This is a genomic window from Bradyrhizobium sp. WBOS08 (assembly GCF_024585125.1).
Lineage (GTDB): Bacteria > Pseudomonadota > Alphaproteobacteria > Rhizobiales > Xanthobacteraceae > Bradyrhizobium > Bradyrhizobium japonicum_B.
Window position 1 is genome coordinate 3171802 of sequence record NZ_CP028988.1, and the last position, 54267, is coordinate 3226068.

The 54267-nt window shown below is 66.0% G+C and carries 57 protein-coding genes, 1 tRNA gene and 1 pseudogene (1 of these 59 only partly in view); 32 read left to right on the plus strand and 27 right to left on the minus strand.

The window, feature by feature from the left end; all coding sequences use genetic code 11:
* Positions 1-686: the 3' portion of a methanethiol S-methyltransferase gene (gene mddA, locus DCM80_RS15105; RefSeq protein ID WP_257197714.1), read on the plus strand. Its footprint begins 103 nt before the window's first position; only the last 686 of its 789 coding nucleotides appear in the window; its start codon lies off the left edge, out of view; its stop codon occupies positions 684-686.
* A gap of 207 nt (positions 687-893) precedes the next feature.
* On the plus strand, positions 894-1316 hold the full coding sequence (locus DCM80_RS15110) for a GFA family protein (protein WP_257197716.1): 423 nt from the start codon (positions 894-896) through the stop codon (positions 1314-1316).
* Between the two features lie 443 nt (positions 1317-1759).
* Here DCM80_RS15110 and DCM80_RS15115 read toward each other — a convergent pair whose 3' ends face one another.
* A complete protein-coding gene (locus DCM80_RS15115) occupies positions 1760-1984 on the minus strand; it encodes a hypothetical protein (protein ID WP_257197718.1) in 225 nt (74 codons plus the stop codon).
* 238 nt (positions 1985-2222) lie between these two features.
* Here DCM80_RS15115 and DCM80_RS15120 point away from each other — a divergent pair, with 238 nt between their 5' ends.
* On the plus strand, positions 2223-2513 hold the full coding sequence (locus DCM80_RS15120) for a hypothetical protein (RefSeq protein WP_028134086.1): 291 nt from the start codon (positions 2223-2225) through the stop codon (positions 2511-2513).
* Between the two features lie 130 nt (positions 2514-2643).
* Here the strand turns inward: DCM80_RS15120 and DCM80_RS15125 are convergent, their stop codons facing one another.
* The 4 genes from DCM80_RS15125 to DCM80_RS15140 all read right to left on the minus strand — a co-directional run bounded on the left by DCM80_RS15125 (position 2644) and on the right by DCM80_RS15140 (position 6745).
* Positions 2644-4521, minus strand: a complete 1878-nt coding sequence (locus DCM80_RS15125; RefSeq protein ID WP_257197950.1) for an ATP-binding protein — start codon at positions 4519-4521, stop codon at positions 2644-2646.
* 104 nt (positions 4522-4625) lie between these two features.
* Positions 4626-5309, minus strand: coding sequence for a response regulator transcription factor (locus DCM80_RS15130; protein WP_257179498.1), 684 nt, complete (start codon positions 5307-5309; stop codon positions 4626-4628).
* Positions 5310-5482: 173 nt separating this feature from the next.
* Positions 5483-5716 (minus strand): hypothetical protein, encoded by a 234-nt coding sequence (locus DCM80_RS15135; protein WP_257197720.1) that lies wholly within the window; start codon positions 5714-5716, stop codon positions 5483-5485.
* A 162-nt stretch (positions 5717-5878) separates the two neighbouring features.
* Positions 5879-6745, minus strand: a complete 867-nt coding sequence (locus DCM80_RS15140) for an alpha/beta fold hydrolase (protein WP_257197721.1) — start codon at positions 6743-6745, stop codon at positions 5879-5881.
* A gap of 112 nt (positions 6746-6857) precedes the next feature.
* On the opposite strand from DCM80_RS15140, the gene DCM80_RS15145 reads away from it, so the two are divergent.
* Positions 6858-7235 (plus strand): VOC family protein, encoded by a 378-nt coding sequence (locus tag DCM80_RS15145; RefSeq protein WP_257197722.1) that lies wholly within the window; start codon positions 6858-6860, stop codon positions 7233-7235.
* Positions 7236-7954: 719 nt separating this feature from the next.
* On the opposite strand, the gene DCM80_RS15150 is transcribed toward DCM80_RS15145, so the two are convergent.
* Positions 7955-8039: transfer RNA gene (locus tag DCM80_RS15150), tRNA-Leu, on the minus strand.
* A gap of 156 nt (positions 8040-8195) precedes the next feature.
* Between DCM80_RS15150 and DCM80_RS15155 the strand changes: the two genes are divergently transcribed.
* Positions 8196-8738, plus strand: coding sequence for a disulfide bond formation protein B (locus tag DCM80_RS15155; RefSeq protein WP_257197723.1), 543 nt, complete (start codon positions 8196-8198; stop codon positions 8736-8738).
* Positions 8739-8862: 124 nt separating this feature from the next.
* On the opposite strand, the gene DCM80_RS15160 is transcribed toward DCM80_RS15155, so the two are convergent.
* Together DCM80_RS15160 and DCM80_RS15165 are read right to left on the minus strand one after the other, a co-directional pair.
* The gene (locus DCM80_RS15160; protein ID WP_257197724.1) at positions 8863-9948 is read right to left on the minus strand and encodes an AbrB family transcriptional regulator; all 1086 of its coding nucleotides are present in this window, start codon (positions 9946-9948) and stop codon (positions 8863-8865) included.
* A gap of 95 nt (positions 9949-10043) precedes the next feature.
* Complete coding sequence (locus tag DCM80_RS15165) at positions 10044-10358, minus strand: phosphate starvation-inducible protein PsiF (RefSeq protein WP_257197726.1); 315 nt, start codon at positions 10356-10358, stop codon at positions 10044-10046.
* Positions 10359-10563: 205 nt separating this feature from the next.
* Between DCM80_RS15165 and DCM80_RS15170 the strand changes: the two genes are divergently transcribed.
* Entirely contained in the window at positions 10564-11046 is a 483-nt protein-coding gene (locus tag DCM80_RS15170) for a hypothetical protein (RefSeq protein WP_257197727.1), read from the plus strand.
* 66 nt (positions 11047-11112) lie between these two features.
* Here DCM80_RS15170 and DCM80_RS15175 read toward each other — a convergent pair whose 3' ends face one another.
* Positions 11113-11661: a TetR/AcrR family transcriptional regulator gene (locus tag DCM80_RS15175; protein ID WP_257197728.1), complete on the minus strand. Its 549-nt coding sequence runs from the start codon at positions 11659-11661 to the stop codon at positions 11113-11115.
* Positions 11662-11852: 191 nt separating this feature from the next.
* On the opposite strand from DCM80_RS15175, the gene DCM80_RS15180 reads away from it, so the two are divergent.
* Positions 11853-12326 (plus strand): PaaI family thioesterase, encoded by a 474-nt coding sequence (locus DCM80_RS15180; RefSeq protein ID WP_257197729.1) that lies wholly within the window; start codon positions 11853-11855, stop codon positions 12324-12326.
* Between the two features lie 73 nt (positions 12327-12399).
* Complete coding sequence (locus tag DCM80_RS15185) at positions 12400-13059, plus strand: DsbA family protein (protein ID WP_257197730.1); 660 nt, start codon at positions 12400-12402, stop codon at positions 13057-13059.
* Positions 13060-13137: 78 nt separating this feature from the next.
* Here DCM80_RS15185 and DCM80_RS15190 read toward each other — a convergent pair whose 3' ends face one another.
* The 3 genes from DCM80_RS15190 to DCM80_RS15200 form a co-directional block, all read right to left on the minus strand.
* On the minus strand, positions 13138-13344 hold the full coding sequence (locus DCM80_RS15190) for a hypothetical protein (protein ID WP_257179518.1): 207 nt from the start codon (positions 13342-13344) through the stop codon (positions 13138-13140).
* A gap of 81 nt (positions 13345-13425) precedes the next feature.
* Positions 13426-14496 carry a phospholipase gene (locus tag DCM80_RS15195; RefSeq protein WP_257197732.1) on the minus strand — a complete coding sequence of 357 codons (1071 nt, stop codon included), beginning with the start codon at positions 14494-14496 and terminating at the stop codon, positions 13426-13428.
* 22 nt (positions 14497-14518) lie between these two features.
* Complete coding sequence (locus DCM80_RS15200; RefSeq protein WP_257197733.1) at positions 14519-15490, minus strand: S1C family serine protease; 972 nt, start codon at positions 15488-15490, stop codon at positions 14519-14521.
* Positions 15491-15773: 283 nt separating this feature from the next.
* Here DCM80_RS15200 and DCM80_RS15205 point away from each other — a divergent pair, with 283 nt between their 5' ends.
* From DCM80_RS15205 to DCM80_RS15230, 6 genes are all read left to right on the plus strand, one after another.
* Positions 15774-17192, plus strand: coding sequence for a M20 family metallopeptidase (locus DCM80_RS15205; protein WP_257197735.1), 1419 nt, complete (start codon positions 15774-15776; stop codon positions 17190-17192).
* 261 nt (positions 17193-17453) lie between these two features.
* Entirely contained in the window at positions 17454-19244 is a 1791-nt protein-coding gene (locus DCM80_RS15210; protein ID WP_257197736.1) for a peptide ABC transporter substrate-binding protein, read from the plus strand.
* A 29-nt stretch (positions 19245-19273) separates the two neighbouring features.
* Positions 19274-20233, plus strand: coding sequence for an ABC transporter permease (locus DCM80_RS15215; RefSeq protein WP_028134105.1), 960 nt, complete (start codon positions 19274-19276; stop codon positions 20231-20233).
* The gene (locus tag DCM80_RS15220) at positions 20199-21116 is read left to right on the plus strand and encodes an ABC transporter permease (RefSeq protein ID WP_257197737.1); all 918 of its coding nucleotides are present in this window, start codon (positions 20199-20201) and stop codon (positions 21114-21116) included. Before DCM80_RS15215 ends, DCM80_RS15220 begins: the two co-directional genes overlap by 35 nt.
* Entirely contained in the window at positions 21116-22111 is a 996-nt protein-coding gene (locus DCM80_RS15225) for an ABC transporter ATP-binding protein (RefSeq protein WP_257197740.1), read from the plus strand. Before DCM80_RS15220 ends, DCM80_RS15225 begins: the two co-directional genes overlap by 1 nt.
* Positions 22108-23076, plus strand: coding sequence for an ABC transporter ATP-binding protein (locus DCM80_RS15230; protein WP_257179525.1), 969 nt, complete (start codon positions 22108-22110; stop codon positions 23074-23076). Before DCM80_RS15225 ends, DCM80_RS15230 begins: the two co-directional genes overlap by 4 nt.
* 44 nt (positions 23077-23120) lie before the next feature.
* On the opposite strand, the gene DCM80_RS15235 is transcribed toward DCM80_RS15230, so the two are convergent.
* Together DCM80_RS15235 and DCM80_RS15240 are read right to left on the minus strand one after the other, a co-directional pair.
* A complete protein-coding gene (locus DCM80_RS15235; protein WP_155253262.1) occupies positions 23121-23294 on the minus strand; it encodes a hypothetical protein in 174 nt (57 codons plus the stop codon).
* Positions 23291-23899: pseudogene (locus DCM80_RS15240) on the minus strand (amidase family protein); the annotation flags it as partial. The pseudogene DCM80_RS15240 and the gene DCM80_RS15235, both read right to left, overlap by 4 nt.
* 91 nt (positions 23900-23990) lie before the next feature.
* On the opposite strand from DCM80_RS15240, the gene DCM80_RS15245 reads away from it, so the two are divergent.
* Positions 23991-24872 (plus strand): DMT family transporter, encoded by an 882-nt coding sequence (locus tag DCM80_RS15245; RefSeq protein WP_257197742.1) that lies wholly within the window; start codon positions 23991-23993, stop codon positions 24870-24872.
* A gap of 18 nt (positions 24873-24890) precedes the next feature.
* On the opposite strand, the gene DCM80_RS15250 is transcribed toward DCM80_RS15245, so the two are convergent.
* The 6 genes from DCM80_RS15250 to DCM80_RS15275 form a co-directional block, all read right to left on the minus strand.
* A complete protein-coding gene (locus DCM80_RS15250; protein ID WP_028134115.1) occupies positions 24891-25448 on the minus strand; it encodes an HNH endonuclease in 558 nt (185 codons plus the stop codon).
* 214 nt (positions 25449-25662) lie between these two features.
* Complete coding sequence (locus DCM80_RS15255) at positions 25663-26640, minus strand: peptidyl-alpha-hydroxyglycine alpha-amidating lyase family protein (RefSeq protein ID WP_257197744.1); 978 nt, start codon at positions 26638-26640, stop codon at positions 25663-25665.
* A gap of 126 nt (positions 26641-26766) precedes the next feature.
* Positions 26767-28527, minus strand: a complete 1761-nt coding sequence (locus tag DCM80_RS15260; RefSeq protein WP_257197745.1) for an NAD(P)/FAD-dependent oxidoreductase — start codon at positions 28525-28527, stop codon at positions 26767-26769.
* A gap of 156 nt (positions 28528-28683) precedes the next feature.
* Complete coding sequence (locus tag DCM80_RS15265; RefSeq protein ID WP_257197746.1) at positions 28684-30210, minus strand: acyl-CoA synthetase; 1527 nt, start codon at positions 30208-30210, stop codon at positions 28684-28686.
* 22 nt (positions 30211-30232) lie between these two features.
* The gene (locus tag DCM80_RS15270; protein ID WP_257197747.1) at positions 30233-31417 is read right to left on the minus strand and encodes an ABC transporter substrate-binding protein; all 1185 of its coding nucleotides are present in this window, start codon (positions 31415-31417) and stop codon (positions 30233-30235) included.
* A gap of 35 nt (positions 31418-31452) precedes the next feature.
* Positions 31453-32427, minus strand: coding sequence for a nitronate monooxygenase family protein (locus DCM80_RS15275; RefSeq protein ID WP_257197748.1), 975 nt, complete (start codon positions 32425-32427; stop codon positions 31453-31455).
* A gap of 179 nt (positions 32428-32606) precedes the next feature.
* On the opposite strand from DCM80_RS15275, the gene DCM80_RS15280 reads away from it, so the two are divergent.
* Positions 32607-33494: a LysR family transcriptional regulator gene (locus DCM80_RS15280; protein ID WP_257197750.1), complete on the plus strand. Its 888-nt coding sequence runs from the start codon at positions 32607-32609 to the stop codon at positions 33492-33494.
* Here DCM80_RS15280 and DCM80_RS15285 read toward each other — a convergent pair.
* Entirely contained in the window at positions 33491-34144 is a 654-nt protein-coding gene (locus DCM80_RS15285; protein ID WP_257197752.1) for a DNA-3-methyladenine glycosylase, read from the minus strand. The genes DCM80_RS15280 and DCM80_RS15285 overlap by 4 nt on opposite strands.
* A 184-nt stretch (positions 34145-34328) precedes the next feature.
* On the opposite strand from DCM80_RS15285, the gene gluQRS reads away from it, so the two are divergent.
* A complete protein-coding gene (gluQRS, locus tag DCM80_RS15290) occupies positions 34329-35201 on the plus strand; it encodes a tRNA glutamyl-Q(34) synthetase GluQRS (protein WP_257197753.1) in 873 nt (290 codons plus the stop codon).
* Positions 35202-35305: 104 nt separating this feature from the next.
* Positions 35306-36577 (plus strand): ATP-binding protein, encoded by a 1272-nt coding sequence (locus tag DCM80_RS15295; protein ID WP_257197754.1) that lies wholly within the window; start codon positions 35306-35308, stop codon positions 36575-36577.
* On the opposite strand, the gene DCM80_RS15300 is transcribed toward DCM80_RS15295, so the two are convergent.
* The gene (locus DCM80_RS15300) at positions 36504-37397 is read right to left on the minus strand and encodes a YihY/virulence factor BrkB family protein (protein ID WP_257197755.1); all 894 of its coding nucleotides are present in this window, start codon (positions 37395-37397) and stop codon (positions 36504-36506) included. The genes DCM80_RS15295 and DCM80_RS15300 overlap by 74 nt on opposite strands.
* Before the next feature lie 225 nt (positions 37398-37622).
* On the opposite strand from DCM80_RS15300, the gene DCM80_RS15305 reads away from it, so the two are divergent.
* The 6 genes from DCM80_RS15305 (at position 37623) to DCM80_RS15330 (ending at position 41668) form a co-directional block, all read left to right on the plus strand.
* Positions 37623-37817, plus strand: coding sequence for a twin transmembrane helix small protein (locus DCM80_RS15305; protein WP_028134126.1), 195 nt, complete (start codon positions 37623-37625; stop codon positions 37815-37817).
* Between the two features lies 1 nt (position 37818).
* Entirely contained in the window at positions 37819-38391 is a 573-nt protein-coding gene (locus DCM80_RS15310) for a cob(I)yrinic acid a,c-diamide adenosyltransferase (protein WP_257197756.1), read from the plus strand.
* A gap of 126 nt (positions 38392-38517) precedes the next feature.
* Positions 38518-39267: an electron transfer flavoprotein subunit beta/FixA family protein gene (locus DCM80_RS15315; protein ID WP_257197758.1), complete on the plus strand. Its 750-nt coding sequence runs from the start codon at positions 38518-38520 to the stop codon at positions 39265-39267.
* The gene (locus DCM80_RS15320) at positions 39267-40211 is read left to right on the plus strand and encodes an electron transfer flavoprotein subunit alpha/FixB family protein (RefSeq protein ID WP_028134129.1); all 945 of its coding nucleotides are present in this window, start codon (positions 39267-39269) and stop codon (positions 40209-40211) included. The genes DCM80_RS15315 and DCM80_RS15320 overlap by 1 nt, the downstream gene beginning before the upstream one ends.
* Positions 40212-40401: 190 nt before the next feature.
* Positions 40402-41283: a 3-hydroxybutyryl-CoA dehydrogenase gene (locus tag DCM80_RS15325; protein ID WP_257197759.1), complete on the plus strand. Its 882-nt coding sequence runs from the start codon at positions 40402-40404 to the stop codon at positions 41281-41283.
* A 190-nt stretch (positions 41284-41473) separates the two neighbouring features.
* Complete coding sequence (locus DCM80_RS15330; RefSeq protein ID WP_008543352.1) at positions 41474-41668, plus strand: hypothetical protein; 195 nt, start codon at positions 41474-41476, stop codon at positions 41666-41668.
* Between the two features lie 6 nt (positions 41669-41674).
* Here DCM80_RS15330 and DCM80_RS15335 read toward each other — a convergent pair whose 3' ends face one another.
* A complete protein-coding gene (locus DCM80_RS15335) occupies positions 41675-42340 on the minus strand; it encodes a TlpA disulfide reductase family protein (RefSeq protein WP_257197951.1) in 666 nt (221 codons plus the stop codon).
* A 101-nt stretch (positions 42341-42441) separates the two neighbouring features.
* On the opposite strand from DCM80_RS15335, the gene argH reads away from it, so the two are divergent.
* The 3 genes from argH to lysA all read left to right on the plus strand — a co-directional run bounded on the left by argH (position 42442) and on the right by lysA (position 45511).
* Positions 42442-43845 carry an argininosuccinate lyase gene (gene argH / locus DCM80_RS15340; RefSeq protein WP_257197760.1) on the plus strand — a complete coding sequence of 468 codons (1404 nt, stop codon included), beginning with the start codon at positions 42442-42444 and terminating at the stop codon, positions 43843-43845.
* Between the two features lie 86 nt (positions 43846-43931).
* The gene (locus tag DCM80_RS15345; RefSeq protein ID WP_257197952.1) at positions 43932-44222 is read left to right on the plus strand and encodes a lipoprotein; all 291 of its coding nucleotides are present in this window, start codon (positions 43932-43934) and stop codon (positions 44220-44222) included.
* Between the two features lie 23 nt (positions 44223-44245).
* Complete coding sequence (gene lysA, locus DCM80_RS15350; RefSeq protein WP_257197762.1) at positions 44246-45511, plus strand: diaminopimelate decarboxylase; 1266 nt, start codon at positions 44246-44248, stop codon at positions 45509-45511.
* A 17-nt stretch (positions 45512-45528) separates the two neighbouring features.
* On the opposite strand, the gene DCM80_RS15355 is transcribed toward lysA, so the two are convergent.
* Positions 45529-46419 carry an NAD(P)-dependent oxidoreductase gene (locus DCM80_RS15355; protein ID WP_257197764.1) on the minus strand — a complete coding sequence of 297 codons (891 nt, stop codon included), beginning with the start codon at positions 46417-46419 and terminating at the stop codon, positions 45529-45531.
* Positions 46420-46543: 124 nt separating this feature from the next.
* Positions 46544-46927: a carboxymuconolactone decarboxylase family protein gene (locus tag DCM80_RS15360; protein WP_018316258.1), complete on the minus strand. Its 384-nt coding sequence runs from the start codon at positions 46925-46927 to the stop codon at positions 46544-46546.
* A 177-nt stretch (positions 46928-47104) separates the two neighbouring features.
* On the opposite strand from DCM80_RS15360, the gene DCM80_RS15365 reads away from it, so the two are divergent.
* Positions 47105-49054 (plus strand): TIGR02302 family protein, encoded by a 1950-nt coding sequence (locus tag DCM80_RS15365; protein WP_257197767.1) that lies wholly within the window; start codon positions 47105-47107, stop codon positions 49052-49054.
* A complete protein-coding gene (locus DCM80_RS15370) occupies positions 49042-50184 on the plus strand; it encodes a DUF4175 family protein (protein ID WP_257197768.1) in 1143 nt (380 codons plus the stop codon). The genes DCM80_RS15365 and DCM80_RS15370 overlap by 13 nt, the downstream gene beginning before the upstream one ends.
* A gap of 168 nt (positions 50185-50352) precedes the next feature.
* Here DCM80_RS15370 and DCM80_RS15375 read toward each other — a convergent pair whose 3' ends face one another.
* Both DCM80_RS15375 and DCM80_RS15380 read right to left on the minus strand, forming a co-directional pair.
* On the minus strand, positions 50353-50727 hold the full coding sequence (locus DCM80_RS15375; RefSeq protein WP_194405855.1) for a response regulator: 375 nt from the start codon (positions 50725-50727) through the stop codon (positions 50353-50355).
* A 42-nt stretch (positions 50728-50769) separates the two neighbouring features.
* Positions 50770-51648: an MJ0042-type zinc finger domain-containing protein gene (locus DCM80_RS15380; RefSeq protein ID WP_257197769.1), complete on the minus strand. Its 879-nt coding sequence runs from the start codon at positions 51646-51648 to the stop codon at positions 50770-50772.
* A gap of 200 nt (positions 51649-51848) precedes the next feature.
* Here DCM80_RS15380 and ftsE point away from each other — a divergent pair, with 200 nt between their 5' ends.
* The 3 genes from ftsE to DCM80_RS15395 all read left to right on the plus strand — a co-directional run bounded on the left by ftsE (position 51849) and on the right by DCM80_RS15395 (position 54246).
* On the plus strand, positions 51849-52508 hold the full coding sequence (gene ftsE, locus DCM80_RS15385; protein WP_018646542.1) for a cell division ATP-binding protein FtsE: 660 nt from the start codon (positions 51849-51851) through the stop codon (positions 52506-52508).
* A complete protein-coding gene (locus DCM80_RS15390) occupies positions 52501-53469 on the plus strand; it encodes an ABC transporter permease (protein ID WP_257197770.1) in 969 nt (322 codons plus the stop codon). Before ftsE ends, DCM80_RS15390 begins: the two co-directional genes overlap by 8 nt.
* 72 nt (positions 53470-53541) lie before the next feature.
* The gene (locus DCM80_RS15395; protein ID WP_257197772.1) at positions 53542-54246 is read left to right on the plus strand and encodes a YdcF family protein; all 705 of its coding nucleotides are present in this window, start codon (positions 53542-53544) and stop codon (positions 54244-54246) included.
* Positions 54247-54267 lie beyond the last annotated feature (21 nt).

The window sequence follows — 54267 nt, forward strand, 5'->3', positions numbered from 1 at the left end:
TCTTCTTCGTCACCATTCTCTATGCCATCGGCTTCGTCATGGGGGTGATGGTCCCCAAGACCATCGACACCGGAACCGACACGCCGCCCGTCGAGGCGGTTCTCATCAATCTGCTCTTGATGTCGCTGTTCGCGGTTCAGCACAGCGTGATGGCGCGCAAGCAGTTCAAGGCGTGGTGGACGCAGTTCGTCCTGAAGCCGGTCGAGCGCTCGACCTATGTGCTGTTCGCGAGCCTGTCATTGCTCCTCCTGTTCTGGCAATGGCGTCCGTTGCCTGCAATCATATGGAACGTCGAGAACCAGGATCTCGCCGTGACACTGGTCACGCTGTCGTTCGCGGGCTGGATCCTGGTGTTCACCAGCACATACCTGATCAATCATTTCGAATTGTTCGGGCTGCATCAGGTGACCAACCATCTGATCGGGAAGGAGATGGCGCCGCCGCGCTTCAAGACGCCGCTGCTCTACAATTTCGTCCGCCATCCGATCTATCTCGGTTTCATCGTCGCGTTCTGGGCGGCGCCGACCATGACCGCGGGCCATCTGCTGTTCGCGGCCGTCACCACGCTCTACATCTTCGTCGGCATCGCGCTGGAGGAGCACGACCTCGTCGCTCTCTTCGGTGACGAGTACCGGGACTACAAGCGGCGGGTCTCGATGCTTATTCCCTGGCGCCGGTCGCTCTAGCGTACGGCACCGCCAGCGTCCTCCGAACGGAGGACGCGGGGCTGCGCCGACTGAGCTCTGCGAGCATCTCTCGCGTCCATCCCTTCAACGTCGCCCGGGGGTGATGTCCCTTCACCCCGACAGCTCTCCCCGCATCCCGTCTGTCCCGACATATCGTGGACGAGGAGCGGGGAGGGGATCCTTCCCTTCATCAACGGAGACGATGCAATGAAACATGTCGGAAACTGCTTCTGTGGCGCGGTGACGATCGAGGTCACGGGCGCACCGGAGGCGATGGGCTATTGCCATTGCCGCTCCTGCCGGTCGTGGTCGGGCGGTCCGGTCAACGCCTTCAGCCTGTGGAAGCCCGAGGCCGTGCGCGTCACTGAAGGCGCCGGCAATGTCGAGACCTTCGTCAAGACGCCGCTCAGCCAGCGCAAATATTGCAGGAAGTGCGGCGGTCATCTCATGACCAATCACCCGCCGCTCGGCCTGGTCGACGTCTTCAGCGCCACCATCCCGACGCTCGCCTTCGCGCCCGCCGTTCACGTCAATTATGCCGAGACCGTGCTGCCGATGCGCGACGGCCTGCCCAAGCTGAAGGATTTTCCGGCCGAGTTCGGCGGCAGCGGCGAGATGATGCAGGAGTAACGGCGGGGCTGCGCTTGCGGCCATCCTTCGAGACGACCGCGTCGCGGTCTCCTCAGGATGAGGACGGAGTGCGCGGCAGCAGCTTCAACGAGCGCGAGCACAGATCAGCCTCATCCTGAGCCGCCAGCGCCAAAACCGGCACTGCACACGGACCATGAACACGGTATCGTTGGCTGCGGAGCGCCGCCGGGAGACAGTGTGGCTGCTTGATCCTCTGGTGCGCCTGGTTGCCCGGCGTGGCTCAATACGAGGAGAAAGTATTGGAAACCAAACACCGCATTCTGCGCCGGCTGGCTCGTCAGCTCGGTCAGCAAATCATTCCCTATCCAGCCACCGGCGCCTAATCGGTGTTCATGGAGAGGAGGCGCGTCAGCGCCGTCTCGAAGGCCTCAGAGGGCGGCGGTGCGCCGCCCTCTTATTCGTCAAGGCAGAAAGAGAACGGACTAGCCGCCGCGCGATTCAACGACCTTGCGACAAGAATCCGAGAGCTTGGACTTGTTGTCGCGCAGGCAGGCGTTCATCTGCGGCGGCTTGCCGATATGTTCGGCGCAGAATTTGCTCGCGTCGCCGCGGCAGGCCATCTGCTCCTGGACCGACGGACCGGATTGCGCGGCAGCGGGCAGGGCGGCGGCAGCGAGCAGCAGCGCGGCAAGAACCGAAATCTTCATAGGGCACCTCTTTTGGAATCCTCGTTGGTCCCGACCGGGATCAATCGGGCCGGACAATCCCGCAAAGGCCCGCCGCCGGTCCATGCCATGTTCATGGCACCGGCAAACCCGCCCGGCTACCGGTACCCCCATCTTCATGGCATGTATTCGGGCGCCGTCTTTTGCCATTCAGGCTATACCTAGGCTGCGAAACCCGATGATTGCATCGGGACGCCAATGGGAAGCAGGAGAGCTAAGAATGTCGAAGAGAGCTGGAGCGCTGAGCGCAGGGCTGACGGTCATGGCGCTCGCGGGCGCGGCGATGGTGTCGCTGGGCACGAGCCCGGCGCAGGCGGTGGTCTATTGCAAGACGGTCGGCGTGCCCAAGGGCTGCGTGGTGCGACCGACGGCGGCGGTGGTGGTGGCGCCGGGAGCGCCGGTCGCCGCGGCGGCGGTCGCAACGCCCGGCGTCGGCGCGCCCGGTGTCGGCGTGCGCGCGGGAACGCCGATGAATCGCGGCGGCCCGGTTAACCGCGTCGGCCGGCGCTGATATTTCCATTGAATTGATTGCATTGCTTCGGGCCAACGGAGCCTGCGGACGAACACCCCCGTCCTCCGCAGGCAGCTTCCCGGCCCGTCCCCTCTCTCCGTGCGCCCCACACGTTCGGGGAGGGGGCCTTTCAGCCCGTAGCCATGTCGCTGTCGGGAAAGCGCTGCGGCAATTGCAGCCGCACACGCGTGCCGGACGAATCCGAGCTCAGATCGAGCACGGCACCGCAGCGCGTGGCGCGGCTTTTCATGTTGCGCAAGCCGCGCGCGGTCTGGCCGTTGCGAGCGGCCTCGCTATTGCTGTCCGGCGCGAAGCCGCGACCGTCGTCGGTCACGCTGATCACGCCATACGGCCCCTGGCCGGCGTCGAACGTGTCGATGGTGACTGCGATGCGGCGGGCCTGGGCGTGCTTGACCGCATTGGTCACGGCCTCGTCGAGGATGCGCACGATCTGGATGACGTGCCATGGCCGCAGTTCCGGATGCAGCGGCACGCCTTGCGGCGTCGCCACGCGCCAGTCGAGCGTGATGTCGTGCGGCCGCAATTGCGCCGTCGTGCGCTCGCGCCAGGAGCCGAGGGCGAGCATCAAATCGCCGCCGATGTCGTCCATGGAATCGATGACGAGACGCAGATCCTTCAAGGCGGCACGGGCGGCGTCGGTGATCATCGCGCCCTCATGGCCGCGCTCGGAGAGCGCGACGATGCTGACGAGCTGGCCGCCGAGGCCGTCATGCAGGTCGCGCATCAGGCGCGTGCGCTCGTTGGCGAGCGCGGCGGCGCGGGCGCGCTCCTCCTCGCGGGCAAAGCTCGCCTTCAGCCGTTCCTCGGCCTCCCGCACGCGCGTCACGAGCTGGCCGGCAAAGCTGTCGACCTGGTTCAAGGCGCGGGCGAAGCGCCAGGTCAGCCCGGCGCCGATCGCGACCAGCATCGCCGAATAGGACAGGCGCGAGACGAAGATGCGATCGTTGGTCGCGATCTCGAGCACCGTGAGCATGTCCTGGATCCAGCAGGTCAGCACGATGGTCACGGCGCATCCGATCGTGAAGCTCGCCGCGTCCTGCCGCCGCACCACCGCCGTTGCCGTGATGCAAGCCATCAGGACCAGGCAAAGCCCGACGGTCGGAATGCCGAGCACCAGGAAGAGGATGCGCGGCAGCGGCGGGCCCCCGATCAGCCCGACCACGAACACGAGGATGCCGGGCACGAACAGCAGCGTGCCGTAGCGCGGCCAGCGCCAGCCGAAGAACAGCACCGCGAACACGACGATCAGCGCGCTCTCGATCGGCGCGGAGGCCAGCAGCACGGCGGCAAGCCGCGAGGTGGCGGCCGGCGGCACCGGCGGCGGCGCGAACGCCTGCACCACGCCGAGCACCATCGCCGCGGCCAGCACGCCGTAGACCGGCTCATGACGCCGCATCAGCCACATGATCGCGAGGATGACGGCCAGGATCGCCTGCCAGGCCGAGAACACCACCGGCAGCGTGACGAACAGCAGCGTGCGCGTCTCATAGGCCGGGCGCAGGGCGACGTCCGGGCCGACATAGACGGTGTCGAGAAAGCCCTTGAGCGGTCCCCATACGTACAGCCGTACCGTGATCTCGTTGCCGCCCTCGCGCAGCAGCGAAGCGGGAATGGCCGCGATCTGCGGCGTGTTGCGGTCGGGCCGGTTGGCATTGGCGTCGCGCCGGGAGTCGAGCACGACGACGCCGTTGACGGCGACCTCCACCGCGTTGCTGAAGCGCGGCAGGTAGACCGACCAGCCCGCGGCCGCTGCGCCGTTGGGGAACGTGAAGGCGCCGGTGTAGAACGGCGGGTCGGTCAGGGAATAGCGCGACGACGTGAAATGCGGCAGCGTCACGGGGCGGATCTGGCCGTCCTCCCGCGCCGAAAAATCGCTCAACGCGAAGCCTTCGGGGTCGCTCGGCTGCAATTGCCGAAGCCCGAGGATGGTGACGATCACGATCAGGGCCTGCACCAGCAGATAGGGCACGAGGCGCGAGGCCAGCAGCCGGCGCTGCGTGGCTTTGCCGGCTGCCTTCGCAGGTGCCTTCGCAGGTGCCTTCGCAGGTGCCTTCGCAGGTGCCTTCGCAGGTGCCTTGGCCGCGATCTCGCTCACAGCTTGATCAGGCCCTGCTGCACCGCCTCGAACACCGCCTCGCTGCGCGTGTGCACCTCGAGCTTGCGATAGATGTTCTTGATATGGCCGGGCACGGTCTGCTTGGACAGGCCGAGATGGCTCGCGATCTCGGCATAGCTGAAGCCCTTGGCGATGCCCCAGAGGATGTCGATCTCGCGCGGTGTCAGCCGGGCGGTGTTGAGCACGGGGCCGGGCGGCGGCTCCGCCGAGCTTTGCGCCGCGCCTTGCGTCCTGCGCACGATGAAGCGGGCGATCGAGGCCGAGATCGGCGAATGGCCGGCGACGAGGTCGCGCACCGTGGTGGCGATGTCGGTGGGGAAGGCGTCCTTGAGCAGGTAGCCGGTGGCGCCGACCGTGATCGCGGAGATCACGCTTTCCTCGTCGCCGAGGGCCGAGATCACCATGATCTCGGTGTCGGGGAAGCGCTGCCTCATCTCGCGGATCAGCTCGATGCCGTGGCCGTCGGGCAGCCGCAGATCGGTCAGCAGCACGCGCGGCGCGCCGCCGGCAAGCGCAGACCGGGCTTCGCCGAGCGTGCCGGCGCTGCGCACCTCGTAGCCGGCCTTGACCAGCGCATCCTGAAGCCGCCAGCAGGTCGGCGCGTCGTCCTCGACGAGGAGAATGGTGATGACGTCACCCGTCTCGCCCTGTTCGGTCATGATCTAAGGTCCCGCACCCGCGTGTCCCCCGCGGCGCAAGGGCAAGTTTAGCCGTAGCGGGGATGCCGTGACACCCATAATCATGGGGGCGGGGAAATCATAGGACTGCCAAGTTATGGGACTGCCGAGTCACGGGGGGCCAATGATGGACGGCCGCCGAGTTGCCGATGCTTCTAGGGAAGGTCGACGCGCGGCGGCGGATAGCGCCGCGCCAGGACCGACAGAGAGAGGGACCGTTCCTCGTCCGGCAATTCCAGATACGCCAGCACCAGCGGTCGCTTCCAGTCGCCGACACCGAAATCCATCGCCATCCATTTCTGCGGCTCAGGGCCATCGAGACCCCGGACCCAGACCAGATAGCGCGGCAGATCGTCGGCGTCCGTATCCGTCGTGCGTCTCCTGGCCATCGAAGCTATCCGCTGCATCACCAATCATGTCGCACGATATAGGGAATAACCTGGCATAGGGAATAACTTGGCGAAGCCTGGGTGACTTGGGGGGAGCCAGCCGGCGCCGGGGACGCCATCGCCGTCATTGCCGGAGCGGCTCTCCGCCACTGACTATGCACGTCAGGACTTCAACCGTTCGAGAAATGGACGCATGAGCGAGACAACCTCATCGAGGTTGGTTTCGAGCAGCCAGTGGCCGCCGTCCAGGAGATGCAGTTCGGCATCTGGCAGGTCGCGGAGATAGGCTCGTGCCGACTCCTCTGGCATGTAATGGTCTTGCGGCCCCCACAGGATCAAAGTCGGCGGCTTGTGCTGCTGAAGATATCGGCGGTGCTCGGGAAACCATTGGCGGTTCGCCTTGAGGCCAAACAGAACGTCTGCGGCGGCGTCCTTCCGTCGCTCGGTCATCAGCGACCAGTGCAATTGCCAAAGGTCCGGCGCGATGAGATGAGCCAGATCCGCGCGCACATCATTCAGGAACTCGTCGCGGAAATTCTCTTCGGTGACAGCCTGCCTCATCGCCGCACGCATCTCCCGGTCGGGCAGTGTCCAGGTCTTCTCGATGTCGGCGTATTTCGGGCCAAGCGCATCTTCGTAAGGTATGTCACCGTTCTGAATGACCTGAGCCACCACCCGCTCAGGCCGCATCATCGCCAGCCTGGCCCCGATCGGCGAGCCAAAATCATGAAGGTAGATCACGAAGCGATCGATCCTCAGATGCATCACGAACCGGTCGAGCCACGCGGCATAGCCGTCGAAGCTGTAATCGAAGTCCTCGGGTGTCCCGCTATAACCGAACCCGGGATAGTCCGGCGCAATCAGCCGCCATTTGTCGGCCAGCCGCGGCATCAGATTGCGGAATTCGTAGGATGAACAGGGATAGCCGTGCGGCAGGAGGACGACGGGCGCGCCTTCCGGTCCTGCTTCGCGGTAGAATGTGTCCACGGGTCCGATCTGAACCCTGCAATGCCTGACGCGTGTGTCCATGTCCTGCTTCCTTCGTAGATAAAGCGACGTCTTCGGCGGGGTTCCCGGGGTGTGGAGGGAACAACGGCTGGACGCTCACCGTTACGGGGCAACATCGGAACGGGAGGTCGTTGTGATCCATCATGTTTCGGTCGGGACGAATGATGTTCAGCGGGCGAAGCGCTTCTACGATGCCGTGTTGCCCATCGTCGGCATCATGCCGATGGCCGAGGATGAGGGTGGACTTGGCTACGGAAGCGGCACGTTTCACTTCAGCGTTCAGGTTCCGATCGACGGACGACCGGCGACCGCGGGCAACGGCAGTCACATCGCCTTTGCCGCCGAGGACCGCGCGATGGTCGATCGTTTCTACGCAGCGGCATTGAAACACGGTGGCAGCGACGATGGACCTCCGGGGCTGCGGCCGAACTACGACCTCAACTACTACGGCGCGTTCGTCCGTGATCCAGACGGTCACAAGATCGAGGCCGTAACCTATTCGGCAAGATAGGCGTGACGGGGCAACCCGCGGCTATCGCTTCAGGCTGAAGCCATTCCGCCCCAGCTCGAATTTCCGATTGACAGAAATTCGGAAATGTCGTAGTCGTTTGCCATCCCGGCCCAAGGCAAAGGGGCGTTTCGCGATCGTCACGATACGCGGGCCGGGTCGCGGTGGACGTTGGGCGCATCGCGCGCCGGCAGTCGCAGGGCGGGTTTGACCCGTGAGCGGTTGAGCGGCGCGCACACGACCGGTGCGGTCCAGCGTACGGCAAAAGCGTGTGGTCCTGACGCCCGGGGTCTGTGCGTCAAGGCTTGCGGGGGTGAGGCGGCCCGACCGGGCACGCGCACCGCTCGTCCGCAAGGCGACGGGGGCAATAGTGCAACGCTCCCCGGGGAGAGCGCGCCATAAGCCGTCAAACCATTGCGCAGGGAAAGGCCGGGATGTCCAGGCTGCCCTGTATGCCGCTGTGCATCTATCTTCGCGCAATCTGCGCACAGCGGACCGTGGGTGCCAGCCGGCGCCCGGCCTTCCCTGCGCCCTTTCCAACCAAGGGGCGTCGCGAGAAGCCCAAAGCTCGGGCGTCAGGCGCCGCGAGAGCGTGGAGGCATGTCTTGCTGTTTGAGTCTGGTGGACACAGTCCGTCTTCGCCCTCGGCTACGCCGGACACCACGCTTCGCGCTGCGGGCTCCGACGTGGGCTGCGCCACGCGTAGCCCGCAGGGCGAAGCGTGGTGCCCCTGGCCGGAATCGAACCAGCACTCCTTGCGGAACTCGATTTTGAGTCGAGCGCGTCTACCAGTTCCGCCACAGGGGCCTTCGGTCGGCCCTTGGAGGGAGCGTCTCGAAGCCGGCGGACTATAGCCATGGACAAAGCGGGGTCAACCCGCGCCAAAGTGATGTCCGCCGTTCTCGACAGCTGCCTGGACCGGGGCTAGAGGCTAAGGCCACGCCCCCTTTGAAAGAGGCCGCCGTGACGACCCAGAGTGCCGCAATACCTGCATTCAGGCCGGGGGCCGCGAGCCCCGCGCTGACGGCCTCGCTGCTCGTCACGCTGATCGCGGCCGCGGCCATCGCGGGCGCCTGGTTCTTCCAGCTCGTGCTGGAGATCCTGCCCTGCCCGCTCTGCCTCGAGCAGCGCTACGCCTATTACCTCGCGATTCCGCTTGGCGCGCTCACGGCTTTTGCGGCGAGGAATCGCGCGCCGCGGCCGCTGCTGCTGGCGGGGCTCGCGATCCTCGTGCTGGCGACGCTCGCCAATGCCGGCCTCGGCGCCTACCATTCCGGCGTCGAGTGGGGTTTCTGGAAGGGACCGACCGATTGCAGCGGTCCGGTCGTCAATCTCGGCAATGCCGGCGATCTGTTTTCACGGCTCGACACCGTGAAGGTGGTGCGCTGCGACGAGGTACAGTGGCGCTTCCTCGGCCTCTCGCTCGCCGGCTACAACGTGCTGATCTCGCTGCTGATGGCCGCGATCGCCGCGTGGGGATTTGCGGCAACGGCGAAACGTTCGTAGTTGCCGTCGCTGCGTAGGGGTGGGCAAAGCGAAGCTTGCCCACCATCTCCCTCGTGACAAGGCCGAAGAAGACGTGGGCACGGCGCAAGTGCGCCTTTGCCCACCCTACGAGAGCTGTGCCCTGCTAATCGTCCACGTCGTCTTGCGTGCGCCCGAACAGATGCACGATGCCCGGCGTTGCGATCGTCACGAACACGAAACGCGACAAATGATGGGCGCCGACGAAGATCGGGTCGATGTGCAACGTCAGCGCCAGCGCCAGCATGGCGTCCATCGCGCCCGGCGCGAAGGCGACCACGATGTCGGAGAATTTGACCTGCGTGGTGAGCGCGACGATGCCGACGAAGATGGCGGAGACGGCGACGGCCACGGCAAACGAACCCAGCGCCGCGTTGATGTGGCCGGCGAGCGTCTTGATCCGCATCCGCGCGAAGCGGCTGCCGATCAGCGCGCCGATGCCGACCAGCGCGACGCCGCGCACCCAGTCCGGCAGGCCGCCCTCGACCCAGCCGGCGCCATGCAGCACGCTGGAGGCGATCATGGCGCCGAACATCCAGCTCGCGGGAAATCTGATCAGCCGCAGCACCAGCGCCATGGCCAGCGAGGCCACGACCAACTCCACGAGGTCGAGCGGCGAGGCAATCGTCGTCGTCAGCGACGGCGCGGCGGAGGGGACCACGCCCGCGATCGCGAGCACCATCGGCAGCGCCGCGGTGAGAATGATGACGCGCATGGTCTGCACCACCGCAATGCCCGGCAGGTCGGCGCCGCGCTCGACCGCGAGAATCGTGATCTGCGACAGCGCGCCGGGGCTGCCGGCCAGGAAGGCCGAGGTGCGGTCCCAGCCATGGATGCGCTGGAGGTAATAGCTGGAGCCGAAGGTCGAGCAGAAGGTCGCGAGCGCGAGCAGCCCGATGGTGAGGGGATAGGCGCCGACCTGTTGCAGCAGATGGCGCGAGACCACCGAGCCCAGCGAGATGCCGAGCAGCACCAGCACGGCCTGGGTCAGCAGCGGCGGCAGCGCCAATTGGCGGCCGGCGATGGCGGCGATGCCGACCGCGATCATCGAGCCCGAGATCAGCCCGCCGGGAAGGCCGGCGAGGAGAAACACCAGGCCTCCGGCGGTGCCGATGACGAGCGTCTCCGCCGTGCTCAAGAGCTTGGCACGGCTCGGCCATTCGAACGGCAGGGAGGTGGTGATGTGCTTCACGCCGCCTTATCGCAAATCGGCGGCAGGCGCACAATTGCAGGCTCCTCATGCCGCAATGCGTGCGCCTCGCCGTCGTGCGCGGAGGGGCGCGAGGGTTATTTCTTGTCGGCGGCGGGCGCGGCAGGGGTGGCAGGGGCAATGGTTGCGGCAGGCGCGGCGGTGCCGGCCCTCGCTTCCTTCTTGCACTCGCGACGGAATTTCTTGCGCTCCTTGCCCTTCAGCCCCTTGTCCGCCTGCTTGGAGCATTCGATCGACTCGGCCGTGCGCTCTTTCGCTGCCTTCGCGGCCTCGGTCTTCACATCGGTCTTCACATCGGTCTTGGCCGCCGGCGCAGCGGTCTGCGCGAAGGAGGTCGCGGTTGCGAGCAGGGAAGCGAGGGCGATTGCGGCGAGGCGAGAGGCGAGGGTCATGGGGTTGCACTCATCTTGCGAGTATTGCGAGGGCTGCGAACCTCAGCTCGCATTGCTGAACGCGACATGAATAATCCGGAGCAAGACGCTCACTATATTTTGGCAGCAAGCGTCCTCGCGTTCTTGTCGCAGATGGCCGGCACGCTAGGATAGCAATTGTTATTTCACTGCCCCATCGGGGGAAGATCAACGAGGAGACCCAGGGATGACCATCCGATCGAGATTGCTGTGTGCGATTGCCTTGTCGGGATTCGCTGCGCTCGCGCTGTCGGCGCCGGCCCAGGCACTGACCGCGCAGGAGTGCAGCGCGAAATACCAGGCGGCCAAGAAGGACGGCTCGCTCGGCACCATGAAGTGGAATGACTTCCGCAAGGCCCAGTGCGGCGCGGATGCGACGCCGGCCGCGGCGCCGACCGCGGCCGCACCCGCGGCTCCGGCCGAGCCGAAGCAGGCGAAGAAGGAGGCGGCCCCTGCCGCCGCGCCGACCCTGCCGGCCGGTCCCGCCGTCTATCCGAACGCGGTCGATCCGAAATACGCCAAGGAGACCCCCGGCAAGGCGCGCCTGCACACTTGCGTCGACCAGTACAATGCCAACAAGACCACCAACGGCAATGGCGGCTTGAAGTGGATCCAGAAGGGCGGCGGCTATTACAGCGAATGCACCAAGAAGCTGAAGGGCGCCGCCTAAGTCTGGACGCGATGCCGAGGCCGGAGCAACGCTCCGGCCTTTTCATGCAGTCCAGCAGCTCGTCGTCTAGTCCAGCAGCTTCTCGGCCGATTTCGCCACCAGCTGCGAACGCTTGCGCGGGCCGCGCTCGACGAACAAGAGGCTCTGACCGAAGATGAAGCAGTAGAACAGGAAGGCCTGCGCCTCGGCCTCCTCGGCCGCGAGCCCGGTGGCGCGATAGAGCTCGGCGACGTGCTTGAGCCGCGCGGCGTCGACGCCCGCCACCGCCGCCGCGGCGTTCTCGTCCGAGCGGGCCCATTGCCGGATCGTGAGCTCGATCGCCATGGCTTCCGGATTGAGCCGCTCCGAATAGAGCTGGATCACCGCCTTCAGTCGTTCGCGGGGCGTCCGACCGTCGAGGCGCGTCTGCTGCGCGACCGATGCAGCGCGCCCCTCGCGCCAGCGTTGCAGCATGGCATCGAGCAGTGCGCCGCGGTCGGCGAAGCGGCGGTAGAAACCGCCCTTGGTGACGCCGAGATTCTTGGCGAGCACCTCGACCCTGACACCCTCGACCCCCGAGCGGGCGAGCTCGGCAAAACCCGCCTCGACCCAGACATCGCCCTTGCCGTCGCTCATGAAGGAAGCCTCTCGGATTTTGATACGGTGCCGTATTGCTAACCCGTCCCGCGCTTGATACGCTACCGTATCGTGAAAACACAGGGAGAGGCGTGCACATGGACCGAGGCCAGCGCGAATCCGCATCCTTCGCTCGTGCCGTCCGCGAGATCGCTCGCCGGCATCCCGCCGAGCCGGCCGGTATCTGAGCCATGGCTGCGTTCGAGCCGAAGAACCCGGGCTATCGCGCGGCGGCCATCGCCATGTTCGATCGCCAGCCGGCGATGCACACGCTCGGCATCGTGATCGTCCGCCTCGCACCGGGCGAGGCCGAGCTGGCGATGCTGCATTCGGCGGCCTTCACCCAGCAGAACGGCTTTGTCCATGCCGGCATCGTCACCGCCGGGCTCGACAACGCCTGCGGCGTTGCCGCCTTCACCCTGGTGCCGCGCGAGGCGGACATCCTCACCGTCGAGTTCAAGACCACGCTGCTCGCGCCGGCCAGGGGCGAGCGCTTCGTCTTCAAGGCCGAGGTGGTCAAGCCCGGCCGCACGCTGACCTTTTGCGAGGCCAAAGCGTTTGCCGAGCATGAGGGCAAGACCACGCTGATCGCCACGATGACCGGGACGTTGATGGCGATGCTTCCGCGCATTCACGCCGCGGGTGCCATGACATCGCCGCCGTGACGCTCTATATGACCAGTAACAATTCCCGATCCCGAACCGTATTCGGGAAGATGGGACCGAAACGGGACGAGATATGGCTGGATCTGGGAACAAGGGCCTGGTGGCGACGCGGCGCGCGGCGCTGACACTGATCGGAGCGGGCGCCCTCGCAGCAGGCCGCATCACCCCGGCACTGGCAGCCGCCGGTGACGACGAGGTGCTGACCGAAGCCAAGGTGCTGCGCGATCCCGACACGCCCGTCGCCGGCAATCCCAATGGCAATGTCACCATCGTCGAATGGTCCGATTACAATTGTCCCTATTGCCGCAAGCTCGAGCCGGAGCTGCGCCAGGTCGTCCAGGACGACGGCAAGGTGCGGCTGGTGATGAAGGACTGGCCGATCCTCGGGCCGGTCTCGGTCACGGCGGCGCGGTCCGCGCTCGCGGCGAAATTCCAGGACAAGTATCACCAGGCGCATGACGCCCTGATGGCCGTCAGCTCGCGCCTGACCGAGCCGCGCATCAACGAGCTGCTGGCGGCGGCCGGCGTGGACATGGACCGGTTGAAACGCGATCTTGCCCGCCGTGGCAGCGACATCGATGCCCTGCTCAAGCGCAACAATGAGCAGGCCGAAGCCTTCGGCTTCCGCGGCACCCCGTCCTTCATCGTCGGCAAGTACCGCGTGCCGGGCGTGCTCAGCATGGCCGAGTTCGAGCAGGTCATCGCCGATGCCCGCAAGGCCAAGATGAACTGACGCGTACAGCCCTGATCGCAGCCAACACAAAGGCGCCGCCGCGGATCCGCGACGGCGCCTTCTCATGATGGAGCGTCGTTACTTCGACGAGATCCGGACCCAGTCCTTGTGCGCGCGATCGCGCAACGCATCCCAATCCGCCTTGGCGACGTCCCAGTTCACGATGGTGCGATTGGTGACCGCGACCTGGCCATTGGCGACGGAGGATGTCTGCATGGAGTCATAGACATAAACGCCGCCCGCGAGCAGCAGCGCGCCCAGGATCATTCCGAAAAGAGTCTGCATGGCGAATCTCCAATGACGGGCGATAACGTCGTCCCGATATGAATGTTCCCCGGCAGTGCGGCGCGGATAAGGAGAGGCCGTTCATTCCGCATTCAGCCACTGCACCAGCTCCGCGTTGATCTCGCGCGGATAGGTGTGGCTGAGGTCGTCGATCTCGCGATAGGTGACGTCAGCGCCGGCGGCCGCGAGCGCCGCCTGCGTCTGGCGCGCGGTCTGCACGGGAAACATCCAGTCGAGCTTGCCGTGCGTGATGAAGATCGGCAGACCCTGCAGGCGCGTGGCGTCGGCCATCTCCGCCATCAGCGGGTGGAAGGTCGCGGACACCGGCGCCAGATGGGTGAAGGGCGAGGCGCCGTCGAGCCCGCTCACGTAACAAAAAGTGCCGCCGTCGCTCATGCCGGTCAGCAGCATGCGCGAGGCATCGACGGCCCAGCGGCCGCGCACGGTCTCAAGGATACGCACGAGATTGGGCGTATCGGCATCGTCGCCCATCAGCGCCCAGGTCGGGCCGGTCGCGGTCGGCGCCACCAGGATGGCGCCGAGGCTGCGCGCATCGCGCAGCCAGCTCCACAGGAAGCCGCGTCCGTTGCCGCTGCCGCCATGCAGCGCCATCACCAGCGGCATGGCGCGGTCGGGGCTGTAATATTCGGGCACGTAGATCGAGAAGCCGCCGCGGCTGCCGGGTACGTTGTGGTCGTGGAAGATGCCGGTATCTTCGCCTGCTCCGGCTGCGAGCCGAGACAGCACGTCCGCATTGTCGCGATTGGCGGCGTTGAGGAAGAAGCTGCTCACCGGCGGAAACTGCATCGCCAGCGGATAAAGCGCCTCCTGCGCGCGCGGCAGGTGGCGCAGCGCGCGGAACACCGCGACGAGATCGCCGTTGCCGCGCTCGACCTCACGGATGCCGGCAAAGGCGGCGAGCGTCTCGTCGCAGGCCGTCTCGAGCCGCTCACGCAGGCCGGCGAACTGGTCCGGCCAATCTCCGGTCGAAGCCCGTGCCTTCCGCAGCACCTCGTCCGGGACGCCGACCGTGTTCATCACGGACGCAAAGGCCGGCGGGTGCAGATGCCGGGCGAAGAACCCGAGCGCCTCCATCGCATTGAGCAGCGGTGGCAGCACGGCCACGATGTCGTCGATCACGGCCTCGCTCATCGCGGCTTCCTTCAGCGGAAAATCAATGCAGCTTCGGCGCCTTCAGCAGCTTGAAGCGGTCGGTCGAGGCCACCGTGACGTCGAAGGTGACGCCTTCGTGGTGGACGGTGAGCGGCACGTCGACGCCGGCGGCGCCGAGCGCCCACATCTTCTTGTAGAACGCGGTCTGGCTGGTGACCTTGTCGCCGTCAACGGCAAGGATGACGTCGCCGGCCTTGAGCTCGGCGCGCGCGGCCGGACCGTTGGCGGAGATTCCGATCACCACCACGCGATTGTCGATCTCGGTCGAGTAGAGCCCGAGCCAGGGCCGCGCCGGCTTGTTGACGCGGCCGAACTTGCGCAAGTCCTCCAGGATCGGCTTCAACAGGTCGATCGGGACGATCATGTTGACGGGCTCGGCCTTGCCGCCGCGTTCGCGCTCCAGCTGAAGCGAGCCGATGCCGATCAGCTCGCCGCGCTCGTTGAGCAGCGCGGTGCCGCCCCAGTTCGGATGCGCGGGATAAGTGAAGATGGCTTCGTCCAGCAGGTATTCCCAATAGCCGGCGAACTCCTGCTTGGCCACGATCTGGCTCGCGACCGAGCGCGTGCGGCCGCCAGCACCGCCGACCACGACGCGGTCGCCGAGCCGGGCGTCGGCCGAGTTGCCGAGCGGCAGGGGCTCGATATCAAGATCACCGAGCGCCTGCACCAGGCCGAAGCCGGTCTCGGAATCGAAGCCGAGCGCATGACCCTCCACCACGCGCCCGTCGGCGCGGTGCAGCCACACCGATTCCGCCTCGGTGATGAGATAGCCGATCGTGAGCACCAGCCCGTCGTCGATCACGACGCCGTTGCCGGCGCGTTCGGTGCCCAGCGTCTCGGCGCTGAAGGCGTCAGGCGGGATGATGGCGTGCAGGCCGACGATGGATCCGAGTGCGCGGTCGAGGTCGAAACCATAATCGCTCGCACGCGGCTGGTTGGCCGGCGGCACTCTCCATTCGGTCAGGGCGGACATGGAGTTTCTCCTGGCTGAGAACATCGCTGCCGTGCTGGCGGAACGACGCACGATGCATGGATAATTTAGGCCGGCAGAGCCCGTCTTGAAAGGCTCGTTCCCAACTATTCGCAAGAGCGCCGCGTGAAATCTTCGAAAGGCACGGGAACGCCCAGCATGCGAGGCGGCCCCCTCGATCCGGCATGCGCCGCATGGCTGATGCCCCCGCCGCTGCTAGGCGAGGTGCGGTGAAGCTGCTAACCATTGCCGCTTGGTTTGACCTTGGGATCACGGACGACAGACAATGGACAACCGCAGCGACATCTGGCGTGGCGTCGACACGATCAAGGCGCGTTTCATCGACCTCAGCGACAGGGTCTGGGGCATGCCCGAGGTGTGCTACACCGAGGCGCGGTCCGCCGCCGAGCATCTCGCCGAGCTGCGTCATCAGGGTTTCCGCGTCACCGAGAAGGTCGCCGGCATTCCGACCGCGGTGATGGGCGAGTGGGGCGAGGGCGGTCCGGTCATCGCCTTCATGGGAGAATATGACGCGCTGCCCGGCCTCAGCCAGGAAGCGGGTGTCGCCGAACATCGTCCGGTCGAGGCCGGCGGCCACGGCCATGGCTGTGGTCACAATCTGCTCGGCTCCGCCGCGCTGCTCGCCGCGACCGCGGTGAAGGACTGGCTTGCCGAGAACAAGGTGCCCGGCCGCGTGCGCTATTATGGCTGCCCGGCCGAAGAAGGTGGCGCGGCCAAGGCGTTCATGGTGCGCTCCGGCGCCTTCGAGGACGCCGACATCGCCATCACCTGGCATCCGCACAGCTTCTGGGAGGTCGCGGTGACGCCCTCGCTCGCCAACACGCGCGCGGACTTCATCTTCACCGGCCGAACCTCGCATGCCGCGGCCTCGCCGCATCTCGGCCGTTCCGCGCTCGACGCGGTCGAATTGATGAACGTCGGCGTGAACTACATGCGCGAGCACATGCCGAGCGACGCGCGCGTGCATTACGCGCTGCTCGACACCGGCGGCATCGCGCCGAACGTGGTCCAGGCCCATGCGCGGGTGCGCTATTCGATCCGCGCGCGTGATCTGCCCGGCATGAACGAGCTGGTCGAGCGCGTGTCCAAGATCGCGCAAGGCGCGGCGCTGATGACGGAGACCAAGGTGGAGATGAAGATCATCTCCGCAGTCTCCAACATCCTGCCGAACGGGCCGCTGGAGCAGGCGCTGCACCGGGTCATGGAAGAGCTCGGACCGCCGCATTTCGACGATGCCGACAAGAGCTTTGCCGGCCAGATCCGCGCGACGCTGAGCGACAAGGACATTGCGTCGGTCTATTACGCGATCGGCATGGAGCCGACCGATCGGCCGCTGGCCGACTTCCTGGTGCCGCTCGATGCCAAGCGTAACCCGCTGGTCGGATCGACCGACGTCGGCGACGTCAGCTGGGTGGTGCCGACCGTGCAGGTCCACGCCCCGACGGTCGCGATCGGCACGCCTTTCCACACTTGGCAGGTGGTGGCGCAGGGCAAGAGCCCGCATGCCCACAAGGCCATGGTGCAGGCGGCCAAGGCGATGGCCGGTCTCGGCATCAAGGCGCTGACGGATCCGGAGCTGATCAAGGCGGCCAAGGCCGACCTGAAGACGCGCACCGCGAGAACACCTTATGTCTGTCCGCTGCCGGATCACGTCGAGCCGCCGCTCGACATGTCCGTCGCGTAGAATTTTGCCTCGATACTTCGTCTGATCGGGCGAACAAATTTTCCGCAGTGCAGCGTGCAATCCAGCGTGTTTTGATGCCGGATTGCCGAACGGATGGGCTGCGGAACGCGGTTTTGCCCAACAGACAGCCAGAAGACCGTTTGCATACACACGGTCCCAGTTGACGCGCCCCCCATTCGGTGTGCCATCTACTGCCAGCTATTTGGGCGGCCGCCTTTGCCGGCCGTCTTCATCACGATGGGAACCAGACGGGGGACAACCATGCTGGATAAAGAACTGCGTTCGATGATCGGCCAGGTGAAGGACGGGCGGATGGATCGCCGCGCCTTCATCAAGCACGTGGCCGCGGTCGGTCTCACCGCTCCCCTGGCCAACCAGATCCTCGCGCTCGGCGGCGTCGCGATGGCCCAGGGCGCCTCGACCTACAAGCCGACCAAGCGCGGCGGCGGCGGTGCGCTGAAGCTGTTGTGGTGGCAGGGACCGACCTTGCTCAATCCGCATTTCGCCACCGGCACCAAGGACCAGGACGGCTCGCGCCTGTTCTACGAGCCGCTCGCCTGCTGGGATCCGGACGGCAACATGAAGCTGGTGCTGGCGGCGGAAATCCCCTCGACGCAGAACGGCCTGCTCGCGGCCGACGGCAAGTCTGTGACGTGGAAGCTGAAGCCCGGCGTGAAATGGCACGACGGCAAGCCGTTCACCGCCGATGACCTCGTATTCACGTGGCAGTACATCAAGGATCCGGCCACTGCGGCTGTGACCATCGCAACCTATCGCGATCTCACGGTCGAGAAGATCGACGACCTCACCGTCAAGATCACTTTCCCGAAGCCGACGCCGTTCTGGGCCGACGCCTTCGTCGGTGCGACCGGCCAGATCCTGCCGAAGCACCTGTTCGCCGATTTCATAGGCTCCAAATCGCGCGAAGCCCCGAACAACCTCGCGCCGGTCGGCACCGGTCCCTACAAATTCGTCGAGTTCAAGCCGGGCGATCTCATCCGTGGCGTGATCAATCCCGACTATCACATGGCCAACCGGCCCTATTTCGACACGCTCGAGATGAAGGGTGGCGGCGACGCTGTCTCGGCCGCGCGTGCGGTGATCCAGACCGGCGAGTACGATTTCGGCTGGAACATTCAGGTCGAGGACGACGTGCTGCTGCGCCTGGAGAAGGGCGGCAAGGGCAAGACCGTCTACGCCGTGGGCGGTGACACGGAGTTCATCGCGCTCAACTTCACCGATCCGAACGTCGAGATCGACGGCGAGCGGTCTTCGATGAAGACCAAGCATCCCTTGTTCTCGGATCCCGTCGTACGCAAGGCGCTGTCTCTGTTGGTGGACCGCGAGTCCGTCAAGAAGGCGATCTACGGCCGCGCCGGGCGCACGACCGCGAACTTCCTCAACGGCCCGGAGAAGTTCGTCTCCAAGAACACGAGCTGGGAGTTCAACATCGAGAAGGCGGCCAAGATGCTCGATGACGCCGGCTGGAAGCCCGGCGCCGACGGCATCCGCGAGAAGGACGGCAAGAAGCTGAAGATCGTCTATCAGACCTCGATCAACGGTCCGCGCCAGAAGACCCAGGCCATCGTCAAGCAGGCCTGTCAGAAGGCCGGCATTGACGTCGAGTTGAAGTCGGTGGTGGCTTCGGTGTTCTTCTCGTCGGACGTCGCCAATCCCGACACCTATCCGAAATTCTATGCCGACATCGAGATGTTCCAGATCCCGCTGAGCCAGCCGGATCCGTCGCAGCACATGCGTCGCTACCTTTCCAGCAACGTCGCGACCAAGGAAAACAAGTGGCAGGGCACCAACTTTCCGCGCTGGGTCAATAAAGAGTACGACGCGGTGATCCAGGCCGCCGACAGCGAGATGGATCCGGTCAAGCGGGCCGCGCACTACATCAAGGCCAACGACCTGATGTGGCAGGACACGGTGTTCATCCCCGTGATGCATCGCCTCAAGGTCGAGGTGGCTGCGAACAATCTGCGCCCGGTGATCTCCGGCTGGGCCAACGAGACCGACAACTTGTTCGACTGGTATCGCGAGGAATGATCCCCCAAAGCTAGACGGGGCTTCCCCTCATGAGCCAATACGTCCTGCGTCGCCTGTTGATCGCGATTCCGAGCCTGCTCGGAATCTCGGTCGTCCTGTTCGTCGTGCTCGCGCTCGCGCCCGGCGATCCGTTTTCCGAGTTGGCGACCAACCCGAACGTGCCGCCCGAAGTGCAGGCGGCGCTTCGGGCCAAGTTCGGCCTCGATGACCCGATCTACCTGCGCTATCTGCACTGGCTCAACGCCATGCTGCACGGCGACTGGGGTTTCTCCTTCGTCAGCCGGATGGACGTCGACCAGTTGATCCTCCAGCGCCTGCCGGCCACGCTCTATGTGATCGGCTCGGCGCAGATCCTGGCGCTGCTGATCGCGATTCCCGTCGGCGTCTACGCCGCGACGAAGCCCTATTCGCTGTTCGACCAGGTCGCGAACACGCTCGCCTTCGTCGGTTTCTCGCTTCCGACCTTCTTCACCGGCATTCTGTTCATCCTGATCTTCTCGATCACGCTGGACTGGCTGCCGTTCGTCTATACCACCGACATCAAGGCGACCGGTATCCGCTGGGTGCTGGAAATGATCCGCCAGGCGATCATGCCGGTGGCGGTGCTCGGCCTGTTCCAGGCGGCATCGATGACGCGCTTCGTGCGCTCGGCGATGCTCGACGTGATCCGTCTCGATTATGTCACCACGGCGCGCGCCAAGGGCCTCGGCCAGGCCAAGGTCATCGTCAAGCACGTCATGCGCAATGCCATGATCCCGGTCGTGACCCTGATCGCCTTGCAGATGCCGGCGGTGTTCGGCGGCGCGATCGTCACCGAGCAGATCTTCCGAATCCCCGGCATCGGCTCGCTGCTGATCTCTTCCATTCTTTCCAACGACACACCGGTTGTGATGGCCGTCACCTTCGTCTTCGCGTGCCTTGTCGTTCTGTTCAACCTCATCGCGGACGTGCTTTATGGCTGGCTTGACCCTCGCATCTCCTTCCGCTGAGCGGCGCGTCTACTCGCCCTGGCGCGAGACGTGGCGGCGCTATAGCCGGCACAAGCTTGCGGTGGTGAGCGCGGTCCTGCTCCTCATCCTGATCCTGGCAGTGGTGCTCGGCCCATTCGTCTGGCGCGTCAAGATGGACGACATCGATATCGTTGCGGGCATGCAGGGGCCCTCGCTGGCCCATCCCTTCGGCACCGACGATCTGGGGCAGGACATCCTCGCCCGCATGATCTATGGCGGGCGCATCTCGCTGGCAGTCGGTCTTGCCGCCATGCTGGTCTCGGTCCTGGTCGGCGTGCTGATCGGCGCGCTCGCCGGCATGTCGCGTGGTGCGCTCGGTCATGGCCTGATGTGGCTGACCGACCTGTTCCTGTCGCTGCCGCAGCTGCCGTTGCTGCTGCTGCTGATCTATCTGTTCCGCGACGGGCTGAAGCAGGCGTTCGGACCCGAGGGCGGCATCTTCATCCTGATCGTGCTCGTGATCGGCGGCCTGCGCTGGATGCCGGTGGCCCGGCTCGTGCGCGCGCAGTTCCTGTCGATCCGCGAGAAGGAGTTCGTCGAGGCTGCACGCGCGCTCGGCGCCAGCCCGGTGCGGCAGGTGGTGCGCCACATCCTGCCCAATGCGCTCGGCCCCGTGATCATCGCCGGCACCATCGACGTCGCCGCCGCCATCATCGCGGAATCGACCCTCTCCTTCCTCGGCCTCGGCTTCCCGCCTGATACCCCGACCTGGGGCCGGCTGCTGTTCGACGCCAAGGACTTCCTCGACATCGGCCCGCACTGGGCGCTGTTTCCGGGCGGCGCCATCTTCATCGCGGTGGTCGCCATCAACTTCATCGGCGACGGCCTGCGTGACGCGCTCGATGCGCGACGGGTGATCTGATGGCGCCGCTGCTCGAGATCAAGGGCCTGAAGACCCACTTCTCCACCGACGACGGCATCCTGCAGGCCGTCGACGGCGTCGATATCTCCATCAACCGCGGCGAGACGCTCTGCGTCGTCGGCGAATCCGGCTGCGGCAAGACCGTCACCGCGATGTCGATCCTGAAGCTGATCGCGATGCCGCCGGGGCGGATCGCGGCTGGCGAGATCATCTTCGAGGGACGCGATCTGGTGCCGCTGACCAGCAATCAGCTGGACGAGATCAGGGCCAAGGAGATCGGCTTCATCTTCCAGGAGCCGATGACCTCGCTCAACCCGGTGCTCACCATCGGCGAGCAGATCGCCGAAAGCCTGCGCCGGCATGAAGGGCTGACCAAGAAGCAGGCGCTCGAGCGCACCATCGAGATGCTGAAACTGGTGCAGATCCCGAACGCGGAAGGCCGTGTGCACAATTATCCGCATCAATTCTCGGGTGGCATGCGCCAGCGCGTGATGATCGCAATGGCGCTCGCCTGCAAGCCGAAGCTGATCATCGCCGACGAGCCCACCACGGCGCTCGACGTCACCATCCAGGCCCAGATCCTCGATCTGCTCCAGGACATGAAGGACCGTTTCGGCATGGCGGTGATGCTGATCACCCATGCCATGGGCGTCGTCGCCGAAACCGCCCAGCGCGTCGTCGTGATGTATGCCGGCAAGGTGGTCGAAGAAGCCCCCGTCGACGATCTCTTCGGCGATCCCCGCCACCCCTACACCCAGGGCCTGATCCGCTCGATCCCGCGCATCGACCTCGACAGCGAGCACAAGACGCGGCTGGAGGCGATCGGCGGCTCGGTGCCGATCCTGATCAATCCGCCGGTCGGCTGCCGCTTCGCGCCGCGCTGCAAGTTCGCCATGAACGTCTGCACCGAGAAGGAGCCGCTGCTGCGCGAGATCGCGCCGGGCCACCGCATGGCCTGTCACTTGGGAGATCTGAGCGTGGGAGCTGCGTCATGAGCGAACCCTTGCTCCGCGTCAGCGGCCTGAAGAAACATTTCCCCGTGCTCGGCGGCCTGTTGTCACGCCAGGTCGGCACCGTCTATGCGGTCGATGGCGTGTCGTTCTCGGTCAACCGCGGCGAGACGCTCGGTCTCGTCGGCGAATCCGGTTGCGGCAAGTCGACCACGGGACGCTGCGTGCTGCGCCTGATCGAGCCGACCGACGGTGAGGTCAGCTTCGACGGCCAGGACGTGCGCAAGCTCGGCGGCGATGATCTGCGCGCGATGCGGCGGAACATGCAGCTGGTGTTCCAGGATCCGTTCGCCTCGCTCAACCCGCGCATGACGGTCGGTGCGATTCTCGGCGAGGCGCTGGTCATCCACAAGCTCGGATCCTCGGCAAAGGAGCGCGACGAGCGCGTCGCCAGCCTGCTGGTCAAGGTAGGGCTCAAGGCAGAGCACATGCGGCGCTATCCGCACGAGTTCTCCGGCGGCCAGCGCCAGCGCATCGTGATCGCGCGGGCGCTCGCGGTCGAGCCGAAGCTGATCGTCTGCGACGAGCCGGTGTCGGCGCTCGACGTGTCGATCCAGGCCCAGGTCATCAATCTGCTGGAAGACCTCCAGGCCGAGCTGAACCTCACCTATCTCTTCGTCGCGCACGACCTCTCGGTGGTCGAGCACATCTCCGACCGCGTCGCGGTGATGTATCTCGGACGCATCGTGGAGCTGGCGAAGGCGAGCGATCTCTACCGCAATCCGCAGCATCCCTACACCCGGGCGTTGTTGTCGGCGGTGCCGGTGCCCGATCCCAAGCTGAAGCGCGAGCGCATCCGCCTCAAGGGCGACGTGCCGAGCCCGATGAAGCCGCCCTCGGGCTGCCACTTCCACACCCGCTGCCCGATCGCCCAGCCGCGCTGCGCGGAGAGCGCACCGGCGCTGAAGGAGGGGGCGAACGGTCACCTCGTGGCCTGCCACCTGGCGTGATGGTGCGGCGCGACTGTCTTGCGAGGACGAACTTGCGACGGAGATCAGCGAGGCGTGCCGTTCGTCGTCCGCAGTGACTGGACGAAATCGAGCACCGCCAGGATCACCACGCCGACCACAATGATGATGAGCGGAACGGCCTTGATCCAAACCAGCAGGATCCCAAGAAAGGTGATCATGAGCGCGAGGCCGATGAGTCCGGTGATCAGATTGGTCATCGCACGTTCCTTTTCTCCGCGCGGGGAGCCGAGTTCGTCCCGGCGCCCGGGACGTTGCGCCGAGCGCTGCCACGCGTGCGCCCGATCGTCTTGACGAGCCAGCGCGCCGTGCGCAGGAGCCGGGCATCGTTGCCGCGGCGGCCGACGAGCTGCACGCCCAGCGGAAGGCCGGCTTCGGAACGCATCAAGGGCAGGCTGATGGCGGGCACGCCGAGATAGGTCCAGAGCGTGCAGAAAACCGGGTTGCCGGTCGTTTCGATGCCGGGCGCCGCACCCGGCGCCGCGGGCGTCAGGACGGCGTCGTACTCGTCGAAGATTTGGTCCAGAGCCTGGTTGAGCGGCGCAATCCCGGCCAGGGCGCCGCAATAATCAATCGCAAGATGCGCGCGGCCGCGCTCGATCGCCTGGCGTAGGCGTGGGCTCAGTCTGTCGCCGCCTCGCTGATAGTCGCGCCGCAGATTGTGCGCCATATCGACTTCCATGATGATGCGGTGCATATCGACGGCCCTGTCGAAGCTCGGCCCGAGCTCGACTTCGCTGCACGCCTCGCCCAAAGCCTCGACAAGCTCGGCAAAGGCCTCACGTGTCACCGGCTCGGCCTGATCCCAGACCGGAGAGTCCGGTTCCGTTCTGCGCGATGGCCCGCATGCGCCGGACGCGGTGGAGCGGGCCGCGCCGGGCTGCTAAGCGCTATGCATGGATATGACGCGGCGTGACAGGACGATCGGCTCTCTCTGCCTTTGCGTAACAGCGTTCGGCTGGGCGTTGAACTGGCCGCTGATGAAGCTGTTGCTCCAGCAATGGCCGCCACTGTTCGCCCGCGGCCTTGCCGGGGTCTGCGCCTCGCTCATTCTCGGTACCCTGGTGCTGAGCCGGAAGGAATCGTTCGCCGTTCCGCGCGAGGCGATTCCGCGGCTGGCGTTCGCGACCTCCACCAATGTCTTTGCATGGATGGGCCTCGGCACGGTCGCGATGAAATATGTGACGGTGAGCGAGGGCGCTCTGCTTGCTTACACCATGCCGATCTGGGCGATGCTGTTCGCCTGGCCGGTGCTGCACACGCGGCCGACGCCCCGGGATATCTTCGGGCTGGTCCTCGGCGTCGCCGGCGTCACGCTGCTCCTCAGCGGCAACGGTTTTGCGTTCGGCGCCGACAAGCTGCTGGGCATCGTGCTGGCGCTGCTCTGCGCCATCCTGTTCGCGCTCGGCAACGTGCTCAACCGCAAGCCGCTGCCGATGCCGCCCTTGGTTGTCGTCGCCTGGCAGGTCGGCCTCGGTTGCGCAACGATGCTGGTCCTCGGCATGCTGTTCGAGCGTCCCGACGTCACCGCCATCACCCCGCTTGGGCTCGGCTGCTTCGTCTACATGACATTGGTGCCGATGGGCGTCTGCTACGTCACCTGGTTCGAGACGCTGCGCCGCCTGCCTCCGACCACGGCCTCGACCGGCATGCTGATCGTGCCCGTGGTCGGCGTGGTCTCCGCCGCCATCATTCTGGGCGAGCCGCTCGGCTATCGCGAATGGGCGGCGATGGCGCTCACGCTCGGTGGCGTGACGCTGGCCTTGCAGCGGGGATGAGGCGAGACCTCGCGTCCTTTACGGATCCAGCTCCGTATCCCAGTAGAGATAGTCCAGCCAGCTGTCGTGCAGGTAGTTCGGTGGAAACAGGCGGCCGTTGCGGTGGAGCTGGTGCACGGTCGGCGCGAACGCGTTCTGGCGTGGAAACATCTTGGCTTGCGCCGGCGTCAGGTTGCCCTTGCGCAGGTTACAGGGCGAGCACGCCGCGACCACGTTCTCCCAGGTGGTCTGGCCGCCTTTGCTGCGTGGAATGATGTGATCGAAGGTGAGGTCCTCGGGCGAGCCGCAATATTGGCAGGCGAAACGATCGCGCAGGAAGACGTTGAACCGGGTGAAGGCGGGATGGGTGGTCGGCTTGACGAAGGATTTGAGCGAGACGACGCTCGGCAGCTGCATCTGCAGCGTGGGACTGTGGACCGCCTGGTCGTAATGAGCGACGATGTTGACGCGGTCGAGGAACACCGCCTTGATCGCGTCCTGCCACGACCAAAGAGACAGCGGGTAGTAACTCAGCGGCCGGAAGTCCGCATTCAGCACCAACACCGGCCAACTGCCTTGCGAGACATGTGCGTTCAAGTAACGCTCCCGGCCTCCAATATACGCTGCGAAGCAGCATGTGCTCACATACTACATGCAGCGTGACGGGATTGTGAAGCCCGTTGAGCGACTTATTCAGGCGCAAGCAATGCGGCGCCGGGGTGGCAAAAGCGCTCACAACGCCGCGATCTGCGGAGAGCACGCGGCGGCGCGGAACTGATTTTTGTCCGGGGGGCGTGGCGTGCCGCGGCGGCTACTCCCGTACCCGCTCCAGCTTCTGCAAGCACCGCGTTGCGCGCACGACGGCCGGCATCTCCGCGTCGGGAAAGCTCGTCTTCCAGTCGGTGACGCCGACCTCGCCGACATAGATATCACCCCGCGAATCCAGCGCGATGCCATGGGGCGCCAGGAATTTGCCGCTGGCGACGCCCGGACCCGCCTCACCGCCGAGTCGCGCGATGCGCTCGCCCCTGGCGTTCACGATCGACAGCCGCGGCCCGAGATTGGGCACCTTGCGGTTGACCGCCAAGCCGGGGCCGAGCTCGCCGATCACGAAAGTCGGGTTCTTCGCCCCGCCGCAGCAGCACAACGCACAGGGCCGGTGAAGGTTATTCCACTGCGTCTCGTACCTGCCCTCGCCATCGAACACCTGGACACGATGGTTCTCGCGGTCGGCGACATAGACCCAGCCGTCGGCGTCGGTGGCGATATTGTGCACGATGTTGAACTGGCCGGGATCGGTGCCGGGCTCGCCCCAACTCCTGATGAGCTTGCCGTCCGGCGTGAATTTGTGCACGCGCGCATTGCCATAGCCGTCGGAGACGTAGATCTCGCCCTTGGGCGACAGCGCGGTGTGCGTGCAGCGGTGGAACGGTTCGCCGCTCATGAACGGCGACGGCTTCTCGGGAATGCCGATCGTCAGCAGCACCTTGCCGTCGGTTGTGCATTTGCGCACGGTGTGATCGCCGTCATCGGTGCAATAGAGGTTGTCGTCCGCATCGATGTGGAGTCCGTGCGCGCGGGAAAATAGTCCTTCGCCCCAACTGCGCAGGAAATTGCCGTCGCGGTCCAGCACCACCATCGGATGGGCGCCGCGGTTGAAGACGTAGATGCGATCCTTGCTGTCGACCGCGACCGAGGCGACGTCGGTGAGCTGCCAGCCCTCCGGGAGCTTTGCGAAGTTTTCGACCACGCTATAGCGGTGTTCGCCGCTGCCGAGAATGGCTGGCATCGATCTCTCCTCCTGTCATTCCGGGGCACGACGAAGTCGCGAGCCCGGAATCCATCGGGCCGTGGGTTCCGGAGTTGCATGGATTCCGGGTTCGCGCTGACGCGCGCCCCGGAATGACGATTGCGGTTACGACCCGCCCAGCATCCCTTCCTCGATCGCCTTGATCTGCAGTGCCAGATATTTCGAGTTGATGCGGCACTGCGCCAGGCTGCCGGCGATGAACCAGAGCCCGGGTTGCCCAGTGCGCGCATACATGTTGCGCAGCTCGAAACCGTCGCCAAAGCCCCAGATCGGGCCGACGCGGTCGGCCACGCCATCGCCGAACAGCCTCCGAACGAGATATTCCTGTGGCTTGTAGCCGGTGGCGAGCACGATGAGGTCGGCCGCAATGGTGGAGCCGTCCTTCATTCGTGCGCCTTCGGCGACGAAGCGCTCGATGTCGTCGAACTGCCTGAGCTTGACCTTGCCCTCGACGATCAAATTGGAGCAGCCGACGTTGAAATAATAGCCGCCGCCGCGGGTGAGGTATTTGAATTGCCAGCCGGTGCCGGCCTCGCCGAAGTCGAGCTTGAAGCCGACGCGGGCAAGGCCTTCGAGCAGCTCCTTGTCGAGCTGCTTCGATTGCTCGGTCAGCATCACATGCGTCTTCTTTGCGAGCGGCGTCGGCATCGAGGCCGCGATCAGGTCGTTGTCCTCGAGCGTGCCTTCATTGTAGGTCGCGTAAGCGAGCTGCGCCGACGGCTCGATATTGGTGACGAGCGTCGGCGAGCGCTGCACCAGCGTCACCTCGGCGCCGCTGGAATACAGATCCTGCGCGATGTCATGGCCGCTGTTGCCGGTGCCGACGACGATCGCGCGCTTGCCGGCCCAGCTTTCGCCGTCCTCGTAGCGGCTGGAGTGCAGCAAGGTCCCCGTGAAATTGGCGAGGCTCGGAATCTCCGGAATGTTGGCGATGCCGCTGACGCCCGTCGCCATGATCACGTGGCGCGGATGCATGGTGCGCTTGCTGCCGTCGGCGCGGCGCAGCGTGACGGTCCAGCGACCGTTGGCCTCGTCATAGGTGCCGCCCTCGAATTCGGTGCCGGTCCAGAAGTTCAGCTCCATCGCATCGACGTAAGCCTCGAACCAGTTGGCGAGCTTGTCCTTGGGGATATAGGTCGGCCAGCTCGGCGGAAACGGCATATAGGGCAGGTGATTGACCTGCACCTGGTTGTGCAGTGTCAGCGCATGATAGCGCTTGCGCCAATTGTCGCCGATCCGCATTTCGCGATCGACGATCAGCGTGTCGACCTGCAACTGCTTCAGCCGCGCTGCGATCGCAAGTCCGGCCTGGCCGCCGCCGACCACCAGCACGGCCGGATCGCGGTCGGCATAATCGCGCGAGGCGTTGCGCAAATCGAGCCAGTTCGGCCCGCGGAAATCGCGCGAATAGGCCTGGCCGCGCGGCCGCGACGTGCCGAGCTGCTCCTCGAAGCCCTTCAGCTCATCGAGCGCGGTCAGCAGCGTCCAGGCTTTCAAACCGTCGTCGTCGGTGCCGTCGGGTGCGAGCCGGACGATACCGCTGCCGCGCCCGATCGCGGTTTCGAAATCGAAGAACGTCTCGACGCAGTTGCGGCCGGCGCGCGTGACCCAGCGCGGCGCTGCGCGGTGGGGCGCGATCTTGAAATTGGCTGGTGCCGCCTTGGGCGCGAGTGCGGCCAGCGCATGGGCAATGGTGTCGCGACCGGCGAGCGTCTGCAGGTTCCAGCTTAGCGCCAGCACGTCGCGCCAGAAGCTGTCGGCGAGGAAGAGCTGGTCCAGCGCTGGCTCGGGCTTGCTCAGCGTTCGCTCGAACGCGTCGAGCCATCCCTGCGCGGATGCGGCAATATCCTTCGTCCTGTCCAGCATGCGCGACCTCGTCGCCGTCTTCGCGGCGTTTCCTCTGGTCGAGGCTATACGGTTTCGCAGGCCGCCAAAAGCCGGTGACCCGCGCAATGGCGGCATATGGCACTGCTCGGACGGTATGTGCCGGAGATGCTTCAGGGAGGCTTCGGCGACGGGTGGCTAAGGCCCACCGGACCTCTGGTCCGCCCAATAGGGATCGCGCAGCTTGCGCTTGAAGATCTTTCCGGTGGCCTCGCGCGGCAGCGCATCCAGGAACTGAATCTCCTTCGGCACCTTGAAGTTGGCCAGCCGGTCGCGCAGCCAGGCTTGCACGGCACCGGCGGAGAGCTGTGCGCCGGTGTCGGGCTCGATGCAGGCGCACAGCCGCTCGCCATATTCGGCGTCGGGGATGCCGAAGACGGCGCAATCGCGTACACCCGGCATTCCGATCAGCACGTTCTCGATCTCGGCGGGATAGATGTTGACGCCGCCCGAGATCACCATGTCGCGCTTGCGGTCGCACAGGAACAGATAGCCGTCCTCGTCGAGATAGCCGACGTCGCCGACGCTGACGAGGCCGTCGCGCCCTGCCTCGGCGCGGGCCTGCGCCTTGCCGTGATAATCGAAGTCGGGCACCGCGGTCTGACGCATATAGATCTCGCCGACCTCGCCGGCGCCGCAGCGGCTGCCGTCGTCGCGAAAGATCCTGACGATGCCGCCTTCGATGACGCGGCCGACCGTGCCGGGCTTCTTCAGCGCCTCTTCGGCCGAATGCCAAACCGGGATGCCGGTCTCGGTCGAGCCGAAATATTCGTTGATGACCAGTCCCCACCATTCGATCATGGCCCGCTTGATTTCGGGCGGGCAGGGCGCCGCGCCGTGCACGACGAAACGCAGCGACGAGAGGTCGTAGCGATGTCTTGTCGCCTCCGGCAGCCGCAGCAGCCGGACGAACATGGTCGGGACCATGTGGATGTGGGTGACGCGGTGACGCTCGATCAGCGCCAGCAGCTCCTCCGCGTCGAACCGCGCCTGAAGCACAATCGTGCAGCCGCAGCGGAACGCCATCATGCCGTAGGAATGCGGCGCCGAGTGATACATGGGACCGTTGATCAGCACGACCTGCTCCTCGCGCGGCTTGATGCCGTAGGCGATCGCACCGACCCGTTCGGAAGCGGCGGCCTGCTCGGGCTGCATCGGCATGCGCCGCACGCCCTTCGGCATGCCTGTCGTCCCCGAGGTGTAGATCATCGCCGCGGCCCGGCGCGGCGGCTCCTGCGTTTCCGGATGGCCGTTGCGCCAGCGGTCCCAATCCGTCAGACCCGCCGGGACCTCGGTCAGCTCAGGAGGAATTGCGAAGGTCGCGGCGAGCTCGGGCGGCGTCCGAACCACGAAGAGACTGACACCCTCCGGAATGCCGCCGCGGATCTGCGGTAGCAGGTCGGCGTGGCAGACCAGGATCTTGGCACCGCTGTCGGACAGGATGTAGCGGACCTCCTCGGCCTTGAGATGCCAGTTGATCGGCACCACGGGGCTGCCCAGCGCGGCCGAGGCCGCGACCACCTCGAACAGCGCGAAATCGTTGCGCAGCATCATGGCGACCGGGGCGCCCTCGGCCAGTCCGAGGGCGCGAAGGCCGCTTGCCGCGCGCCTGATGCGCGCCTGGATCTCGTCATAGCCGATCCGGCGTTCGCCGCTGATGATCATGGCGTGTTCCCTTCCGCGCGAGTCAGCGATCGTCCAGCACGTCGCCGAAGCCGACCCAGCTCTTGCCGTTGAAGCGCCGCAGCTGAAGCTGCTGGAACGGCAGATAGTCGTCTGGGCCGGTGCTCACACTGATGCCCGGCAGCAGCAGCGGCAGCTTCACCTCCTTCAGCGAGGCGGCCTGGCGCAAGATGTTGTCGCGGCTGACATCGTCCTTGCACGCCTTGAGGACCGTCATCAGCAGCGTCGCGTAATGGTAGCCGGCCGCGTAGTTGGAGTTGGAGAGATCCGCGGTCGGCATGTACTGCTTCATGAAGGCGAAGTATTCCTTCACGCCGGGATCGCCGGCCCATTGCGGGTCCATCGTGTCCTTCTGATTGCTCGACGAGATCAGGCCGACCGCATTGTCGAGCCCGGCGGGCTCCAGGAACGAGATCGACGAGGCAGAGGTTGGCACGAAGAACAGATCGGGCTTCCAGCCGATCTCGGCGACGCCCTTGATCATCTGCGAGGTGAACTTGCCGAGCACGACGCCGAACAGCACGTCGGCGCCCGACGCTTTCAGGGTCGAGAGTTGCGAGCTGATCGTCGGCGCGCTGGTCTCGTAGGTCTGCTCCGCGACGATCATGCCCGCGGCCTTGTCGCCGAGCGCGCGCTTGAAGCCGGCGACATAGTCGCGGCCGAAATCGTCGTTCTGGGACAGGATGGCGATCTTCGCGCCGGGCTTGGTCCGCAGCACGTGCTTGGCGTAGACCACGCCCTCGGATTCGTAGGCGGCCATGCCGGGCATGGTCCACGGATATTTCTGCGGATCGGCCCATTTCGTCGCGCCGGAAAGCACGAACAGCTGTGGCACCTTCTTGCCGTTGAGGTAGCGCTGCACGGCGCTGTTGGTGGCGGTGCCGAGCGAGCCGAACATCATCAGCACCTCGTCCTGTTCCACCAGCTTGCGGGTCTGCTCGACCGTCTTCGGCGGCGAGTAGGCATCATCCAGCGTGATGAACTTGATCTTGCGGCCGTTGATGCCGCCTTCGGCATTCACTTTGTCGAAGAACGCCTCCTGGGTCCGTCCGATCGCGCCGAAGCCTGATGCCGGACCGCTATAGGGCAGGGTCTGCCCGATCCGGATCTCGTCGCTGCCCTCGGCATGGGCGCTGCCGGTTGCGAGCGTCAGCAAGGATAGGCCGATCAGTGCGGCTGCCAGCTTCATGGTGTCCTCCCGTGTTGTCTTGTTAGTCCGGAACGTCAGGCGCTCGCGCGCATCAGGAAATCCTGCCGGGCCTGGTCGAACTCTCCTTTCATCCGGTCCACGAGCTCGGAGACCGGCGGGGCATCCAGGATCTGACCGATGCCCTGGCCCGATCCCCAGATATCGCGCCACGCCTTCGACTTCATGTTGCCGCCGGAGCCGAAGTTCATCTTCGACTTGTCGGCGACCGGGAGGTTGTCCGGATCGAGCCCTGCGGCCGCGATCGACGGTCCCAGATAATTGCCGTGCACGCCGGTGAACAGGTTGGTGTAGACGATGTCGTGTGCGGCGTGCTGCGTCAGCGCGGACTTGTAGGCCTCGTCTGCATTGGCTTCCTTCGTGGCGATGAAGCGCGTGCCCATATAAGCGAGGTCGGCGCCGAGCGTCAGCGCCGAGGCGATGCCGAAGCCGTCGCTGATCGCGCCCGACAGCAGGATCGCGCCGCCGAACCATTGCTTGACCTCGCGCACCAGCGCGAAGGGCGACAGCGTGCCGGCATGCCCGCCGGCGCCGGCGCAGACCAGGATCAGGCCGTCGACGCCCTGCTCGGCGGCCTTGCGCGCGTGCTTGACGTTGATGACGTCGTGGAACACGAGGCCGCCATAGGAATGCGCGGCCTCGACGATCTCGGCCGGCGGCCGCAGCGAGGTGATGATGATGGGCGCCTTGTGCTTGACGCAGGTCTCCATGTCCTTCATCAGCCGGTCGTTGGAGGCATGGCAGATCTGGTTGACGGCGTAGGGCGCGACCTTCTTGCCGGGATTGCGCGATTTGTATTCGCCGAGCTCGTCCTCGATCCGGCTGAGCCACTCGCCGAGCTTCTCGACCGGACGGGCGTTGAGCGCGGGAAACGAGCCGACCACGCCCGCCTTGCACTGGGCGATCACCAGCTCCGGGCCGGAAACGATGAAGAGGGGTGAGCCGACGACGGGAAGCTCGAGGGAATTCCTGAGCAAGGCGGGCAGTGCCATCCGATCCTCCTGACGACGCACGTCGACGGCCTTCCGGCCGATGATCGAGCGCTTCCATGTCGATTGTCGCGCGGACGGGTGCTCCCCCCTCGCGGTTTGGCGCACTATAGGGTTGGACGGGTGGCGCCAGATCGTTCAATATTGAACATAGGTCCATTCAGCTTTGAACGGAGCCGGTGGTGGATTGGGATCTCTGCAAGACCTTCGTCGCGGTAGCGGACACCGGCAGCTTCACCGCCGCGGCGCGGCGGCTGCACGCCAGCCACCCGACCGTCAGCCGCAAGATCGCGGCGCTGGAGGCGCAGCTCGGCACCAAGCTGCTGGCCCGCGCCGCCGACGGCCTGGTGCTCACCGCCGACGGCCGCACCTTGCGCGAGCATGCGGAGGCGATGGCCGTCGCCGCGCTGCGCGCCGAGGCCGCCGTCGGCGCCGGCGGCCGCAAGGCGCGCGGCACGGTCAAGCTGTCGATCGGGGCGACGCTCGCCTCGCACTGGCTGATGCCGCGGCTGCGATCCTTCCTCGAAGCGCACCATCACATCCGGCTCGAGATCATCACCCATCCGTTTCCAGCCAGCGTGCGGCGCCGCGAGGCCGACGTGGTGCTGCGTCCGGTCGACAGCGGCGAGGAGAACCTGGTTGGCCGCAAGATAGGCCGTCTCGGCACCGGCTTCTATGCCTCGCGCGACTATGCGGCCGGCCGGTCCTTGCCGGAACGCAGCGGCGAATGGAAGGGCCACAGCGTCATCGGCTTTGCGGATCAGGACTCCAATGCGCAATTGGCGCGTTGGAGCGATGCGATCACGCGCCAGGGCACAATGGTGATGCGCTGCTCGTCGCAGGGCGACATGCTGGCGGCGGTGCGCGCGGGAATCGGGATCTCCGCGCTGTCCTGCTTCGTCGCGGAGAGCTATCCGGACCTCGTGCGGGTCGCACCGCAGAAGCTCGTCAGCGTCGCCGATCTCTGGCTGCTCGCCCATCCTGATCTGGTCGAGCTGTCCGCAGTGAGGGCCGTGGTCGATTTCGTGGCCAAGTGCGCCCGCGCCGACCGCGAGCGGCTGCGGGGCTAGTTTGAGCCCGCGAGCACGCCCTCGCGTTTCTTCACCGCGCGATAATAGCTCCACCACAGATGCGCCGCCGCGCCGCGCAGGGGACGCCAGGGCTCGGCGAGCGGCGCCATCTGCTTTTCCGTCGGCCGCGCCTTGAGGCCGAGGCCGATCCTGATGCCCTCCTGCACCGCGAGGTCGCCGGCCGGCCAGGCATCGCCATGCCCGAGGCAGAACAGGAGGTAGACGTCCGCGGTCCAGGGGCCGATGCCGGGCAGCGCGATCAGCGTGTGATGGGCGGCGTCGGCGTCTTCCTCGGCCAGCACGTCGAGATTCAGCCGCTGCGCGCTAATCTCGCGCGCCAGATGCTTCAGCGTCTTGATCTTGGCGGCGGAGAGGCCGAGCCGTCCCAGCCGATCTGTTCGGGCGCGACGCACCGCGTCATGGTCGAACGGATCGAAGGCCGCCGACAGTCGACCCCAGATCGCCGCGGCGCTCGCGGTCGAGAGCTGCTGTCCGCAGACGATGTGGGCAAGCCCCGCAAAACCCGGCTCGCGCCGCCGCAGCGCCGGCATGCCCGCGATCTCGAGCACCGGCTTCAGGCGCGGATCGCGCTTGATCAGCGCGTGGACGGCTTCTTCGAGATCGGATTGGGTTTCGAGATGGATGGTCATGACAATTTGGCGAGCTCTCTGTCGTCATGGCCGGGCTTGTCCCGGCCATCCACGTCTCTCTGGCCACCGAGCATGTTTAGCATGGGAGAGCGTGTCCGTAAGTCCGTGACCTTGACACGCTCGCGGTGTGATACCGAAGAACGTGGATGGCCGGGACAAGCCCGGCCATGACGAGTTCTTTCGCATGGCACCACCCGTTTTCCGATTCGCCCCCAGCCCCAACGGCCACCTGCATCTCGGCCACGCCTTTTCCGCGCTGTTGAATTTCGAGCGCGCGCAGGAGACCGGCGGGCGGCTGCTGTTGCGGATCGAGGACATCGACGCGACGCGTTGTCGGCCGGAATATGAGGCGGCGATCTATGAAGATCTCGCTTGGCTTGGAATCTCCTGGGAGACGCCGGTGCGGCGGCAGTCGGAGCATCTCGCCGATTATCGCGCCGCGCTGGATAGACTGTCGGCGCTCGGTCTCGTCTATCCCGCCTTCGAGAGCCGGGCTGAGATCGCAAAGCTCGTCGCCGCGCGCGAGGCCGACGGGCCGTGGCCGCGCGATCCCGACGGCGCGCCGCTTTATCCTGGCGATGCCAGATCATTGTCGGCTGACGAGCGGTCGCATTTGATCGCGTCGGGCGCGCCCTATGCGCTTCGGCTCGACATGCAGGCTGCCTGTCGCCATGCCGCCCATCTGAGCTGGGTTGAGCACGGCGAGGGGCCCGACGACGAGTGCGGCTCCGTGCCGGCGCGACCGCGGGCCTGGGGCGACGTGATCCTCGCCCGCAAGGAGATTCCGACCAGCTACCATCTGTCCGTGGTGGTCGACGACGCGCTGCAGGGCGTCAGCGAGATCGTGCGCGGCCAGGATCTGTTTCATGCGACCTCGGTGCATCGCCTGCTCCAGGTCCTGCTCGGCCTGGGCGAACCGGCCTACCGCCATCACCGGCTGATTTGCGACGGCGAGGGGCGGAAGCTGTCGAAATCGAGCCGCTCGACCGGTCTGCGCGACTTGCGCGCGGCCGGCGTCACGCCTGCCGGTATCCGCCAGCTGGTGGGATTAGGTTAAGTTTCTCTGGGGGTTAGCGAAACGTCGCCGTGACTCCAGGTGTTTCGCCGTGCCATGCTCGGCAACAGCCCGGGGGTCCGAAGGGGATACTTCGAAGGGGATTCATGGCGGCGAAGAAGCGCCCAGCGCGCACCACGAAGACGTCCAGGCGGCCGCCTCGGAAGCGGCCCGGGGCGGCTGGGCAGGTGCGCAAGCGCAGCACCGGGACGGTCACGCCTGATGTGGTCCAGGCGGCGCTCGCCGCCTTTGCCCATGAAGTTCGCACGCCCCTGACCGGCATTCTGGCGATCAGCGACCTGCTCGCGACCTCCGATCTCGGCGAACGGGAGCGGCGCTGGGCCGACACCATCAAGGCCGGGGCCGAGCATCTGGCGAGCCTTGCCACGCTGTTCGTCGATGCAGCCAGAAGCGGCAAGGGGGCCGGGAAGGGGGCCGGGAAGGGCGGCAGCACGCTGCGGCAGGACCTGTTCGACCTGCGCACGCTCGCCCGCAGCGCCGGCGATTCGCTTGCGGGGCGCGCCGCGGCCAAGGGTCTCCAGGCCCAGGTCGAGATCTCCGACAAGCTCCCCGGCCTCGTGGTCGGCGATCCCGTCCGCCTGCGCGCGGCGCTCGAGAACCTGATCGACAATGCCGTGAAATTCACGGACCAGGGCGGCGTGGCGCTCGCGGTCGCTCCCACCAGGGGCAAAGAGAAGGGCAAGGACAGGGTCGGCATCGCTTTCGCGGTGTCCGACAGCGGCATCGGCCTCACCATGGGTGAGATCAAGCGGCTGTTCCGCCCGTTCACCCAGGCCAACGTCACCATCGCCTCACGCTTCGGCGGCGCCGGCCTCGGCCTGTCCTCGGTCAAGCAATTGGCGCGGGCGATGGGCGGCGACATCACCGTCGCACCGCGCCGCGGTGGCGGCGCCACCTTTACCCTGACGGTATCGCTGGATGCCACCGGACCGGACAAATCCAGCAAGGCGAGGGACGAGGCCGGGACAGATGCGGCCGCGGCGCTGCGCGTCCTCAGCGTCGAGGACAATCCGTTCGGCCGCGTCGTGCTCAACACGATCTTGACCGAGCTCGGCCATCATGCCGAGTTCATCGGGCGGGGCGAGGACGCCGTCGGCCGGCTGGCGCAAGGCGCGTTCGATGCGGTGCTGATGGACATGGTGCTGCCGGGCATCGACGGCGTCGAGGCCATCAGGCGGATTCGCACCATGGAGGCGCCGTTGGCCCGGATCCCGATCATCGGGGTGTCCGGCCGCGGCGAGGACGAAGCGGCCTCGCGCGAAGCCGGCGCCGACGCCTTCCTGGTCAAGCCTGTGTCTCCGAGGGCTTTAGCGACTGCGCTGCTTGAAGCGACACGCCGTGAGGAAGCCGCGACTTGATGATCGCGGCGTTGAGCTCGCCGCCGTAAACGAAGATCGCGGCGATGAAGTACAGAAACACCAGCGCGATGATGACCGAGGCAAGCCCCGCATACATGGTCACGTAATTGTTGGCGAAGCGCGCCAGATATTGTCCGAACACGATGCTCGAGATCAGCGATGCCACGATGGTGAAGACGATGCCCGGCAGGATCTGGAGGAAGCTGCGGCGCCCCGCTGGCAGCCAAGCGTGCAGGATGAGCAGCGCCACCACCAGCGCGCCGATGGAGATGCCGTAGCGCACCCAGGTGAGAATGCTTTCGTTGGATTCGACGAATAGGGGAATGTGGCGCCGCGTCGCCTCGATGATCAGCGGGCCGAGCACGATCAGGAACGCCATAGCAAGGGCAGTGAAGGCCGCGATGATCGTATAGGCAATCGATTCCAGCCGGAGCCAGTACCAGCTCCGCATCTCCACCACCGCATAGGCGCGGTTGAGTGCGACCCGCAGCGCCTCGACTCCGTTGGAGGCGAAATAGACCGAAAGCGCAGCGCCGATGGTGAGCAGGCCGGTGCGGGTGGTGGTCAGCACGTCATGGACCTCGCCCGAGATCGAATCGGCGACCTGCTTGGGCCAGACCTGGAGCATCAGGCTTGCGGCCTGGTCGGCGAGCTCCTTGGAGCCGAAGAAGCCGGCCAGCGAGGTCAGCACGATCAGGAACGGGAACAGCGCCATCAGCGTCGACAGCGCGATGTGGCTTGCGATCGCCCAGCCGTCGTCAGCCAGGAACGTGTAGAACGCATCCATCGCGACGCAGTAAATGTAGCGGACGGCTTTCACTGGACGCCCCGTACTGCTCCCGCGCGCCGCAGGCGGGGAGAGGGGAAGACGGTCGATGCCGGATGCAAATCGGAGATCATGTAGCCAGCTTCTGACATTATCGGCTCAAAAGCCAGATCGCGAAGCGCCGCGCCGCGCCTCGCTCAGCGCGGTCGTAGCTCATCGCCCCGAAATGACGAAACTGAGGAGATGGCGGACCGGCGCGCACGGTGTTATCACCCCCCAATGGCATCTCTCCTGACGACTTTCATCCTGCCGGCGGCGGCCGGCGCCGTGGCCCTGGTGCTGCTGCTCGGCCTCATCAACATGATGCGCGGCGGCTCGCCCAACACCTCGCAGAAATTGATGCGCTGGCGCGTGCTGCTCCAGTTCGTGGCGATCATCATCGCGATGCTCGCGGTCTGGGCGATGGGGCGCTGAGATGGTCGTGTTGAACCGCATCTACACCAAGACCGGCGACGACGGCACGACCGCGCTCGGAACCGGCGAGCGGCGTCCGAAATACGATCTGCGCATCGAGGCCTATGGCACCGTCGACGAGACCAACGCCGCGATCGGCGTGGTCAGGCTCCATACGCAAGACCTGCCCGAGCTCGATGCGATGCTCGGCCGCATCCAGAACGATCTGTTCGATCTCGGCGCCGATCTCGCGGTGCCCGAGCGCGAAGGCAAGGCCGAGCGCCTGCGGGTGGTGGCGAGCCAGGTCGAGCGGCTCGAGCGCGACATCGACGCGCTCAACGACAAGCTTGCCCCGCTCACCTCGTTCGTGCTTCCCGGCGGCACGCCAGCGGCGGCCCATCTCCATGCGGCGCGCACGATATGCCGTAGGGCGGAACGGGTCATCGTGGAACTGGCGGCCCGGCCCGGCGAGCCGGTCAGCGCAGCTGGCATCCAATATATGAATCGCCTCTCGGACTTCCTGTTCGTGGCCAGCCGCACCGCCAACGGTAATGGCGTCGGTGACGTGCTTTGGGTTCCCGGCCAGAACCGTTGACCATCGCGCCTTCCGCATTTCAGGAGGCCAAATTTAGGCCCGTTCGCGCGTTGACCGGGGCAGATCGGGCCTTTAGGTTCCGCGCCAGTTGATAACCCCCTTCCCAAATTGAGTGAAAGAGGATCGATGAAGGTCTTAGTGCCGGTAAAGCGGGTGGTCGATTACAACGTCAAGGTCCGCGTCAAGGGCGATGGATCGGGCGTTGAACTCGCCAACGTCAAGATGTCGATGAACCCGTTCGACGAAATCGCGGTCGAGGAAGCGCTGCGCCTGAAGGAAGCCGGCAAGGCGACCGAAGTCGTGGTGGTCTCCATCGGACCGGCGCAGGCGTCGGAGACGATCCGCACGGGTCTTGCCATGGGCGCCGATCGCGGCATCCTGGTGAAAGCGGAAGGCGCGGTCGAGCCGCTCGCTGTCGCCAAGATCCTGAAGAAAATCGCGGAAGAAGAGCAGCCGGGTCTCATCATTCTCGGCAAGCAGGCGATCGACGACGATTCGAACCAGACCGGCCAGATGCTGGCTGCACTGCTCGGCTGGCCGCAGGCGACATTCGCCTCCAAGCTCGAGGTCGAAGGGTCCGGCTTCAAGGTGACTCGCGAAGTCGACGGCGGCCTGCAAACCGTGCAGCTGAAGGGACCGGCGATCGTCACCACGGATCTCCGTCTCAACGAGCCGCGTTACGCCTCGCTGCCCAACATCATGAAGGCAAAGAAGAAGCCGATCGCGGAGAAGACCGTCGCCGATTACGGCGTCGACGTTGCCGCGCGTCTCGAGGTCCTCAAGACGACTGAACCTGCGGGCCGCAAGGCTGGCGTCAAGGTCAAGGACGTCGCCGAGCTGGTGTCGAAACTCAAGAACGAAGCCGGGGTGCTCTGATGACGACGCTTCTGATTGCCGAACACGACAATGCGTCGCTCAAGGACGCCACGAACAAGGCCCTGACCGCAGCTAGCGCGCTCGGCGCGGATGTCGAGGTTCTCGTTGCCGGCCAGAACGCCAAGGCCGCGGCCGATGCCGCTGCCAAGCTCGCCGGCGTGAAGAAGGTGCGGCTCGCCGACGGCGACCTCTATGCGCACGATCTTGCCGAGCCGCTGGCCGCGCTGATCGTCTCACTGGCGTCCGGCTATGACGCCATCGTCGCGCCCGCGACCTCGCGCTTCAAGAACGTGATGCCGCGCGTCGCCGCGCTGCTCGACGTCATGCAGGTCTCGGAGATCATCAAGGTGGTCGCCCCTGATACCTTCGAGCGCCCGATCTATGCCGGCAACGCCATCCAGACGGTGAAGTCGAAGGACGCCAAGAAGGTCATCACGGTGCGGACCTCGACCTTCGCCGCTGCGGGCGAGGGTGGCAGTGCGCCGGTCGAGGCCGTTCAGGCTGCGGCCGATCCGGGCCTGTCGACCTTCGTCGGCGAGGAGGTCGCCAAGAGCGATCGTCCCGAGCTGACCTCGGCCAAGATCATCGTTTCCGGCGGCCGTGCCATGCAGAGCCGTGAGAATTTCGCCAAGTACATCGAGCCGCTCGCTGACAAGCTCGGGGCCGGTGTCGGTGCTTCTCGCGCGGCGGTCGACGCCGGCTATGCGCCGAACGACTGGCAGGTCGGCCAGACCGGCAAGGTCGTGGCGCCCGAGCTCTATGTCGCCGTCGGCATTTCCGGCGCCATCCAGCATCTGGCCGGCATGAAGGACTCCAAGGTGATCGTCGCGATCAACAAAGACGAGGACGCACCGATCTTCCAGGTCGCCGATTACGGCCTGGTCGCCGACCTCTACCAGGCGGTTCCGGAGCTGACGGCCGAACTCGGCAAGCTCGGCAAGTAAATGACGTCGAAAACACCGGCCGGAGGTATAAACTCCGGCCGGTGTTGCTTTTTTGAGCCGTTTTCTTGGCGTGGGGCACGCCTTCGACGCGATCCAATCTAGGTTTCGAGCCAAGGTTCTGATTAAATCGGACCTCCCGGCTCAAGGGGTAGTGGCAAGCGCGCGTCGCGCGGTTCCGGTGGATGACAATATGGCGGCAGTGATCAAGAAGGTCGGCGTGATCGGCGCGGGTCAGATGGGCAACGGCATCGCGCATGTCGCGGCGCTCGCCGGCTTCGACGTGTTGCTCAACGACATCTCGGCCGACCGCCTCAAGTCGGGCATGGCCACCATCAACGGCAATCTGGCGCGCCAGGTCTCCAAGAAGGCGGTTTCCGAGGACGACAAGGCCAAGGCGATGGCGCGCATCACGCCGGCCGAAAAGCTCGACGACCTCGCCGATTGCGATCTCGTGATCGAGACCGCGGTGGAGAAGGAAGAGATCAAGCGCAAGATCTTCCACGAGCTCTGCGCGGTGCTGAAGCCGGAGGCGATCGTCGCCTCCGACACGTCCTCGATCTCGATCACTCGGCTTGCCGCCGCCACCGACCGGCCCGAGCGCTTCATCGGCATTCACTTCATGAATCCGGTTCCGCTGATGGAGCTGGTGGAGCTGATCCGCGGCATTGCCACCGACGATGCGACCTTCGAGGCGTCCAAGGAATTCGTCGCCAAGCTCGGCAAGCAGGTCGCGGTCTCCGAGGATTTCCCGGCCTTCATCGTCAACCGCATCCTGTTGCCGATGATCAACGAGGCGATCTACACGCTGTATGAAGGCGTCGGCAATGTCGAGGCGATCGATGCTGCGATGAAGCTCGGGGCGCACCATCCGATGGGCCCGCTCGAACTGGCAGATTTCATCGGGCTCGATACCTGTCTCTCCATCATGCAGGTGCTGCACGAGGGCCTCGCCGATTCCAAATACCGCCCGTGCCCGCTGCTGGTGAAGTACGTCGAGGCCGGCTGGCTCGGCCGCAAGACCCAGCGCGGCTTCTACGATTACCGCGGCGCCAAGCCGGTTCCGACGCGATAAAGGCAACGGTGTCGTAGGGTGGGCAAAGCGAAGCGTGCCCACCACCTGTTGCCATCGTTGAGAGATGGTGGGCACGGCGCAAGCGCGCCTTTGCCCACCCTACGGCGCCTCAGCCGTCGATGACCTTGTGTCATTTCATGTCCCGTTAACCTCTCGCCCCTAGGTTACGGCCGGTACGAGGGTTCGCGTAATGGACATGATGGCAATGGTCAGCACCATGCTGGCCGCTCAGCAAGGCGCGCTGCAGTCGAATATCGCGGCGACGCTGACCAAGCAGAACGCGGATATGGAGAAATCCACCGTCCTGACGCTGCTCGGCGCCGGCCAGCCCTCGCTCGCCAATGTCGGCCCCGGCGTCGGCGGCAATCTCAACGTCACTGCCTGACCCTTTCTAGAGCGCTGCAGCGGCCTTGCCCGTTGCCGCCCGGATCAGCTTGAGCGCGTCCTCGCTCGCCCATTCCGCCGGCCCCGCGATCGTCGCGATCTCACAGCCCTGCGGATCGACCAGCACCGAGGTCGGCATGCCCAGGGCTCGGCCTATGGCCTTAAGATCCTGAAAAACCTTGGCTTTCTGATCGCTAAAATAGCTGAGCCTGACCAGGTTGGCCTCTTTCAGGAAGTTTTTCGGCTTCTCGGGGTCGCGGGTGTCGATATTGATCGCCACCACCTCGAAGTTCGGGCCCGACAGCTTGCCCTGCAGCTCGTCCAGCGCCGGCATTTCCTTCCGGCAGGGCACGCACCAGGTCGCCCAGAGGTTCACCAGCAGCGTCTTGCCGCGGAAGTCTGACAGCTTCTTCGGCTTGCCATCGGCGTCCTCGAAAGCGAGGTCGGGCAGCTTCAGCGGCGCGCTCGCCATGGCCAGCGCCGCCACCTCGCCATGGGCGAGCGGGGCGATCCTCGAGGCCGTCGCCACCGCCGGCCGACAGGTCGGATCGCCTGCCGGCGACCGGCCGAGGCCGAGCCCATACAGCGCGGCAAAGCCGGCGAGGCCCCCGATCGCCACGATGGCGATCACGAGGGGGACCCGGCGCGTGGCGGAGGGCTTCTGGTCGAGCATATCGTTTGTCATCCGGTCGCAGATATGGCTATCAGGGGCCTCTTAATACGGCTGGCGGCGGCCGGCAAACGTGCGGCAAATCAAGGCGTGAGCAGGGGATCATGAGCAACAAGATGTGGGGCGGCCGGTTCTCGGAACGTCCCGACGAGATCATGGAGGAGATCAACGTCTCCATCGACGTCGATCGTCACCTCTACGCCCAGGACATTGCCGCGTCCAAGGCCCACGCTGCGATGCTCGCCAGCCAAGGCATCATCACGGGTTCTGATGCGAAAAATATCGCCAGGGGTCTAGACACGATTTTGTCAGAGATCGGCAAGGGCGGCTTCGAGTTCAAGCGCGCGCTCGAGGACATCCATATGAATGTCGAGAGCCGCCTGTCCGAGCTGATCGGCCCCGCCGCCGGCCGCCTGCACACCGCGCGCTCGCGCAACGACCAGGTCGCGACAGATTTCCGTCTGTTCGTCCGCGACGTGATCGACGAGACCGATGCCGCGCTCGCCGCGTTCCAGCAGGCGCTGGTCGAGCGCGCGCTGGAGCATGCCGCAACCGTGATGCCCGGCTTCACGCATCTGCAGACCGCGCAACCCGTCACCTTCGGCCACCATCTGCTCGCCTATGTCGAGATGGCCGCGCGCGACCGCGGCCGGTTCCAGGACGCGCGCAAGCGGCTCAACGAATCCCCGCTCGGCGCCGCCGCGCTGGCCGGCACCTCGTTCCCGATCGACCGCCACGCCACCGCGAAAGCGCTTGCCTTCGATCGTCCGATGGCGAACTCGCTCGATGCCGTCTCCGACCGCGACTTCGTGCTGGAGACGCTGTCGGCGGCCTCGATCTGCGCCGTGCACATGTCGCGCTTTGCCGAGGAGATTGTGATCTGGACCTCGCCGCTGGTCGGCATGATCCGCCTCAGCGACAAGTTCACCACGGGATCCTCGATCATGCCGCAGAAGCGCAATCCGGATGCCGCCGAGCTCGTGCGCGCCAAGACCGGCCGCGTCATCGGCGCGCTCAACGGCCTCCTGATCGTCATGAAGGGCCTGCCGCTCGCCTATCAAAAGGACATGCAGGAGGACAAGCAGGGCGCCATGGAGGGCTTTGCCGCGCTGTCGCTCGCGATCCGCGCCATGACCGGCATGGTCCGCGACCTCGTTTCCGACGAAGCCAAGATGAAGGCCGCTGCCGGCGAGGGCTACGCCACCGCGACCGATCTCGCCGACTGGCTGGTGCGGACGCTGAAGATGCCGTTCCGCGAGGCTCATCACGTCACCGGTCGCATCGTCGCCAAAGCGGCCGAGGGCGGCGTGGCGCTGCACGAGCTGTCGCTGAGCGAGATGCAGGCGATCGAGCCTGAGATCACCAAGGACGTGTTCGGCGTGCTCTCGGTCGAATCTTCGGTGAAGAGCCGCACCAGCTTCGGCGGCACCGCGCCGAAGAACGTGGCGTCCCAGGCCAAGGCCTGGGCGAAGCGGCTGGAAAAAGAGCGAAAATCGGGCCGAGGGTAAAATTTCGCTGATGTTTCATGGTCATCCGGCTCTCGCCAGAGTGCGCCAATCTCTGTATGGTGCGGCCGCGTAGTGGGGATTTCGTCGTGACGTCAAAGTTTCGCCCGGCCGGTTCGGGGTGGGCCATCATTGTCTTGAGCCTGACGGCGCTTGCGCTTGCCGGCTGCGGCCGCAAGGGACCGCTCGATCTGCCGCCGACCGCCAACGCGTCCGCCGGCAGCGTTACCGCGCCGGTTGATACCGAGACCGAAACCCAGAGGACGCCGAGCGTGTTCAACCCCACCTCCGGTGCGGATGCCGCGCCCGCGGCGGCCAAGGGCCGGAAGAAATCGTTTATTCTCGATCCGCTCCTGGACGAACCTCCCGCCCGAAGATAAGCCGGGACAACCGAGCCTGCGTCATGAACCATTTCGACTATCGCAACGGCGTGCTGCACGCCGAGGCGGTGAACCTGTCCGAGCTGGCAGCGACCGTCGGCACGCCGTTCTATTGCTATTCGACCGCGACGCTGGAGCGGCACTATCGCGTCTTCGCGGATGCCTTCGCCGGCGAGAAGGTGCTGGTCTGCTATGCCATGAAGGCGAACTCGAACCAGTCGGTGCTGCGCACGCTGGCCAAGCTGGGCGCCGGCGCCGACGTGGTCTCGGGCGGTGAGTTGAAGCGCGCGCTGGCCGCCGGCATTCCCGCCAGCAAGATCGTGTTCTCCGGCGTTGGCAAGACCGAAACGGAGCTCCGCGCCGCGCTCGCCGCCGACATCCTCTGTCTCAACGTCGAATCCGAGCCCGAGCTGGAGCTGCTGTCGCGGCTTGCGACCGAGATGGGCAAGACCGCGCGGATCTCGCTCCGCGTCAACCCCGATGTCGATGCCGGCACGCACGCCAAGATCTCCACCGGCAAGTCCGAGAACAAATTCGGCATCCCGATCGTGCACGCCCGCGAGGTCTATGCCCGCGCCGCGAAGCTGCCCGGCATCGAGGTGACCGGCACCGACGTGCATATCGGCAGCCAGATCACCGACCTCTCCGGCATGGAGACCGCGTTCCGCATCCTCTCCGAGTTCGTGCAGACGCTGCGCGCCGACGGCCACGACATCTCACATGTCGATTTCGGCGGCGGCCTCGGCATTCCCTACGACATGAACCGCGAGGCGCCGCCGGAGCCGGCCGCCTATGCCGCCATGGTCAAGCGCGTCAGCCACAATCTCGGCTGCACGCTGATGTTCGAGCCGGGTCGCATGATCGTCGGCAATGCCGGCATCCTGGTCGCCAGGGTGATCTATGTGAAGCACGGCGACGGCAAGAATTTCGTCATCATCGATGCTGCGATGAACGACCTCATTCGCCCGACGCTGTACGAGGCCCATCACGACATCCTGCCGGTGAAGCAGCCCGCCAGGGGCGCCGCCACCATCATCGCCGACGTCGTCGGCCCGGTCTGCGAGACCGGCGACTATCTCGCGCTCGACCGCACGCTGCCGACGCCCGCGCCCGGCGATCTCCTCGCCATCATGACCGCAGGTGCCTATGGCGCGGTGCAGGCGGGCACGTACAACACCCGGCCGCTGGTGCCGGAGGTGCTGGTGAAGGACGACCAGTACGCGGTGGTGCGCCCGCGCATCGAGGTCGAGCAGCTCATTGCGATGGACAAGCCGGCGCCGTGGCTGTGAGGCGCCGGGCTTCGGCGTTATTTTTTCGCGCCGACCACAACGCCCGCCTTGGTCTCGATCGGCTTGATCGCCGCCGTGAAATCGGACTCGGCGCCTTCCGCCGCTATCACGGTCTCCCACAACCGCCCGACCGCGTCGGCGACCTCCATCGACAGGCCGAGCTGCTTCATCTCCTCCAGCGCCAGCCGCACGTCCTTCACCATCAGTCCCGTGGCGAAGCCGAAATCGAAGCTGCGCGGCAGCACTGAGCGCGGAAACTTGTCGCGGCTCGCCGTGTTCATGCCCGAGCCGGCATTGATGACGTCGATCATCACGGCGGGGTCGAGCCCGGCCTTGACGCCCATCACCACGGCCTCCGACGTCGCCACGATCGCTGTGGCCGACAGCAAATTGTTGGCGAGCTTCATGGTCTGGGCCGATCCCGGCTTCTCGCCGATGAAGAACACTTTTCCGATCACGTCGAGGACGGGCTTGAGCAGATCGAACTCCGCCTTCGGCCCCGACACCATCACCGCCAGCGTGCCCTTCTCGGCGCCGCCGACGCCGCCGGAGACGGGGCAGTCGATCTGCACGATGTTGCGCTTGGCGAGCAGGCCGTGAATCTTCACGGCCATCGCCGAGCCGACGGTGGAGAGGTCGACGAAGCGTCTTGCCCGGCCGCCCTCGATCACGCCGTTCGCGCCCGTCGAAACCTCGAGCGAAGCCTGCAGCGAGGGCAGGCTCGCCATCACGGTCTCGACCTGGTCGGCGACATCCTTCGGCGAAGTCGCGACTGTGGCGCCGAGCGCTGCGAGCTTGTCCGCGACCTCTTTGCGGGTGTCGAACACGACGAGCTTGTGTCCGGCCTCGACCAGCCGCCGTGCCATCGGGAAACCCATGTTTCCGAGGCCGATGAATCCGATGTCCATGGTGTTCCCTTTTTCTCTTCTTCGTTGTCGTGAAAAGAGCTTGTTTCATCCCCGCTGTCGTCCCGGACAAGCGCGCCCAAAGCGCGCGCGGATCCGGGACGACAGCGGGGATCGGCGCCGCATCTCACGCCTTGCCGTCGATCTCCGCAAACACCTCGCGCGCGATGCGGAAGCTATCGACCGCGGCGGGCATGCCGCCGTAGATCGCGACCTGCATCAGGATCTCGCGGATCTCCTCGCGGCTGACGCCGTTGGTCAGCGCGCCCTTCAGATGGGCGCGGAATTCGTGCTGGCGGTTGAGGATCGCGATCATGGCGATGTTGAGCATGCTGCGGGTCTTGCGCGGCAGCTCCTCGCGGCCCCACACCGTGCCCCAGCAATATTCGTTCAGCATCTCCTGGAACGGACGGTTGAAGTCGTCGACGTTCTTCAGGGCGTTGTTGACATAGGCCTCGCCCAGCACCGCTTTGCGGACTTCCAGGCCCTTGTCGTGCATCTTCTTGTCCATGGCGTTTCCCTTGCTTTCCTTGCGTTCCCTGAGGTGGCGCGCGGAAATTACGGGGTTGGGCCGGGCCAGTCACGTCCTCGTGTTATGCGGGAAAAGGGGTATCTCCCGTACCGGAACGGATGCCTCAGTGCTGCCGTTGTGATAGGCTCCTCTCTACCGGGCAACCTGGAGAGTTGATTGAACGGCGTCACCCCCGACCCGTCAGACCCGATCCGCAACAGTGATGCTCTGTCGCGGCTGAAGCTGGCGCAGGCCCTGGACCGGGCCCTCTATGCCATCGCGTGGGAGCGTGCCTGGCCACATCTGGCGCGGCTTCTGACCGTCGTCGGCCTGTTCCTGGTGGTGTCCTGGGCCGGTCTCTGGCTCGCGCTGCCCTTCATCGCCCGTGCCATCGGTCTCGTCGTTTTCGGCGGCATTGCGATTGCGGTGCTGTTGCCCCTGATTCGCTTCCGCTGGCCGAGCCGCGAGGAGGCATTGAGCCGGCTCGACCGTGGCTCCGGCATCCGACACCGCCCGGCCACGACGCTGACGGACACGCTGTCCTCGCAGGATCCGGTCGCACAGGCGCTGTGGCAGGCGCAGCGCGAACGCACGCTAGCGTCGATCAAACGCATCCGCGCCGGTCTGCCGCATCCGCGGCTCGCGCTGCACGATCCCTGGGCGCTGCGCGCGCTAGTCATGGTGATGCTGGTCGCGACCTTCTTCGCCGCCGGCGACGAGCGCGCGATGCGGCTCGGGGCCGCCTTCGACTGGAATGGCGTGCTGGCGCCCGCCAATGTTCGCGTCGACGCCTGGGTGACGCCGCCGCTCTACACTGGCAAGCCGCCGGTGATCCTGTCGACCGCCAACAAGGAGGCCGCGGCGCTGCCCGCCTCCGGTCCGCTTGCCGTGCCCGCCGGCTCGACCCTGATCGTGCGCTCCTCCGGCGGCAGTCTGGACGTCACCGTCTCCGGCGGCCTCAAGGAGGTCGCGCCTGCGGAAGCCGCGCCCAAGGGAACCAACGAGAAGCATTTCACCATCAGCGCCGACGGCACCGCGCATGTGCGCGCGCCCTCCGGCCAGCCGCAATGGGCGTTCGCGGCCACGCCGGATCGTGCGCCGACGATCGTGCTCGCCAAGGCTCCCGAGCGCCAGGCGCGCGGGGGCCTCCAGCTCTCCTACAAGATCGAGGACGATTACGGCGTGACCGGCGCCGAGGCGCAGATCGGCTTGCGCCCCGACGACGGCAAAAATGCCGCCAAGGATGGTAGCAAGGAGTCCGACAGCAAGGCCGCGCCGCGGCCGCTGTTCCAGCCGCCGCAATTCCCGCTCGTGCTGCCGAACGCGCGCACCCGCAACGGTGTCGGCCAGACGGTGAAGGATCTCAGCGAGGATCCCTATGCCGGCGCCGACGTCACGCTGACGCTCACCGCCAAGGACGAGGCCGGCAACGAGGCCAGAAGCGAACCGTTCAACATGCGCCTGCCCGAGCGTCTCTTCACCAACTCGCTGGCGCGCGCGCTGATCGAGCAGCGCCGCATCCTGGCGCTCGACGCCAACAGGAATTCGGACGTCTACACCGCGCTTGACGCCCTGTTGATCGCGCCCGAATTGTTCACGCCGGACGCCGGCTGCTATCTCGGCCTGCGCAGCCTCGCGACCCAGCTCGAGGCCGCCCGCACCGACGATGCCCTGCGCAACGTGGTGGCGAGCATGTGGGCCTTCGCGGTCACCATCGAGGACGACGGTGTCGCCGGCAGCGTCAACGCCGCGCTGCGCTCGGCGCAGGATGCGCTCAAGGCGGCGCTGGACCGCGGTGCCAGCGAGGACGAGATCAGGGTGCTGACGCAGAAGCTTCGCGAGGCCATGGCCGGCAAGGTGCGCGATCTCGCGCGGCGCGCCGAACAGAATCCGCTCGGCGCGCGGCAGCCGTTCCCCGCCGAGGTCCAGCTCATCCTCGACAAGGCGATCGAGCTGCGACAGAAGACTCAGAATGCGACGCCCGAGCAGCTTGCAGACCTGGCGCAGCAGCAGGACACCTTGCGCGAGCAGCTTCAGGCCTATCGGAAGTCGGCCAACAGCCGTGCCAACAAGGCGGGGGACGACAAGACCAACCAGTTTACGCGGGACCGGAAATGCGGAAGCTAGCACGCGTGCCAGTCTTGCGGGCGATGTCGATCGCCTGCCTCGCCTTCCTGTTGGGAAGCGTGACTCCCGTCGTGGCCCAGCAGGACCAGGACCCCGATGCCCTGCTCGACAGCGCCGAAAAGGCGATGCAGGAGTCCGGCGACAGCCTCAGGCAGAAGGAATCCGGCAAGAGCCTGGGCAATCAGTCCGACGCCATTCAGAAGCTCGAGGAATACAAGCGGGCCACGGAGCGGAGCCAATCCTCCAGTCGCGATCGCAACGTCCTGACGCAACGCGATCTCGACGACCTGCTGCGGCAGATCGAGAAGGCGGCGCGCGAGGGCAATAAGGAGGCGGCGCAGCGCCTGCTCGAGCAGCTCGCGCAGATCATGGAAAATCTCCAGATGGCGCAGCCGGGGCAATCCGGCGAGAGCGAGATGGAGCAGGCGCTCAACGAGCTCAGCGACATGATCCGCAAGCAGCAGCAATTGCGCGACAAGACGTTCAAGCAGGGCCAGGATTCCCGGCGTGACCGCTCGCGCGGCAAGCAGGGCGATCAGTCGATGTCTGACCTCCAGCAGGATCAGCAGTCGCTGCGCGACCGTCTGAAGAAGCTGCAGGACGAGCTGGCCAAGCGCGGTCTCGCCCAGAAGGGACAAAAGGGCCAGAAGGGGCAGCAGGGTCAGAAAGGCCAGCAGGGCGACCCCGGTCAGAGCGGCGATCAGGACGGCGACCAGGGCGATGACGACGGCAGCCTCGACGCCGCCGACGGCGCCATGGGCGATGCCGGCTCGAAGCTCGGCGAGGGCAATGCCGACGGTGCCGTGGACTCGCAGGGCAAGGCCCTCGAGGCGATGCGCAAGGGCGCGCAGAAGATGGCCGAAGCGATGCAGCAGGGCGACGGCGACGGACAGGGCGATGGTCCCGGCAATCGGGCCGGCCGTCAGCAGAGCGGCGGCAATCAGACCGATCCGCTTGGGCGTCCGCTTCACGGCCGCGATCTCAGCGACGACTACACCGTCAAGATCCCCGGCGAGATCGACGCCCAGCGCGTCCGGCGCATCCTCGAAGAGCTCCGCCGCCGCTTAGGGGACAGCTCGCGCCCGCAGATCGAGCTCGACTACATCGAGCGCCTGCTGAAGGATTTTTGAGGCGGCCTCGCCTCTGATCCAGCGTCATCGCCCGCGAAGGCGGGCGATCCAGTATTCCAGAGGCCGGCATCAAAGAGCACGCTCTCGCCACATCTGCCGCGGCGTACTGGATGCCCCGCCTGCGCGGGGCATGACGGCGGAGTGTAGGACGACAGCTACCCCGCCGCGCTATCCCTTCTTCGCCGCCAGTGCGTCCGCCACGGCGGTGCGGATGTCGGCGACCGAGAACGGCTTTGTCACGACGTCGTGCACCAGCGCATTGAGGTTCGAGGCGCGCTCGCGCTGGTCGGCAAAGCCGGTCATCAGCAAGATGGTCAGATCGGGAAAGTCGCGAGCGGCGGAGAGCGCCAGCGCGATGCCGTCCATCACGGGCATCTGGATATCGGTGAGCAGCAGGTCGAAGGCGCCGTCCTCGCGACTGAGGATCTCCAGCGCCTCGGCACCGTCTTGCGCGGTGACGGTCTCGTGGCCGTCCATGGCAATGGCGCGCGCCACCAGCGTGCGCATCGAATCCTCGTCGTCGGCGATCAGGATTTTCGGCATGAGAGGAACCTTGGGATCAACTCCGCGGGCTTGCGAGGCTGATTATACGCTGCCGCCGGCAATGTCGCGCCGGTTGAAGAAGCGGACGTCGATATTGCGGCCCTCCGGCGGCGGCGAGGCGAGACGCGAGCGGAAGAAGGCGCGCTCGCCGGGCCGCAGCACGGTCTGCTCCAGCACCGCGTTCCAGGCGTAGATCTCCGCTCCTTGGGCGTCGCGCACGGCAAAGCGCAGCCGCGGGATGTCGAGCGGCTTCTTGCCCTCGCCGACGATCATGCCCTCGATCACCAGCACCTGCTTACCGTCCACGGTCTCGCTGGACAGCTTCACGTCCTTGAAGGCGAGGCCCCGCAGGTTCACCTCGAGCCCGACCAGCTTGTAGAATGCCGCCGTCTGCGGCAGCAGCCGGACCATGTCGCCGCGCCAGATCACCAGCGCCAGCACCAGCGCGCCCATGGCGGCACAGGCGGTCGGCAAGCCGAAATAGGATTTTCGCGGGGCAGCAATGGCCCCCGGGCGGCTGACCCGCGCACCGCGGCGGCGGAACAGGCCGCGGAACCAGGAATGGTGCTGCGCGCCGGCGACCTCCTGCTCGGCCTCGCGGGCTGCCGCCGACCACTCGTCCTCGGTTTCCTTGACTTCTTCCTCGGGCCAGTCACTGGCGATCGAAGGGCTGTCGACGACAGGCGCATCGGTGGCGCTGTCGTCCGCGGCATAGGAATTCCACTGCTCGGCGAGGTCGGACTGGTCGTCAGCCTGACTGGCTGCCGCCATGGCCGGGACGGACGCCTCCTCGATGGCATCCTCGGCATGGGCGATCCAGGTCTCCTTGCAGCGGGAACAGCGGACCGCCCGTCCGTTCGCCCCAAGGCTCGCGAGCTTGATGGCGTAGGATGTCATACAATGGGGGCAGACGATATGCATGGACGAGCCTTGATGCATGAACCAGGATTGAGCGAGGTCTTGACCATGACCCCGCCGGAAGAACCGGGCGGCCAGGATGCTGCCAATATGCTACTGGCCGACCGTTAACGAACCGGAAACCATAACGGCGGCAAAACCCGTTGATCGCGCTGGCGGAGCGCAGCCACGCGACCCGCGCCCCCTCTCGAACGGAGCTGAACTTGGTTCGGTTCGAAAATGTCGGATTGCGTTACGGCCTGGGGCCGGAGATCCTGCGCGACCTCAGCTTCCAGATCCCGGCGCACTCGTTCCAGTTCCTCACCGGCCCGTCGGGCGCCGGGAAGACCTCGTTGCTGCGCCTGTTGTTCCTGTCGCATCGGCCGACGCGGGGCCTCGTCAATCTGTTCGGCCACGACATCTCGCAGCTCGGCAAGGACGAGATCGCGGACTTGCGCAAGCGCATCGGCATCGTGCTGCAGGATTTCCGCCTGCTCGATCACATGACGACCTATGAGAACGTCGCGCTGCCGTTCCGCGTCATGGGCCGCAGCGAGTCGAGCTACCGCAAGGAGGTGATCGACCTGTTGCGCTGGGTCGGGCTTGGTGACCGCATGGACGCACTGCCGCCGATCCTGTCGGGCGGCGAGAAGCAGCGCGCGGCGATCGCGCGCGCCGTGATCTCGCGGCCGCAGCTGCTGCTCGCGGACGAGCCCACCGGCAGCGTCGATCCGACGCTCGGACGCCGCCTGCTGCGGCTCTTCATCGAGCTCAACAAATCGGGCACCGCCGTCATCATCGCGACCCACGACATCGGCCTGATGGACCAGTATGAGGCGCGGCGGCTGGTGCTGCACCAGGGACGGTTGCACGTCTATGAGTAGGACCGACGAGCGCGGCGTGCTGGTCGACCTCGGGCAGGAGCGTCCGCAGCTGCCGGCCAAGGCGCGCAACATGTCGCCGATCGTGCCGCGCGCCTCGATCCAGGGTCGGGCCCTGGTCGCCGTCGTCGCCATCATGACCTTCCTCGCGTCGATGGCCACGGGCACCGTGCTGCTGGTCAGCGCCTCCGCCGCGGAATGGCAGTCGGACGTCGCGAGCGAGATCACCATCCAGGTTCGCCCGCAAACCGGGCGCGATCTCGAACGCGACACCGCAGCGGTGACCGAGGCGATGCGCGCGCAAGCCGGAATCGTCGAGGTCAAGCCGTTCAGCAAGGAGGAGAGCGGCAAGCTGCTCGAACCCTGGCTCGGCACTGGGTTGTCGATGGACGATCTGCCGGTGCCGCGCATGATCATCGCGCGCGTGCAACCCAGCACGCCGCTCGATCTCGAGGCCCTGCGCGCTCGGGTGAACCAGGTCGCGCCGGGCGCCAGCGTCGACGATCATCGCGCCTGGATCGAGCGGATGCGCTCGATGACCAATGCCACCGTGCTCGCCGGCCTCGGTATCCTCGCGCTCGTCATCGTCGCCACGATCATCTCCGTCTCGTTCGCGACCCGCGGCGCCATGGCGGCGAACCGCCCGATCGTCGAGGTGCTGCACTTCGTCGGCGCCGGCGACCGTTACATCGCCAATCACTTCCTGCGTCATTTCCTCCGGCTGGGGCTTGAGGGCGGCGTGATCGGCGGCGGCGCCGCCATGCTGGTGTTCGGCTTCTCCGAGTCGATCGCCGGCTGGTTTTCCGGTACCCCCGTCGGCGACCAGTTCGCCGCGCTGCTCGGCACCTTCTCGCTGCGGCCATCCGGCTACATCGTGCTTGCGGTCCAGGCCGTGCTGATCGGCGCCATCACCGCGGTGGCCTCGCGCCAGACGCTGTTCGCGACCTTGAACGACGTCGACTAGGGTTGAGATACCGGACTCCACTTCGCCTCAAAACATCCTAAAATCAGTCAGGAAAGGGATCACCGACATCGCATGACCTCGCCGACCGACGATCGATCGCCGAAACTGCCGCGCGGCTGGCTGCGCGCGGCAATCGTGTCGGCGATTGCGCTGGCCTTCGTCGGCGCCGCGGCGGGCTTCGTCGCGTTCCTGTCGCAATTGCGCGGCGCCGAGATCGCACCGAGCCGCAAGGCTGACGGCATCGTGGTCCTGACCGGCGGCTCCTCGCGGGTGTCGGACGCGATGGAGCTGCTCGCCGCCGGCTACGGCAGGCGACTGTTGATCTCCGGCGTGCATCCGACCTCGACGGCGCACGACATCTCCAGGACGTTGCCGGAAAACCAGTCCTTCATGACCTGTTGCGTCGATCTCGACCGCACCGCGCTCTCGACCCGCGGCAACGCGGCGGAGGCGCGGCGCTGGGCCGAAGGGCGCCGCTTCAAGTCGCTGATCGTGGTCACTTCGAACTACCACATGCCGCGCGCGCTGGTGGAATTCTCGCACGCGATGCCCGAGACGGCGCTGATCCCGTTCGCGGTGGTCGGCGAAAAATGGCGCGAGGAGCCGTGGTGGACCTCGCCGTCCACCTTACGGCTGCTGCTGTCGGAATATGTCAAGTACCTCGCGGCCGAGGTCAGGGTGCGGCTGGAGGATTTCGGGATTGACCTTTGGCCCGAGATATCGGAGCAGCCTGCAGGCCGGCAGCCAAAGCGGCCCGCCACCGCCCAGGCCAATTGACACGCCAATTGACATGCCAAT

Coding starts and splice junctions, on each gene's coding strand:
- DCM80_RS15110 (WP_257197716.1), top strand. CDS start 894: ATGAAACATGTCGGAAACTGCTTCTGTGGCGCGGTGACGATCGAGGTC.
- DCM80_RS15115 (WP_257197718.1), bottom strand. CDS start 1,984: ATGAAGATTTCGGTTCTTGCCGCGCTGCTGCTCGCTGCCGCCGCCCTG.
- DCM80_RS15120 (WP_028134086.1), top strand. CDS start 2,223: ATGTCGAAGAGAGCTGGAGCGCTGAGCGCAGGGCTGACGGTCATGGCG.
- DCM80_RS15130 (WP_257179498.1), bottom strand. CDS start 5,309: ATGACCGAACAGGGCGAGACGGGTGACGTCATCACCATTCTCCTCGTC.
- DCM80_RS15135 (WP_257197720.1), bottom strand. CDS start 5,716: ATGGCCAGGAGACGCACGACGGATACGGACGCCGACGATCTGCCGCGC.
- DCM80_RS15140 (WP_257197721.1), bottom strand. CDS start 6,745: ATGGACACACGCGTCAGGCATTGCAGGGTTCAGATCGGACCCGTGGAC.
- DCM80_RS15165 (WP_257197726.1), bottom strand. CDS start 10,358: ATGACCCTCGCCTCTCGCCTCGCCGCAATCGCCCTCGCTTCCCTGCTC.
- DCM80_RS15170 (WP_257197727.1), top strand. CDS start 10,564: ATGACCATCCGATCGAGATTGCTGTGTGCGATTGCCTTGTCGGGATTC.
- DCM80_RS15175 (WP_257197728.1), bottom strand. CDS start 11,661: ATGAGCGACGGCAAGGGCGATGTCTGGGTCGAGGCGGGTTTTGCCGAG.
- DCM80_RS15180 (WP_257197729.1), top strand. CDS start 11,853: ATGGCTGCGTTCGAGCCGAAGAACCCGGGCTATCGCGCGGCGGCCATC.
- DCM80_RS15185 (WP_257197730.1), top strand. CDS start 12,400: ATGGCTGGATCTGGGAACAAGGGCCTGGTGGCGACGCGGCGCGCGGCG.
- DCM80_RS15190 (WP_257179518.1), bottom strand. CDS start 13,344: ATGCAGACTCTTTTCGGAATGATCCTGGGCGCGCTGCTGCTCGCGGGC.
- DCM80_RS15195 (WP_257197732.1), bottom strand. CDS start 14,496: ATGAGCGAGGCCGTGATCGACGACATCGTGGCCGTGCTGCCACCGCTG.
- DCM80_RS15200 (WP_257197733.1), bottom strand. CDS start 15,490: ATGTCCGCCCTGACCGAATGGAGAGTGCCGCCGGCCAACCAGCCGCGT.
- DCM80_RS15205 (WP_257197735.1), top strand. CDS start 15,774: ATGGACAACCGCAGCGACATCTGGCGTGGCGTCGACACGATCAAGGCG.
- DCM80_RS15210 (WP_257197736.1), top strand. CDS start 17,454: ATGCTGGATAAAGAACTGCGTTCGATGATCGGCCAGGTGAAGGACGGG.
- DCM80_RS15215 (WP_028134105.1), top strand. CDS start 19,274: ATGAGCCAATACGTCCTGCGTCGCCTGTTGATCGCGATTCCGAGCCTG.
- DCM80_RS15220 (WP_257197737.1), top strand. CDS start 20,199: ATGGCTGGCTTGACCCTCGCATCTCCTTCCGCTGAGCGGCGCGTCTAC.
- DCM80_RS15225 (WP_257197740.1), top strand. CDS start 21,116: ATGGCGCCGCTGCTCGAGATCAAGGGCCTGAAGACCCACTTCTCCACC.
- DCM80_RS15230 (WP_257179525.1), top strand. CDS start 22,108: ATGAGCGAACCCTTGCTCCGCGTCAGCGGCCTGAAGAAACATTTCCCC.
- DCM80_RS15235 (WP_155253262.1), bottom strand. CDS start 23,294: ATGACCAATCTGATCACCGGACTCATCGGCCTCGCGCTCATGATCACC.
- DCM80_RS15245 (WP_257197742.1), top strand. CDS start 23,991: ATGGATATGACGCGGCGTGACAGGACGATCGGCTCTCTCTGCCTTTGC.
- DCM80_RS15255 (WP_257197744.1), bottom strand. CDS start 26,640: ATGCCAGCCATTCTCGGCAGCGGCGAACACCGCTATAGCGTGGTCGAA.
- DCM80_RS15260 (WP_257197745.1), bottom strand. CDS start 28,527: ATGCTGGACAGGACGAAGGATATTGCCGCATCCGCGCAGGGATGGCTC.
- DCM80_RS15265 (WP_257197746.1), bottom strand. CDS start 30,210: ATGATCATCAGCGGCGAACGCCGGATCGGCTATGACGAGATCCAGGCG.
- DCM80_RS15270 (WP_257197747.1), bottom strand. CDS start 31,417: ATGAAGCTGGCAGCCGCACTGATCGGCCTATCCTTGCTGACGCTCGCA.
- DCM80_RS15275 (WP_257197748.1), bottom strand. CDS start 32,427: ATGGCACTGCCCGCCTTGCTCAGGAATTCCCTCGAGCTTCCCGTCGTC.
- DCM80_RS15285 (WP_257197752.1), bottom strand. CDS start 34,144: ATGACCATCCATCTCGAAACCCAATCCGATCTCGAAGAAGCCGTCCAC.
- gluQRS (WP_257197753.1), top strand. CDS start 34,329: ATGGCACCACCCGTTTTCCGATTCGCCCCCAGCCCCAACGGCCACCTG.
- DCM80_RS15295 (WP_257197754.1), top strand. CDS start 35,306: ATGGCGGCGAAGAAGCGCCCAGCGCGCACCACGAAGACGTCCAGGCGG.
- DCM80_RS15305 (WP_028134126.1), top strand. CDS start 37,623: ATGGCATCTCTCCTGACGACTTTCATCCTGCCGGCGGCGGCCGGCGCC.
- DCM80_RS15310 (WP_257197756.1), top strand. CDS start 37,819: ATGGTCGTGTTGAACCGCATCTACACCAAGACCGGCGACGACGGCACG.
- DCM80_RS15315 (WP_257197758.1), top strand. CDS start 38,518: ATGAAGGTCTTAGTGCCGGTAAAGCGGGTGGTCGATTACAACGTCAAG.
- DCM80_RS15320 (WP_028134129.1), top strand. CDS start 39,267: ATGACGACGCTTCTGATTGCCGAACACGACAATGCGTCGCTCAAGGAC.
- DCM80_RS15325 (WP_257197759.1), top strand. CDS start 40,402: ATGGCGGCAGTGATCAAGAAGGTCGGCGTGATCGGCGCGGGTCAGATG.
- DCM80_RS15330 (WP_008543352.1), top strand. CDS start 41,474: ATGGACATGATGGCAATGGTCAGCACCATGCTGGCCGCTCAGCAAGGC.
- DCM80_RS15335 (WP_257197951.1), bottom strand. CDS start 42,340: ATGCTCGACCAGAAGCCCTCCGCCACGCGCCGGGTCCCCCTCGTGATC.
- argH (WP_257197760.1), top strand. CDS start 42,442: ATGAGCAACAAGATGTGGGGCGGCCGGTTCTCGGAACGTCCCGACGAG.
- lysA (WP_257197762.1), top strand. CDS start 44,246: ATGAACCATTTCGACTATCGCAACGGCGTGCTGCACGCCGAGGCGGTG.
- DCM80_RS15355 (WP_257197764.1), bottom strand. CDS start 46,419: ATGGACATCGGATTCATCGGCCTCGGAAACATGGGTTTCCCGATGGCA.
- DCM80_RS15360 (WP_018316258.1), bottom strand. CDS start 46,927: ATGGACAAGAAGATGCACGACAAGGGCCTGGAAGTCCGCAAAGCGGTG.
- DCM80_RS15370 (WP_257197768.1), top strand. CDS start 49,042: ATGCGGAAGCTAGCACGCGTGCCAGTCTTGCGGGCGATGTCGATCGCC.
- DCM80_RS15375 (WP_194405855.1), bottom strand. CDS start 50,727: ATGCCGAAAATCCTGATCGCCGACGACGAGGATTCGATGCGCACGCTG.
- DCM80_RS15380 (WP_257197769.1), bottom strand. CDS start 51,648: ATGCATATCGTCTGCCCCCATTGTATGACATCCTACGCCATCAAGCTC.
- DCM80_RS15390 (WP_257197770.1), top strand. CDS start 52,501: ATGAGTAGGACCGACGAGCGCGGCGTGCTGGTCGACCTCGGGCAGGAG.
- DCM80_RS15395 (WP_257197772.1), top strand. CDS start 53,542: ATGACCTCGCCGACCGACGATCGATCGCCGAAACTGCCGCGCGGCTGG.